At 36.3% G+C, this 57,671-nt stretch carries 49 protein-coding genes, 2 CRISPR repeat arrays and 1 riboswitch (2 of these 52 running past the window's edge); of the genes, 11 read left to right on the top strand and 38 right to left on the bottom strand.

The annotated features are described in order from the left end of the window. The 19 genes from A9G10_RS09445 to coaA all read right to left on the bottom strand — a co-directional run. A protein-coding gene (locus tag A9G10_RS09445; protein ID WP_065559287.1) for a hypothetical protein crosses the window boundary here: on the bottom strand, nucleotides 1-631 show its 5' portion. It extends 770 nt beyond the left edge of the window; only the first 631 of its 1,401 coding nucleotides appear in the window; its start codon is at nucleotides 629-631; the stop codon falls past the left edge of the window. Beyond that, nucleotides 631-891 (bottom strand): PAAR domain-containing protein, encoded by a 261-nt coding sequence (locus A9G10_RS09440; protein WP_065559286.1) that lies wholly within the window; start codon nucleotides 889-891, stop codon nucleotides 631-633. The genes A9G10_RS09445 and A9G10_RS09440 overlap by 1 nt, the downstream gene beginning before the upstream one ends. A gap of 28 nt (nucleotides 892-919) precedes the next feature. Continuing rightward, entirely contained in the window at nucleotides 920-1,855 is a 936-nt protein-coding gene (locus A9G10_RS09435; RefSeq protein WP_065559285.1) for a T6SS immunity protein Tli3 family protein, read from the bottom strand. Further along, nucleotides 1,845-2,651, bottom strand: coding sequence for a T6SS immunity protein Tli3 family protein (locus tag A9G10_RS09430; protein WP_065559284.1), 807 nt, complete (start codon nucleotides 2,649-2,651; stop codon nucleotides 1,845-1,847). Before A9G10_RS09430 ends, A9G10_RS09435 begins: the two co-directional genes overlap by 11 nt. Nucleotide 2,652: 1 nt before the next feature. Continuing rightward, on the bottom strand, nucleotides 2,653-3,606 hold the full coding sequence (locus A9G10_RS09425; protein WP_065559283.1) for a T6SS immunity protein Tli3 family protein: 954 nt from the start codon (nucleotides 3,604-3,606) through the stop codon (nucleotides 2,653-2,655). Then, nucleotides 3,596-4,408: a T6SS immunity protein Tli3 family protein gene (locus tag A9G10_RS09420; RefSeq protein WP_065559282.1), complete on the bottom strand. Its 813-nt coding sequence runs from the start codon at nucleotides 4,406-4,408 to the stop codon at nucleotides 3,596-3,598. The genes A9G10_RS09425 and A9G10_RS09420 overlap by 11 nt, the downstream gene beginning before the upstream one ends. After that, nucleotides 4,409-7,024, bottom strand: coding sequence for a T6SS effector phospholipase Tle3 domain-containing protein (locus A9G10_RS09415; protein ID WP_065559281.1), 2,616 nt, complete (start codon nucleotides 7,022-7,024; stop codon nucleotides 4,409-4,411). A gap of 3 nt (nucleotides 7,025-7,027) precedes the next feature. Then, on the bottom strand, nucleotides 7,028-9,565 hold the full coding sequence (locus A9G10_RS09410) for a type VI secretion system Vgr family protein (protein ID WP_081299174.1): 2,538 nt from the start codon (nucleotides 9,563-9,565) through the stop codon (nucleotides 7,028-7,030). Nucleotides 9,566-10,188: 623 nt separating this feature from the next. Continuing rightward, complete coding sequence (locus A9G10_RS13020) at nucleotides 10,189-10,491, bottom strand: helix-turn-helix domain-containing protein (RefSeq protein WP_065559280.1); 303 nt, start codon at nucleotides 10,489-10,491, stop codon at nucleotides 10,189-10,191. A 136-nt stretch (nucleotides 10,492-10,627) separates the two neighbouring features. Next, nucleotides 10,628-11,696: direct repeats of the CRISPR family, unit length 29 nt; unit sequence CGGTTTATCCCTATGTGTATAGGGAACAC. 449 nt (nucleotides 11,697-12,145) lie between these two features. Next, nucleotides 12,146-12,850, bottom strand: coding sequence for an OB-fold protein (locus tag A9G10_RS09400; protein ID WP_065559279.1), 705 nt, complete (start codon nucleotides 12,848-12,850; stop codon nucleotides 12,146-12,148). A gap of 262 nt (nucleotides 12,851-13,112) precedes the next feature. Continuing rightward, a CRISPR array of direct repeats spans nucleotides 13,113-14,303; the repeat unit is 29 nt; unit sequence CGGTTTATCCCTGTGTATACAGGGAACAC. Between the two features lie 721 nt (nucleotides 14,304-15,024). Continuing rightward, nucleotides 15,025-15,669, bottom strand: coding sequence for a hypothetical protein (locus A9G10_RS09395; protein ID WP_065559278.1), 645 nt, complete (start codon nucleotides 15,667-15,669; stop codon nucleotides 15,025-15,027). A gap of 40 nt (nucleotides 15,670-15,709) precedes the next feature. After that, the gene (ndk, locus tag A9G10_RS09390; RefSeq protein ID WP_065559277.1) at nucleotides 15,710-16,162 is read right to left on the bottom strand and encodes a nucleoside-diphosphate kinase; all 453 of its coding nucleotides are present in this window, start codon (nucleotides 16,160-16,162) and stop codon (nucleotides 15,710-15,712) included. Nucleotides 16,163-16,177: 15 nt separating this feature from the next. Continuing rightward, nucleotides 16,178-18,409: a penicillin-binding protein 1C gene (pbpC, locus tag A9G10_RS09385; RefSeq protein WP_218837380.1), complete on the bottom strand. Its 2,232-nt coding sequence runs from the start codon at nucleotides 18,407-18,409 to the stop codon at nucleotides 16,178-16,180. 175 nt (nucleotides 18,410-18,584) lie between these two features. Then, entirely contained in the window at nucleotides 18,585-23,684 is a 5,100-nt protein-coding gene (locus A9G10_RS09380) for an alpha-2-macroglobulin family protein (protein ID WP_065559276.1), read from the bottom strand. A gap of 268 nt (nucleotides 23,685-23,952) precedes the next feature. Next, the gene (locus A9G10_RS09375; RefSeq protein ID WP_065559275.1) at nucleotides 23,953-24,636 is read right to left on the bottom strand and encodes a 7-cyano-7-deazaguanine/7-aminomethyl-7-deazaguanine transporter; all 684 of its coding nucleotides are present in this window, start codon (nucleotides 24,634-24,636) and stop codon (nucleotides 23,953-23,955) included. Nucleotides 24,637-24,833: 197 nt separating this feature from the next. Then, on the bottom strand, nucleotides 24,834-25,493 hold the full coding sequence (gene queC / locus A9G10_RS09370; RefSeq protein ID WP_065559274.1) for a 7-cyano-7-deazaguanine synthase QueC: 660 nt from the start codon (nucleotides 25,491-25,493) through the stop codon (nucleotides 24,834-24,836). A gap of 27 nt (nucleotides 25,494-25,520) precedes the next feature. Then, nucleotides 25,521-25,994, bottom strand: coding sequence for a preQ(1) synthase (gene queF, locus A9G10_RS09365; RefSeq protein WP_065559273.1), 474 nt, complete (start codon nucleotides 25,992-25,994; stop codon nucleotides 25,521-25,523). Between the two features lie 2 nt (nucleotides 25,995-25,996). After that, nucleotides 25,997-26,041: riboswitch (PreQ1 riboswitch) on the bottom strand. A gap of 239 nt (nucleotides 26,042-26,280) precedes the next feature. After that, nucleotides 26,281-26,718: a DUF1090 domain-containing protein gene (locus A9G10_RS09360; RefSeq protein WP_065559272.1), complete on the bottom strand. Its 438-nt coding sequence runs from the start codon at nucleotides 26,716-26,718 to the stop codon at nucleotides 26,281-26,283. 17 nt (nucleotides 26,719-26,735) lie between these two features. Continuing rightward, on the bottom strand, nucleotides 26,736-27,674 hold the full coding sequence (coaA, locus tag A9G10_RS09355) for a type I pantothenate kinase (RefSeq protein ID WP_143425995.1): 939 nt from the start codon (nucleotides 27,672-27,674) through the stop codon (nucleotides 26,736-26,738). Between the two features lie 167 nt (nucleotides 27,675-27,841). On the opposite strand from coaA, the gene yihI reads away from it, so the two are divergent. Then, complete coding sequence (gene yihI, locus A9G10_RS09350; protein ID WP_065559270.1) at nucleotides 27,842-28,330, top strand: Der GTPase-activating protein YihI; 489 nt, start codon at nucleotides 27,842-27,844, stop codon at nucleotides 28,328-28,330. A 280-nt stretch (nucleotides 28,331-28,610) separates the two neighbouring features. After that, on the top strand, nucleotides 28,611-30,014 hold the full coding sequence (hemN, locus tag A9G10_RS09345) for an oxygen-independent coproporphyrinogen III oxidase (RefSeq protein WP_065559269.1): 1,404 nt from the start codon (nucleotides 28,611-28,613) through the stop codon (nucleotides 30,012-30,014). Between the two features lie 89 nt (nucleotides 30,015-30,103). Here hemN and rsmC read toward each other — a convergent pair whose 3' ends face one another. Beyond that, entirely contained in the window at nucleotides 30,104-31,144 is a 1,041-nt protein-coding gene (gene rsmC, locus A9G10_RS09340; RefSeq protein WP_065559268.1) for a 16S rRNA (guanine(1207)-N(2))-methyltransferase RsmC, read from the bottom strand. Nucleotides 31,145-31,231: 87 nt separating this feature from the next. On the opposite strand from rsmC, the gene A9G10_RS09335 reads away from it, so the two are divergent. From A9G10_RS09335 to cyaY, 6 genes are all read left to right on the top strand, one after another. Next, nucleotides 31,232-31,639, top strand: coding sequence for a DNA polymerase III subunit psi (locus A9G10_RS09335; RefSeq protein ID WP_065559267.1), 408 nt, complete (start codon nucleotides 31,232-31,234; stop codon nucleotides 31,637-31,639). Then, nucleotides 31,608-32,072 (top strand): ribosomal protein S18-alanine N-acetyltransferase, encoded by a 465-nt coding sequence (gene rimI / locus A9G10_RS09330; protein ID WP_065559266.1) that lies wholly within the window; start codon nucleotides 31,608-31,610, stop codon nucleotides 32,070-32,072. Before A9G10_RS09335 ends, rimI begins: the two co-directional genes overlap by 32 nt. A 25-nt stretch (nucleotides 32,073-32,097) precedes the next feature. Next, nucleotides 32,098-32,733 carry a thiamine diphosphokinase gene (locus A9G10_RS09325; RefSeq protein ID WP_065559265.1) on the top strand — a complete coding sequence of 212 codons (636 nt, stop codon included), beginning with the start codon at nucleotides 32,098-32,100 and terminating at the stop codon, nucleotides 32,731-32,733. 71 nt (nucleotides 32,734-32,804) lie between these two features. Further along, the gene (locus A9G10_RS09320; protein ID WP_065559264.1) at nucleotides 32,805-33,575 is read left to right on the top strand and encodes a hypothetical protein; all 771 of its coding nucleotides are present in this window, start codon (nucleotides 32,805-32,807) and stop codon (nucleotides 33,573-33,575) included. A 19-nt stretch (nucleotides 33,576-33,594) separates the two neighbouring features. Beyond that, entirely contained in the window at nucleotides 33,595-34,110 is a 516-nt protein-coding gene (locus tag A9G10_RS09315; protein WP_065559263.1) for a surface-adhesin E family protein, read from the top strand. Between the two features lie 97 nt (nucleotides 34,111-34,207). Beyond that, entirely contained in the window at nucleotides 34,208-34,516 is a 309-nt protein-coding gene (gene cyaY / locus A9G10_RS09310; protein ID WP_065559262.1) for an iron donor protein CyaY, read from the top strand. Nucleotides 34,517-34,607: 91 nt separating this feature from the next. Here the strand turns inward: cyaY and uvrD are convergent, their stop codons facing one another. The 7 genes from uvrD to lptM form a co-directional block, all read right to left on the bottom strand. After that, nucleotides 34,608-36,836 carry a DNA helicase II gene (uvrD, locus tag A9G10_RS09305; protein WP_065559261.1) on the bottom strand — a complete coding sequence of 743 codons (2,229 nt, stop codon included), beginning with the start codon at nucleotides 36,834-36,836 and terminating at the stop codon, nucleotides 34,608-34,610. A gap of 190 nt (nucleotides 36,837-37,026) precedes the next feature. Continuing rightward, entirely contained in the window at nucleotides 37,027-37,740 is a 714-nt protein-coding gene (yigB, locus tag A9G10_RS09300; protein ID WP_065559260.1) for a 5-amino-6-(5-phospho-D-ribitylamino)uracil phosphatase YigB, read from the bottom strand. Beyond that, nucleotides 37,740-38,663, bottom strand: a complete 924-nt coding sequence (xerC, locus tag A9G10_RS09295; protein ID WP_065559259.1) for a tyrosine recombinase XerC — start codon at nucleotides 38,661-38,663, stop codon at nucleotides 37,740-37,742. The genes yigB and xerC overlap by 1 nt, the downstream gene beginning before the upstream one ends. Nucleotides 38,664-38,672: 9 nt before the next feature. Continuing rightward, nucleotides 38,673-39,401 (bottom strand): DUF484 family protein, encoded by a 729-nt coding sequence (locus A9G10_RS09290; protein ID WP_143425993.1) that lies wholly within the window; start codon nucleotides 39,399-39,401, stop codon nucleotides 38,673-38,675. Between the two features lie 118 nt (nucleotides 39,402-39,519). Then, a complete protein-coding gene (dapF, locus tag A9G10_RS09285; RefSeq protein ID WP_065559258.1) occupies nucleotides 39,520-40,344 on the bottom strand; it encodes a diaminopimelate epimerase in 825 nt (274 codons plus the stop codon). 141 nt (nucleotides 40,345-40,485) lie between these two features. Continuing rightward, on the bottom strand, nucleotides 40,486-41,739 hold the full coding sequence (lysA, locus tag A9G10_RS09280) for a diaminopimelate decarboxylase (RefSeq protein ID WP_065559257.1): 1,254 nt from the start codon (nucleotides 41,737-41,739) through the stop codon (nucleotides 40,486-40,488). A gap of 15 nt (nucleotides 41,740-41,754) precedes the next feature. Then, entirely contained in the window at nucleotides 41,755-41,922 is a 168-nt protein-coding gene (gene lptM / locus A9G10_RS12625; protein ID WP_143425992.1) for an LPS translocon maturation chaperone LptM, read from the bottom strand. A 170-nt stretch (nucleotides 41,923-42,092) separates the two neighbouring features. Between lptM and A9G10_RS09275 the strand changes: the two genes are divergently transcribed. Next, nucleotides 42,093-42,428: a zinc ribbon domain-containing protein YjdM gene (locus tag A9G10_RS09275; RefSeq protein ID WP_065559256.1), complete on the top strand. Its 336-nt coding sequence runs from the start codon at nucleotides 42,093-42,095 to the stop codon at nucleotides 42,426-42,428. Nucleotides 42,429-42,495: 67 nt separating this feature from the next. Here the strand turns inward: A9G10_RS09275 and A9G10_RS09270 are convergent, their stop codons facing one another. The 5 genes from A9G10_RS09270 to A9G10_RS09250 all read right to left on the bottom strand — a co-directional run bounded on the left by A9G10_RS09270 (nucleotide 42,496) and on the right by A9G10_RS09250 (nucleotide 47,087). Further along, on the bottom strand, nucleotides 42,496-43,377 hold the full coding sequence (locus tag A9G10_RS09270) for an L-ribulose-5-phosphate 3-epimerase (RefSeq protein WP_442903221.1): 882 nt from the start codon (nucleotides 43,375-43,377) through the stop codon (nucleotides 42,496-42,498). Between the two features lie 82 nt (nucleotides 43,378-43,459). Further along, nucleotides 43,460-44,104, bottom strand: coding sequence for a 3-keto-L-gulonate-6-phosphate decarboxylase UlaD (locus A9G10_RS09265; protein WP_065559254.1), 645 nt, complete (start codon nucleotides 44,102-44,104; stop codon nucleotides 43,460-43,462). Between the two features lie 18 nt (nucleotides 44,105-44,122). Further along, nucleotides 44,123-44,815, bottom strand: a complete 693-nt coding sequence (locus A9G10_RS09260) for an L-ribulose-5-phosphate 4-epimerase (protein WP_065559253.1) — start codon at nucleotides 44,813-44,815, stop codon at nucleotides 44,123-44,125. 3 nt (nucleotides 44,816-44,818) lie between these two features. Then, a complete protein-coding gene (locus tag A9G10_RS09255) occupies nucleotides 44,819-45,292 on the bottom strand; it encodes a PTS sugar transporter subunit IIA (RefSeq protein ID WP_065559252.1) in 474 nt (157 codons plus the stop codon). A gap of 25 nt (nucleotides 45,293-45,317) precedes the next feature. After that, the gene (locus A9G10_RS09250; protein WP_065559251.1) at nucleotides 45,318-47,087 is read right to left on the bottom strand and encodes a PTS ascorbate-specific subunit IIBC; all 1,770 of its coding nucleotides are present in this window, start codon (nucleotides 47,085-47,087) and stop codon (nucleotides 45,318-45,320) included. Nucleotides 47,088-47,513: 426 nt separating this feature from the next. Between A9G10_RS09250 and ulaR the strand changes: the two genes are divergently transcribed. Then, nucleotides 47,514-48,275 (top strand): HTH-type transcriptional regulator UlaR, encoded by a 762-nt coding sequence (ulaR, locus tag A9G10_RS09245; protein ID WP_065559250.1) that lies wholly within the window; start codon nucleotides 47,514-47,516, stop codon nucleotides 48,273-48,275. A gap of 26 nt (nucleotides 48,276-48,301) precedes the next feature. Then, nucleotides 48,302-49,369 carry an L-ascorbate 6-phosphate lactonase gene (ulaG, locus tag A9G10_RS09240; RefSeq protein WP_065559249.1) on the top strand — a complete coding sequence of 356 codons (1,068 nt, stop codon included), beginning with the start codon at nucleotides 48,302-48,304 and terminating at the stop codon, nucleotides 49,367-49,369. Nucleotides 49,370-49,520: 151 nt separating this feature from the next. Here ulaG and recG read toward each other — a convergent pair whose 3' ends face one another. The 6 genes from recG to pmbA form a co-directional block, all read right to left on the bottom strand. Continuing rightward, nucleotides 49,521-51,614 carry an ATP-dependent DNA helicase RecG gene (gene recG, locus A9G10_RS09235; protein ID WP_065559248.1) on the bottom strand — a complete coding sequence of 698 codons (2,094 nt, stop codon included), beginning with the start codon at nucleotides 51,612-51,614 and terminating at the stop codon, nucleotides 49,521-49,523. Next, a complete protein-coding gene (gene spoT / locus A9G10_RS09230) occupies nucleotides 51,614-53,728 on the bottom strand; it encodes a bifunctional GTP diphosphokinase/guanosine-3',5'-bis pyrophosphate 3'-pyrophosphohydrolase (protein WP_065559247.1) in 2,115 nt (704 codons plus the stop codon). Before spoT ends, recG begins: the two co-directional genes overlap by 1 nt. 18 nt (nucleotides 53,729-53,746) lie before the next feature. After that, nucleotides 53,747-54,037, bottom strand: coding sequence for a DNA-directed RNA polymerase subunit omega (rpoZ, locus tag A9G10_RS09225; protein ID WP_065559246.1), 291 nt, complete (start codon nucleotides 54,035-54,037; stop codon nucleotides 53,747-53,749). Nucleotides 54,038-54,191: 154 nt separating this feature from the next. Continuing rightward, entirely contained in the window at nucleotides 54,192-55,415 is a 1,224-nt protein-coding gene (locus tag A9G10_RS09220) for a CinA family nicotinamide mononucleotide deamidase-related protein (RefSeq protein WP_081299172.1), read from the bottom strand. Nucleotides 55,416-55,464: 49 nt separating this feature from the next. Continuing rightward, complete coding sequence (locus tag A9G10_RS09215) at nucleotides 55,465-57,201, bottom strand: SulP family inorganic anion transporter (RefSeq protein ID WP_218837379.1); 1,737 nt, start codon at nucleotides 57,199-57,201, stop codon at nucleotides 55,465-55,467. A gap of 8 nt (nucleotides 57,202-57,209) precedes the next feature. After that, on the bottom strand, nucleotides 57,210-57,671 hold the 3' portion of the coding sequence (gene pmbA / locus A9G10_RS09210) for a metalloprotease PmbA (protein WP_065559245.1). It continues 891 nt past the right edge of the window; the window shows 462 of its 1,353 coding nt (coding positions 892-1,353); its start codon lies off the right edge, out of view; the stop codon is at nucleotides 57,210-57,212.

Here is a 57,671-nt window from a genome sequence, read left to right as displayed (position 1 = left end):
GGATTTGATCTGACGCACTGATATTGGAATCACGAATACTGATATTATTTATATGACAAAAATTAATCAGATTAGTCATAGCTAAATCTGAATTTTTTAATGTATTTAATTGCACTTTTATATTTGAAAATTGATTAATTTTCTTCTTCATTGGAAGCAGTATTTTTTCAAATATATAAAAAAATGCTGAACTATTCAAATTGTGCAAAGTCGAAATGGGAACTTGTTTTTCTGGGTTCATAGGTGGACTACCTTCTAACCCCATAATTTTCAAGCCTAGATTTTCAATATCGGTAAGATATTGTGAATCAACTAACCAAATAGATTGACGAGTCCAATTTTGCCACTGTTCGTGTTTACTTTCGATTTTTTTATTAAAAAAAAGAACGTAAAGTAATTTATGATGATAAATATTATACATTATTCCAGTAATCGACAAACCAAAACATAGTGGTGCAATAACAAAATATAAGCAACTTAACCCGAGATTTGGTAATATGTTTTCAGCATTGATAAGTACTACAGCAAAAGCAAAAATAGCAATACTTACCACAAAAACTAATAGATATAAAAAGACAGAAAAGTTTTTAGGCAATGCTTTTTTGGGTATATTAGGAAATTTCCACTGCATTATTCGCTCCCTGCTACGGGTAAAGTTGAGATTAAAGAACAACCACAAGCTGATTTACAACCATTCACAGCTACATTACGATCAAACATTTTCCAAGTAGGATGACCTTCAACAATATTATTCACCCCATGACCTTTTTTGGGACACGAAACTTGATCACCAACTAAAGCAACCGGTTTTCCATCAAATTTAGCGCCTGACGCACTAATGACATTTCCACCATGTGAATGGGGATCACCCAAGCGAATCACACCTTTCATAATATTAATAACTCCTTTTTATATATTTTTACTTTTCCGCCCCGACAACACAGCGAATCTTATCCCAGCCTTGATAGGGTTCGGGGTGGATGCTTCGTGCAGCTTGCACCCGTTCTAAATAATTAGGTTTGTGATATATTTCCCAGTATGCTCCAAATGGTTGCATACCTAAAAAATTAGGATTTTTTTGCTGGATAAGGCTTGGATCAATATCATTTAATGAATGAAATGACTGCTGATTTTTTGTTCCAAACTTGTCATTATCATAAAATACGGTTTCCCCAAACAGTACATTACCATTTTTTAATATAAAATAACCGGTATTGCCCGGAATGGTGATAGTATTCATAAATCCACTTGAATCACTCTTTCTTATATCTTCAAATGTTACATTAAGTGGACTATCATCCACACCAATAAAACGCTCAACCCTTTCTGCCGGCACTGCGGCATAGCTTGTGACTTCACCAATGTGAAACGTTCGCCCTTGATCTAACGAAAACAGAACAAATGACATATCATTTGCCGGAATAGCAATATAATTTTTGCCCGGATTGTAATAGTGAAACGTTGGTAATTGTGTTTTGGTGAAAAACGGAATATTGATTCGGGTATGAATATTGTTAGCATCATCGTGATACCACATTAACCCTTCACAGTTTTCACCTTGTAACTCTAAATAACGGTGTTCGTCGTAACGATAAACCACCTGACGCTTTTGGCTTAAATAATAATATGTTGCTTTTTCGTAATGAGTTATGGTACTTATTGTGAGTTCATTCGGAGAATCATACATATATGGGTAGACGATTTCATATCCTTCTCGTGGCTCAGCCATTGGAATATCTAACCCCACTTTTTTAACCTGATCGGGTCGAGCATTCCCAACCAGATAAAATGACAACCAGATTATTGCCGGCACCACAACCAGCAGCAAAAATAGCCCTTTTAATTTATGATTCATGCGTTACCTCGTCATGACTTAATCCTATTACCGCTCGCAACTTGTTTTGCCATTGATGAAACGGTTTAAAGCGACTTTGAATTATCACCTCTTGCTTTAGACTTGGGTCACACTGCCAACGGTCCCAGCCCGTATACTGGTCTGGCATTGTTGGCAGGCTTGCAGGCGGGTTGTCCCAGCGGGGGCCCATATAGCGATCATAACCTTCTAAAATGGCTTGGTTGATTGGCGATAATAAATCATAGCCAATTCTTGTACCATAAGGCTGTGGCGAGCGATATATACCTCTGTTTTTATCCAACACAAATATTTGATTATTCAGCACCACTATTTGTTCAACCGTATCAACCATTGGGCGGTAATACCCCTTTACCTTATCCGAAGTATGAAAATGGGTGGTTCGAAAGGTACGCCCGCCGTCACGTGAGTAGTCAATCCCTGAATAATCTCTTAAAGGGACAAAAATATAATCTTCGGGCATATGGCTAAACGGTTCGGTTAGTGCTCGGGCTGAATGTAGCGCTAATTCCGAATAGATCTGTTTTTGTTCGTCAATATAATATAACCGCCCTTGACATCCTAAACCGGTCAGCTGCAACGAACGGTAGTTGTCAAATTTAAACACTATTTGGGTTGGCGCTCCTAAAACCGTGCGGTCTTGACCCGGTATTGGCATTAATGCCCAAAAACAGATTAGAAAAGCGCAATAGCTAATCGCCATTAACCCTCGCTTTTTTTGGACATAACTGTAAATGACTAACCCTGTTGTCACTAAAAGATAACAAAATGCTAACATATTACTTTTCCGCCCCAACAACACAGCGAATCTTATCCCAGCCTTGGTAGGGTTCGGGGTGGATGCTTCGTGCAGCTTGCACCCGTTCTATATAGTTAGGTTTGTGATATATTTCCCAGTATTTTCCAAAAAATTGCATACCTTTAAAATTAGGATCTTTTTGCTGGATAAGGCTTAGATCAATACCTTTAAGAGAGTGAAAAGCTTGTTTATGCTGATTACCTGGTTGGACATTAAAAGACGGTGGTTCTTGATCATAAAATACCGTTGCTCCAAAAAGTACATCGCCATTGTTTAATATAAAATAACCAGTATTACCTGATATGGTTTTGGTTCGAGTATAAGCTCTCGAATTTTCGCGACGAATATCCGTAAATTGTACATCTAGTGGGCTATCGTCGATACCAATAAAACGCTCGACCTTTTCTGCCGGCACTGCGGCATAGCTTGTGACTTCACCAATGCGAAATGTTCGCCCTTGATCTAACGAAAACAGAACAAATGACATATCATTCGCCGGAATAGCAATATATTTTTTGCCCGGATTGTAATAGTGAAACGTTGGTAATTGTGTTTTGGTGAAAAACGGAATATTGATTCGGGTATGAATATTGTTAGCGTCATCGTGATACCACATTAACCCTTCACAGTTTTCACCTTGTAACTCTAAATAGCGGTGTTCGTCGTAACGATAAACCACCTGACGCTTTTGGCTTAAATAATAATATGTTGCCTTTTCGTAATTAGTTATGGTTCTTGTTGTGATTTTATTAGGTAAGTCATACATATATGGGTAGACGATTTCATACCCTTCTCGTGGCTCAGCCATTGGAATATCTAACCCCACTTTTTGAACCTGATCGGGTCGAGCATTCCCAACCCAATAAACTGACAACCAGATTATTGCCGGCACCACAACCAGCAGCAAAAATAGCCCTTTTAATTTATGATTCATGCGTTACCTCGTCATGACTTAATCCTAAAACCGCTCGCAACTTGTTTTGCCATTGATGAAACGGTTTAAAGCGACTTTGGATTATCACCTCTTGCTTTAGACTTGGGTCACACCGCCAACGGTCCCAGCCTGTGTACTGGTCTGGCATTGTTGGCAGGCTTGCAGGCGGATTGTCCCAGCGGGGGCCCATATAACGGGTATGCCGTTCTAAAATAGCTTGGTTGGTTGGCGATAATAAATCATAGCCAATTCTTGTACCATAAGGCTGTGGCGAACGAAATATGCCTCTGTTTTTATCCAACACAAATATTTGATTATTCAGCACCACAATTTGTTCAACCGTATCAACCCTTGGACGGTAATAATATCCTTCTAGCTTATCCGAAGTATCATCAAAATGCGTGGTTTGAAAAGTACGTCCACCGTCACGGGAGTAGTCAATCCCTGAATAATCTCTTAAAGGGACAAAAATATAATCTTCGGGCATATGGCTAAACGGTTCGGTTAGTGCTCGGGCTGAATGTAGCGCTAATTCCGAGTAAATCTGTTTTTGTTCGTCAATATAATATAACCGCCCTTGACACCCTAAGCCGGTCAGCTGCAACGAGCGGTAGTTGTCAAATTTAAACACTATTTGGGTGGGCGCCCCTAAAACCGTGCGATCTTGACCCGGTATCGGCATTAATGCCAAAAAACAAATTAGAAAAGCGCAATAGCTAATCGCCATTAACCCTCGCTTTTTTTGGACGTAACTGTAAATGACTAACCCTGTTGTCACAAAAAGATAACAAAATGCTAACATTTAAGGCTCCTTAATATCGGGATCGGGTAATGGCCATTGTGGCTTTTCGCTTAATTTGCGATATTTTTCTTTCATCAATTCTTTTGCTACAATTGTTTTGCTAGAAGGATCATGATAAAAACTATTATCTACTAAATCATCGCCAATTGGCATGTGTTTGGTTGGATAATTCATCGCTTTTTTTAAATCATCTGGCAAAATGCCATAACGACTATATAAGACTGTTTCCGTATCGTTATTTTCGGGGTGGCGCCAATCGGCTATAGCACGCCATTCAAAAAGAAGCCGCTGGTCTTGCAGGGTAATGCCGTTCACCACGCCAAGGGCTAGATCGTAAGCCATAATTTTTGCTGGTGCATCTTTGCTGTTGGTGATGCCTGAATGGTGACTACTTTCATCCTTTTTACTGTCCACCAGTTCACGAATGGCATCCTTTAATTGTTGATTTGATAGATAATAATAAATTCGAATTTGGTCTTTATCTTTACCCATATCGTTATTACCGATATACCTAAAATATTTAATCCCCCGATCCGACAGTTGCAAATCATCGTTAAGTTTTTTTAATAAAACCGGATCGGTAATGACTGGTTTCCCGAATAGATCAATCGGGTTAGACGGCGGTATATAACTTGGTCGGGGTACGGTTACATTGATTGTCCCTTGTTTTAGTTTTTCTATTTTTTGAGGATTTTTATTATAGATATCCCCATAATGTATGGCTCGGCTCAGTTTAGTTTTATCACCGGGCTGATCAACTTGATAAATCATGGTTTCGGGCACTTCTTCACCATTAATAATCCGCTCTGTAAGGATAAAAGGCGCAGTTTGAATGTCACCGGTGGAATAGTTATCACATTGTGCCGTTGCAAATTTCAACATTTGTATCGATGCATCGAATGAATTATTGGGTCTGATTTTTAAACTTGGATTATCGCGCAATAGCACGTCCGGACTTGAGCACATTGCACCCTGTTCTTTCATTTCACTAGACGATACCTTATTATAGGTTTGTTCTGGGTGGTCTTTTGCCATTTCGGCAAAAGTCGGGCGATATGTCACAATCACAGAGCGACCGCCAGCAAAATAATGACCATGTTCAATTGTCCCTTCAAATTTGCTGAATAACGGTTCTTGCTTGAGTCTTTGCAGCTGTTCAGAAAGTAATACGACTGTGTTGGCTACTTTACCACCTCGAACACCAATATCAACATAGGTAACCCGCTGTTTGTAATCCTCTAAACTGATATAGTCCGGATAGTCTTGTTCGTTAATGGTCATGCTCACTAAAGGAATAATAAAATTTGGATTGATCGGATTGTTACCGGCAATAACTTTATGAGAAAACACTCGCTGCCTTAAATTTTCATGGCACGCTTTAATGATATGATCAGGAATCCCTTTCCACCCCATCCCTTGCACATTCCATAACGAAACCACGTGATCATTGGGACTAAAATAGTGATACACTTTGCCAAAGTTATCGCGATAAAACATCTCCTCGTCTTTGCCCAAGCGATCATACTGTTTTTCGCTACCGTCCGCTTGAATATATTTTTCATCAGGGTTAACGGTGGTATTAATAATGTAGTTTTCTTTTAGTGTTTCTGGCGTGAATTTTTTATTTCTCAAATCCTGTGAGTCTTTAATTTTTTTAACAAAGTTGATAAACGTCTTTTCGCGACTTTGTTCAGTTTGAATACCCATATAGAGATCTTTCGATAACACTTCAGCATACGACGGGTCAAAGGCATAGGGTGAGTGTGCCAAAATTACGCAATCAGCAGGCAAAACATTGTCTTTTGCTAATAAAAAAGTTGCCAGCATAGTAATAATAGTGCCTTGACTGTGCGCCACAATGTTAATCGGAATATCTTGCCTGTCGGTATCCTTCCTAATTTTTTTAATCAATTTTGCTAACCGGTAAGCTGCAAATGCAAAATAGATACGATGCGGGTTATCATAACTTTTTGAACCTTCAGGGGTAACTATTTTTCCGCCAAAGGCAAGTAAACCTGACATGCCTGGTCCATACATATCGGGGATCGAGGTGGTCGCATTGGCAAACGGCCCCCCATTACGGTGATAACCATAATCGATCCAATTAAAAAAATTATCACTATTGAGTTTATCGACAGCAAGGGTACCGGTATCTAATTTAAATTCCCGATCTAGCCAATAACTGCTGTAGGGTAATTCAGGATCAATCACCGACGGATCTTTGAGTCTTTTTTCATAAGCGCGTTGATCTTCATCATACATTTGTTTATCGACCGGACGATACCCCCAAAAAAAGGGAATAACTGGGGAGTAGTGACTTTTGGTTATTGCTATTCTTGGTGCAAAGTTGTCACTTTCCTCTTGAATCGTCGCCCATTCATTGGGAATTAAATCACAACGACCTAACCGCTTATTTAATCCTTTACAGATACCTTGATCCTGATTTTCAAATGCTTCACCAATATCATTTACCCCATGGATTAAAATAACTATACAAGGTAATGGTGCCGGTACATCAACGTTACACGTCAACATTGCATCGGTCGAATTTGATGGAACGCCACTCACCTTTTCAACTGAATGAAGTACTTTATCTGAGTCTGTTTTATTCGACATTCATCATTCCTTTGTTAATATTTCAATTTTTAAATCATCTAATTCAGTCATCGGTAATTGTTCGGTGTTACCACTTTCATCCGTCATGCCGTCTTGCGTACTACCGTCACTAAAATGAATTCGGTAAGGATGATTTTTAAGTACTTGAGTGGGTGATCCATTTACACGTAACTTAAATTTACGCCCAAAATCGCCTTTTTGGAAAGAAGGTGTAACTTCTTTTATACTTTCCGCCCCAGAATAGGACAATAGTGCGGTTTTTTGTAAAATACTGGTTGGTGCAATTAACTCAATGGTCCCATCTTTAATGCGTATGCCTGCCCCACCACTGAGTAGTAATAATTCTTTATTGGCATTGATCGTGACTTTGCCATCGGTACTAGTTATAAACATATTTTTTTGGGATATTACTTCCATTTCGTCAGATTGCGCTTGAATTTGAATGCGACCCGATGCCGCAATCAGTTTGATCCCTAATTTTTGTGCGAATATCGACACCATTTCGCCAGCAGCCATGGATAATTTTTTTAAAATATTGACGCTGGCATTTTTACCTGCTGTGACAATAATATTTTCACTGGCTGCACTTTGAATACTTTTTGGTGATGTTTGGGCAATCCCTTTTTCACCGTGAATGACGACCGTTGATTCTTGTAATTGATTTGTTGCGCTAAGCAGTGTTTGTTGTTCGTTAATGTCAGCCGGTTCAGCACCACTTAATTTGCCACATTCAATCAAGGTGTAAGAAATTTCTAAAGATTTTTCTACCTGTTGGATTGATTGTTTCATATCAAGTTGTTGACCTTCAGCCTTTTCTTGCGATATGGTGCTGATATAGACCCCTTTAGCAGCACGCATTGCCCCCCATTCATCAGTGCGTAACTCAAAGCCTTCACCACGTTTATGTTTTTCGCTATCTACTAAATGACCAATGTTGAGTTGCGTTTTACCGTACTCAGTGGCAAGCTTGATATGTTCTTGCCCACGTTTGTCATCCATGCGCAGCTTGTTGTTCGCTGGTGTACGAATTACATTGCGGTGTTTGTTGATTGTGGTGACATGATCGGGGTGCGTGCTGTCATGCATAGCATGGGCAATATAAGGTCTGTCCGGGTTACCATTAGTAAATGCAACCGCCACTTCTGTACCGTCTATTAACGGAAAATGAAAGCCGTACGTATTACCCGAATAAGGTTTTGCCAGTCTTACCCATAAACTTTCTTCGCCTTTTTTCCAATTTTTTAAATCAAAATTGAATTTGATGCGATAGCGCCCTTTTGTATCGATATAACCATAAGTATCATCATCCGGACTGGTTACCCGTGCCGGTAAAGTACCGCTAACTTGTGGCCAAGGAAGTGGCAAAGGACGATAAGGTTTTAATACATCATATGGAATGGCAGTAAAATGGGTTTCGTAAGAGTCTGTTCGATCTCCATGACTTTTGGTAGAAAGAATGATAATACCTTCTTTTATGTCATAAATCGGACATTCTTCAATAATAAGACGTTGACCCGGCACCAGTTGATAATCATTACATTTACCATAGATAATGAATTGTTCTGATATATAGTGTTGGTGACGTATGTGCGCATACCATTGCCCACTTTCAACGGTTTGTTTATCACCCAATACTTTATAATGCTCTTCATAACGGTAGTCATCGCCATGGGTTGTGATATCTTTAGGCTGGCTATTGGTTGAGCCATGTAGTTGACTGTTTGCCATGCGATAATTGTAGTCGTTAACACTAACTTGCTTAGGTTTGGTTTTAGTACTAAATTGTAAGTCCCATATGCTATGACGTTGATTATCTGTTAATCCACTCGGCTGTTTGATTATAATACTGCCGGCATCTTCCAGTCCTTGTTCATAATCACTCATCACGATAACATCACAATGGTGCTTAGGATGTGTTTCGAAATAGAACCAAATCCCGACATCGGCAAGTAATCTTTGTATAAACGCTAAATCTGATTCTTGCCATTGGGTGATAAATTCACGAGCCGGATAAGTTTCGTTTAATTCAAAACGAAAATCAATTCCTGTAAAACCATGATTACGTAATACTTCTTCAACCACATCAACTACGCTTGTGTTTTGATAAATTGCACTTTGGTGATGGTTGGCTAATAAGGCTATCCTTGGCACTAATGTAACGCAATAATGTGCTTCGTCTTTACTCATTGAAACAAGGCTAAACTCTGTGATAACACCGTAAATTTTTCTTGATTTATCAAGCTTATCAAGGGAACTGATTTGAGTTAACTTTAAAGGTAATTGACGAGGATGAAAAGTAAGCGATGCGGTTTGATTAAGTATCGAATCAATGGATATATGCTTATTTGGACTGGTAAAATGAATTGTATATTGCCATGGTTGGTTTAATTCTTCTTTACCTTCAAGTGATAATATTGATATTGTTGTCAGTAAATCTACACCATCAATTGAAAGGGAATAATTATTTTGCGCTGAATGTCCAGTTAATAAGTTTCCTGCTAAAGAAGACAAACTGTCTATCAACTGCTCCTTTGTTTTCATAATCTTGTTCCCTTATATTCTATTTCTTAACTTTAATAACAAAACTCTGCATTTATTTTCATCATATTATCATAAAATTTACATAATAATACTCATAAAATACATTTTTTAGAGATATATCACAAAGATATTTAAATACGAGTGTAATCAAGAAAACATCCATTTAAATAGTATGGGTAATCAAGGGGGGAATAATAATTTTATTTTTTATCACAATGACACGATACACGTTTCAAATTTTTAACAATCTTTTATTTTAAGCTGATAAACTTTGCCTGTATTTGGGGTTGGTCACTTTACACAACGCAATTAAGTTTTGGTTTATCCCTGTGTATACAGGGAACATTTTTTTCAAGTCATCGTATATATTACTATTACAAATCCCTGGTTTATCCCTATGTATATAGGGAACACTCCGCTTTTGCTATGTCCTGCTCCAGCGAATCCGGTTTATTATAGGGAACACATCAACAGCGCTTTTTAAATTTATAACAAACACTTTCATCAATTAACAATTCTCAATCACAATTTGCAATATCAATAATTGTTAACTATATGATTAATTCAATTAATTGACAATAACCTGTAACTAATAATTTTGTATAACTTATTATAAACGATCGTTATTTGTTGCCAGATATTACAAAATCGACGTCCGCGTTACACGCGTCCAGATATTTAAAAATTGTTTTTATATTGGCATGATCTGGGTTGTTTTCAATTCTACTGATATTTGACGGCGACACGTCTAACTGTGCAGCCAAATCGGTTTGTGTAAACCCCGCGCGTTCACGCGCGTTAATCAGAAATGCCCTCAATTTCCACGTTTTTTGGGATTCGCGATACGCGGCTAGGGCTGTGGGGTTTGCTAAAACCCTATTTTTGAGTTCCTCGAATGTTGTGCTATGTTTTTTTCTAGTGGTCATTTTCAATCATCTCCTGTAGTCGGGTTCTAGCTATTTTTAGAGCATTAGCAGGCGTTTTATTCGTTTTTTTGACAAACGCGGATCCCTATGTTTATAGGGAACAGCTATATAGCAAAGCCGATACGCCGACCAAAAACGGTTTATCCCTATGTATATAGGGAACACATTCTTAATTCTCTTGGTTCTACTAACGGTATCGGTTTATCCCTATGTGTATAGGGAACACTACCACTGTAAAAACATTTGTTCGCATGCGAACGGTTTATCCCTATGTGTATAGGGAACACGTCTTTCGGTGTCTTGCAGCGGAATGGTTTTCCGGTTTATCCCTATGTGTATAGGGAACACGCTTGGCTGCCATATTGAGGTTGGCATTTTGAGCGGTTTATCCCTATGTGTATAGGGAACACTTTTAATCGGTCCAGCCATTTATCGGCGAACGCGGTTTATCCCTATGTGTATAGGGAACACTCCGTCATGCGAATACCGAATGCCGAAAGCGAACGGTTTATCCCTATGTGTATAGGGAACACAATTTGTAGTTTTCTCCCGCCTCTCTCATTGACGGTTTATCCCTATGTGTATAGGGAACACAATCGTACCCAAAAAATTCGTGTTTAGCAACCCGGTTTATCCCTATGTGTATAGGGAACACTACGGCGACGGCTAAATTTGATTTATATATACCGGTTTATCCCTATGTGTATAGGGAACACCCGCACCCTGATCAATATGTTTGAGATTTCGGCGGTTTATCCCTATGTGTATAGGGAACACTTACCCTGCAATTGAGCCTCTGACAAAAATGCCGGTTTATCCCTATGTGTATAGGGAACACGTGTTTGCTGGCAGACATACCCCCCGGAGCCACCGGTTTATCCCTATGTGTATAGGGAACACCCCATACGAATAACTATCGTATTCTGAGCATTCGGTTTATCCCTATGTGTATAGGGAACACTTCTGTGATCGGCACTGAACGATTACGCCGCCCGGTTTATCCCTATGTGTATAGGGAACACTCTTCTTGTTGTTCTTCCCATGCACCCGCCTCCGGTTTATCCCTATGTGTATAGGGAACACGGATTACTTTAAAGAGGCTCATGGTAAATTATCGGTTTATCCCTATGTGTATAGGGAACACAGCTGATGACGCAGGACAAAGCTTTAAAAACTCGGTTTATCCCTATGTGTATAGGGAACACCCTTATTATAACTTATTGTTTATTAATTAAAATAGGGAGGTATAAAATTCTACCAATTTTTTTGATTATTTTTTGAGCAATTGAGAATTGAGCAAAAACAGCTTAAATTTATAATTTAATCAAACTGTTAAATATGATTTATAAGGGGCTTTTTACGATACACATTCTTGTAATTTTTTTGTCTACCAAACAATTTGGTATCATCATGTGTCTGTAATCGATTGGTTAAAGGTTAATGACAAATTACCGTGCACTATACATCTTTGTATTCTTTCACCTTATCCGTCTTTCCGTACATATTTGATATCAATTCTTTTGTTGATATCATTTAAGTGAAAAATATCGTTTAATTTTGTTTAATATTCTACATAATATTTGGTGTATATTTTGTTGGTGAGTTGACGTGAAAACATGTCACTAGCATAGAAAAAAGCCCTAAAAGGGCTTTTTTATGGTTTTGGTAATGTAAATTTTTTGACCCCATCTTTCGCTTTAGTCTGTGCAATTGTCATAATTTCGATGAAATCTGCTTGATTTTTTTCAAAATCCTCAGCTGTTTTAAATTTCTCTAATGTATTTGGTTTTTGCTTATCAAATTCCCACATTGCTAAATAAACAGCCTCAAGTTTGTTAGATGGTTTATCATTTATATCTAATTTATCTAGATCGCTCATTACTGAATTGAGGAACTTATCGAAATAACTATCAGCGGTTACGCAACTTTTCAACGAAGGAAATATGACATTATTTTTAGAGCCAAGACAAATCATATCAAGCTTAGTTCCTTTATTGATATTCATGGCATCATCTTTATTTTTTAATTCAAGCGAAACATATTCAAATTGATTTTTTCCATTCGCTACTACATAGGGATCGCCTGTCAAACTGGTTTTTACTCCTGATGCAACTGTTTTAATATTAACCAAATTTTTATCATATTTTTTTTCGTAAACATATTGGTTATCACCATATTCTTTGATTAGCTGTGCTGCACTAACCGTTGGCATTGCATCCATAAAGCCTGATTTTCCATTCTCTCTGAACACCTCTATATCATCTTCTATTAAAAATTCAATGATCCTTTTTGCATTTTCATTTGCTGAGACATTAAAACCAATACAAGCCAGAATGGCGCTAAAAACTACTTTTTTCATGTGATATTTCCTGTAAATTAAAATTTATAAAACCATAAATTAACAAATTAAATATAACTTTTCAAATTTTTCAATAATATAATTTATATTTACTCTGTCAGTTAATGCCACACAAGTCGCCGTAATGGTCTGTTGACCCAATTGTTTGGTCACCGTTTTATTGGTTTGGTTTGCTTGCTTGACCTATAGTGTAAAGTAAAAAGCCTATAGTCGGCAGATTTAGTTCACCCTAGGTTATGTTGGATAGATAACTATTATTAGGTGGTTTATCCCTGTTTATACAGGGAACACTACGATATTTTGTAACTGTCTCAAATCCCGCTCGGTTTATCCCTGTGTATACAGGGAACACGTTTGCATACGCTGAATTGATTCAAACTCGCCCGGTTTATCCCTGTGTATACAGGGAACACTAAAAAAAGTTTAGTTTTTAATAAACATTTCACGGTTTATCCCTGTGTATACAGGGAACACTTGATCCAGTTCATCCCGTGAAAATGTCCGTCCGGTTTATCCCTGTGTATACAGGGAACACGTTCAATCCCTCCATCATTGAAATGAAAGCCTCGGTTTATCCCTGTGTATACAGGGAACACCAATTCAAGCCGTGTTTCATAGTTGATCCCCACGGTTTATCCCTGTGTATACAGGGAACACAATTTTATATTTTTTACATCCTGATAACATCTCGGTTTATCCCTGTGTATACAGGGAACACTGTTGTTAGTGGGCTCGTTGAAAACAAAATCGTCGGTTTATCCCTGTGTATACAGGGAACACATTATCAGGAAGAGCTGAAGGAAGAGCTGATTCCGGTTTATCCCTGTGTATACAGGGAACACACGCAGGTGCCGGCTATTCGGTTGCCCCCCAACGGTTTATCCCTGTGTATACAGGGAACACTGGCTCTAAACTGAGCGGATCGACTGCGTTCGCGGTTTATCCCTGTGTATACAGGGAACACAATGATACTCCGACACCGTCATCGATTGTCGACAGGTTTATCCCTGTGTATACAGGGAACACATTAAAATATTAAATAAATGTATTTTATATAACGGTTTATCCCTGTGTATACAGGGAACACTTATTCGTTAATCACCTGAATGCAATTGATATCGGTTTATCCCTGTGTATACAGGGAACACAGGTGAACCAAGCAAGGTTGACAGACCGTCATCGGTTTATCCCTGTGTATACAGGGAACACATGGGTTAGTTGATGGTTTAAAAAGCATTTATCGGTTTATCCCTGTGTATACAGGGAACACTTCTGGGCTATCCATATGTTTATAAAATTCATCGGTTTATCCCTGTGTATACAGGGAACACAAATAATCCGATCTCATGGATAAACCATCCGCCGGTTTATCCCTGTGTATACAGGGAACACCCGCCATCAAACGGTAATTTTTTTATACGCTCCGGTTTATCCCTGTGTATACAGGGAACACCCTTATTATAACTTATTGTTTATTAATTAAAATAGGGAGGTGAAAAATTCCACCAAATTTTTTGTTGTTTTTTTAATCAAACGATATCTGAGCATTATCGACTTAAATTTATAATATTATCATCATATTAAGCGTAATATGTAAGGGATTTTGTACGAGATTCGTTTCTGTAATTTTTGTTCGCACCAAGCAATAGTGAGTTGATCAGCATATTCGTTAGTCATTCTTTCTGTAGCACGGCTTAACTGTGTCAATTTTTGGCTTATTATGTCTTTACTCGTTAGTAATCGAGCCTTTTTATATTATTATTTTTTAAAAGTTGATCTAGCTTTTGTGATGCAAAAACTTTTTTTATAATTGGCATGACATTAGCCTTAATTTTCTTGAGATATAAAAATCAAAATTTCAAAAATGACTTTCAAAAGACGGAAAAAATCCTTTATTATTGAGATGGAACCTAGTCATTTTCCACTCTAGAAAATATGTTTTTTCAACTATGTTATTATCATCAATATTTAATTTAGATAAGGATATTCCTTGCGGTAACATTGCATTACTGTAACGAGTTTTTTTGATTACTATTCTCTATGACCCTTTTGTTTTGTATATTTAGTCACATGCCCTAAACCTTAAGGTCAATCTATAATATTTTCTAACTTTTAATAAAAGTTTTTATGCTTTAAGAAGTAAAAAGATCGCTTTTACTGATTTCATTGGGGTTTTAATTAAGTTTCTCAATAATTAATTTTTTATATTGATAATCAGTACTAAAAAAACCTTTTTTGTTCCATATAGTATCAGTGACTTTTATGTATAGAATATTGTCATTCCAAACCAAATCCCAAATAATCCATTTTTCAGTTTCGAAACTAAAATTATGCTTTATATGATTATTTTTAATCTCATATAAGTCTATGATGGTTTTTGATTCTTCATAATCCAAATAAAAGGTAGTAAAATACGTTTTTGCCTTATTTATATAGGGTATTCCTTGTAAAGTAATGGTATTATTTTTGTTATCCTGAATTTTTACCTCGCTATCTTCATAATATGAAACTGTAATAATATCCTTATTCAAAGGCTTCCAATAACCATAATAGTCATAAATTTTCTTGGATTCGTTATCGTTCAAATTATTTATATAGGTTTTATTGTTCACTTTTAGGTATAATTTTGTTTTTATGAATCTTTTATCATTTTTTTCAATCATTGGGTCATAAATTTTTTTCATATGACCGAATTCTTCTGCGCTGCTTTTTTCTTCTATAAAATTTATTGAAAACTTTTTTAGATTATTAGCTTCACTATTTGTTGTATAACTACCTACCAGAAATAAAAAAATAGATAAGAAAAGGTGTTTTATCATTTTTGTTTTAACTCTATGTCATTTGGGGTATATCGGTGATTTATCCCTGTGTATGCGGGGAAACACGTTCGCTGCCAACGATTTCACTGTCCACAAAAAAATAGGCAATTTCTTTTTCAGCTGATGATAATGAGTCAGAACCATGAACTGCATTTTCAGTTACGTTGTCAGCATAATCTGCACGTAATGTGCCTGTAGGGGCTTTTGATAGATCGGTTGGTCCCATAAGATCACGATAACGTTTGATAGCATTTTCACCCTCTAATACTTGCACAATAATCGGACCAGAGATCATAAATTTAATTAAGTTATTGAAAAATGGTTTTCCTTGATGCTCGGCATAGAAACCTTCTGCTTGTGTTTGAGTCAATTTAAGCATTTTGATTGCAATGATATTAAGATTTGCTTGAGTTATTCGAGTTTCTATTTCACCCATTAAATGTTTTTTTATGGCATTGGGTTTAATAATTGATAAAGTACGTTCAATAGCCATTGTGCGTTATCCTTGTTAATCTGAAGTAAATTGGATTCGTGTTATTTGTCCACTTTCATCGAGTAATAATAATCGATGTTGTCCTTTTTTAACGATTGTGAGTGCGATTTTATCATTATCATTTGATTGGGCAACAAGTTCGCCATCTAGAAACCACCATTTTTCACCCACTCCACCTTCGGCAAATAGTTCGATATTTATTTGATTTTGTCCCGGTAGCGATTTGACAAATTGCTTGTTTTTCAATCCGATAATCGTTAATGTAGAAAAAATATTTTTTTCCATTATAGGACAATCTTTATCAACTGGTGGAATAAGTGAATTTCTTCGTTCTTTCGGTAATAACCAGTTTTCCAGTGATATAGGCCAAAGTGCTATTGTTTTTTTCTGAGCACCTGCACAATCAGGTGCAACACGTTTTCCTTGATCATTAACCCATACATTTATCCAACCAGTACGATAAATAGTTTTCAGTTCATTTAATGAGTTTTGCGTTGGTGGAATCATGTTATTTAATACCCAAGCCGTTTTTTGACGGTGACAATTATCATCTGTTACAGGTAATATTTGTCCAGTAGGCCAACATATTTTTTCTGATGTGACCGAGTCCGGTTTAACCGAAATTGGCAACGGTCGATTAATTCGATTTTCTTTATTTAATAATATCGAGTTTACTTGTTGCAAAATTGGGGTAGCAGAAATTGAACCATATTGACCTACAACCGGCGTTCCGTCAGGACGACCAACCCATACGCCAATTAAGTAACGAGGATTGATGCCGATAGCCCATGCGTCTCGATATCCATAGCTGGTTCCAGTTTTATAATAAACGCGGTTATTATTAATAAGCATTTGTTTTGTGATCCATGCACTACCGTCTGAAATAAACGGTTGATTAATGATAGGTTCATTTTGCGTAAATCTTAATGGACTAACTTCACCTTGACGAGCAAAGGCACTGTAAGCACTTACTAAGTTATCCATTCTTAACGAAGCCCCACCTAAAATATATGCGATATTAGGATTGTTGCCTTGTGAAACCAATGGCAAACCGACGCTAAAAAGTTTAGCTGCAAATCGTTTTGGACCATAGAGTTCAATAAGTTGTACTGCCGGAAGATTAAGGGATTTTCGCAATGCATTTGAGGCGCTGACGGGTCCGTTAAAATCTTCGTCAAAATTAGTGGGTCGATAATCAGTACTTATACGCGGCACATCTTGCAGTAAAGATTCAGAATGAATCATTCCATCATCAATCGCAAAAGCATAGATAAAGGGCTTTAATGTTGAGCCTGGTGATCGTAGTGCTTTAATCATATCAATCTGTCCAAAGCGATCTTTATCATTAAAATCCGCTGATCCTAAATATGCTTTCACCGTCATATCAGTATGATCGACAACTAATATTGCAAGCGATGTTTTAGGGGGTAACTGTTTTTTGCGGTTTAATACCATATCTTCAAGATGATATTGAAGTGAAGGATCAATGGTTGAATGAATAATTTCATCATTAGGATATTGTTGCTTTAAACGATAAGATAGCAATGGTGCAAGTTGTGGGGATTTGCGAGGATGTACCCACACTTCATCTTGCTTAACTTGCTCAATAATTTCAGGTGTCCAGACATGATATGTTGCTAGGCGATCTAAAACTTTGTCGCGTGCTTGTTTGGCTCGTTCTGGGTATTTATCTGGTCTTAATCGGCTTGGCGCTTGGGGTAAAACCGCTAATAAAGCAGCTTCGCTACGAGTTAACGCACTGGGTTTTTTACCAAAATATGACCAGCTCGCAGCCCCAATACCTTCTATTGTTCCCCCATAAGGAGCATGGTTAATATATAGCGTGAGTATTTCGTTTTTACTGTAATGCAGTTCAAGTTGTAAAGTTCGAAATATTTGCTTTAACTTTCCTGAAAGCGTTCGTTCATGAGGATAGAGTAATCTGGCAACTTGCATTGATATTGTACTACCGCCAGATATAATTCTATCATTATTAATATTTTGCCAAGCAGCACGAAGCAAAGAAAAAGGGTTTATTCCAACATGTTCATAAAAATAGCGATCTTCGTAATTTAATAAAACATCCAGATAATAATCAGGGACTTCATCAAGTTTTACGGAATAACGCCAAATACCATTTTCATCAGCAAATCGCCACAAAGGCGTTCCGTCCTGTGCAACTATTGTTTGAGTAGGTTTATTTTTTGAAATTGATATGGGATAAAGGTAATCAGCGATGAGAAACATTATTAACCCAAAAAATCCGAAAATGAATAGCCAAATAAGAAGTTTAAAAAGGCGTTTTATTATCTTCATTGTCATTATCTAATTTCAGGGGTTAGCAGAGATTTTTACACAAAAAACACCGCCAATTTTACTTGGCGGATGTTTTGATGATGATTAATTTAATGCGTTTATACTACTAATCATTTTTAATTTTAGGTTGAAATATTGTTATCATATCTAGAGTTTGACCAATCGCAAATCTTTCCGGACGATACATTGATTCAACAAATGGAGAAGGCACCATATAGCTACCTGGCGTCACTGCTCTAACTAAATAAGCCATACGTTCACCGTACAAATTTCTGCCGATATAATTTTGGATATCAACAGCCGCTACGTACCTATCATCACGATATTGCTGATAACGGATATGACTACTATCTTGATTATTGAGTAAATTCGCTAACCCAGGAATAGAATCTAAACTGACATTACTGCCTATAAGATTTTGATTTTCCAATTCTAATCCAGCAGGTAAGAAATCAACAATTAACGCATCTTGAATTCTTTCTCGCGATTTTACATCTAGGATGACAAGCATCATTGTACCCACTTTTACATCTGTAGGAATAATAGGGTTGCCTTTCATATCATAATAACTTCGACTGATCCTTAAGATGTTCCCATTTGATGTTGGTGCAGGTGCTGTTTTAGCATAACCTGATACGGTTAATTTAATATATAGCGGTTTATCATTTTGTGGGTTACTGATAGTTAATCCATGATTTATATCGTTAAAATTAAAATTACGTTTAAACGAACCACTAGCCGAAGTGACTTCATTATTCACTGCCACTTTAAACTTCTGTGTGCTTTTGCGTTGTTCTAACGACCAACCCGCAATAAACAGTGAATTTAATTCTTGCGTTGATAGATAACGTTTGTCACTTAATAAATCAGATAATTTAAATAGATATTCAGTTTGCAAATTCGTACCAATTTTATTTTCAACAAGAATCGCTAATACTAAAGCGTCATCACGAAGTTCACTACCGTAATCACCATAATTATTAATGTCGTTTACGTAATTTGTATTTTTCACTTCTTCCATTAAAGCGCGATATAATTCTTCATAACCGGTAAGTTTTGCTGTTAATGCTAACTGCATTATAGGTAGTGGAGATAACGCTATGTTGCTGTCTATAATTTTTCGAGAAAGATTTTTAATTTCATTACGCATTATCGAAGTAATTTTATCTTGTTTTGCCATTAACATTAACGCATAAGCTTTTATCGAAAGCTCTGCATGATAATATCTATCAGAATTCTGATAATAATATCTCATGTTATCAAGAACTGAAGAGGAATAGATATACTCTCCAATTCGTGTCATCGCTGAATCGAGTGCTTTATCATTCACTTGATAACCTCGTTCTTTAGCTTGAAGTAGAAAATCAGTGGCATAGACAGTCAGCCAATATTCCTCATTACTTTCACTACTCCAAAGACCAAAACTACCATTGCTTCTTTGCATTGATAAAATACGAGAAATCCCTAATTGAACATTTTGACGACGTTCTTCATCCGAATCGGTTTTGATGCCTAATGCAGCTAGCTGTTCACTATTAGCATATAAAGATGGAAATAAGCCACTTGTTGTCTGTTCCAGACATCCATAAGGATACGCAAACAATTCTTTGATATATTGGGCAATATTTAACGGTGGCTGATTAGATACAATTAATTGAGCGCTAACAGTATTATCAATTAAATCATCTAAATTAGATGGGGATAGCACCCAACTTTCGCCTGCATCAATTGCTTCAACATAACTTTTGTAGGTTGCTGAATAGGCGGGTCTTACACCTAAATTCCATGAACGGTTGATTTGATAATCCGATCCATCATTCAATTTAATTCCTGTTACGGTGACTGTTATGGTTCCTTGACCATAGCCATAATCAGCAATAATAGGGATTTGAATAATATTTTTCTGCTTTGTATCAAGCTTAAGATTGATAGATTTCGATTCCGTTTGATAAACCAATCCTGAGGTAGCGACATCAATTTTCATAGTTTGAGTTGTATCAGTCAAATTATGGATATCTAATGCTAATTCAGCACGATCTCCACCTGATAAGAATCGAGGAATAGACAATTCAGCAATCACAGGAGAAGCAACAATCATCGCTTGCTCAGCTTTACCAAAGCGATTGTCATCCCATGCTTGCGCCATTAAACGTAATTCTCCATTAAAATTTGGTAATGCTAACTCAACAATTCCTTCACCATCTTCATTTAATTGGATCGTTTTGAGTTGTTGAGCAACGATGTTTACTTCCGTTAATGGTCTTTTACCGCCTGCAGCTACCGCATCACCACCAAAACTCATTTTAATGTTTCGTCCTTTTGCCTCAATTAACTTGCCGTATACGTCATACTGATCAACATTATATCGTTTACGTCCTAAAAATGAGGTATAAGGATCGGGCGTTGCAAAATTAGTTATATTTAACACGCCTGCATCTACAGCAGAAACTAAAACTGTTACGGTCTGATCTTTATTAATTGCTTGTTTATCCATTCTTATTTTAATTGGAATGGTTTTTTCTGGTTCGGTTTTTTTCGGTGCGTCAATCGTGATATTTAATTGACGATTTGACGTGTCTAACGGTAAATAAAGTAGACCAACCGCCCGTTTAACCGTTTGTACTTCAGCATTCGTCGATGGTCGGATAATCATTGCATTTATATAAATATCGTGACGTTTCCAATCATTAATTGGGATTTCAACTTCAAGACCTTCATCGTCAACGGTAATTTCTTTTTTCCATAATGTTCCATCGTTGGTTTCAAGTGATATGTAACCAGAACCGGCAGCCGGCGCTTGTACGTGTACTTTAGCTGTATCACCAACTGAATAAAATGCTTTGTCTATACTCAATTTTACCTGATCTGGACGCAAATTATTTGTACCTTGAGTATTATCTTCCCAGTCATAGCCAGCCCAAAAACGAATGTTACTTACTACATTAGTATTTGGATCCACAATTTCTATCCGATATGCCCCATAATCATCAGGTTGATAGCTGACTTTAGCTGTAGCGTTTTCATCAATGGATATCTTATTTTCTGAAACAACAAACTCTTTTAAAGTTGAATGTTGCTCCCAACCACTTCCATCAGACCAAGACCAATAATAATTTCGACGCTCACGCACGACCCGGGCTATTAAATTATTAGTAGCAAGTTTTTCGCCTTGCTTATTCACGTAAGCAACTTCAAACTCAGCTAAAGCGCCAATGTCAACGGTTGGACGCTGACTATAAGTATCCATCTCCCAATTGTAATAAGGTTCGTCGCTAAATAAAGCACGTAAAGCGGGAAGTTGATTTGCTGGCCAAATATCTTGAGTTGCATAACGAGTAACTGGTCTTCCCCCCGAATCCAATAAACTTATATTTGTCACGATTCTAATAGGTTTTTTTACACGAGCCCACTGATCTGCACTAAGCTTGATTTCTGTTTTACCATTATTATCCAAAGTTTCATCAATTTCAGACAACTCAGTATAATCTGTCTCACCTTGAACATCTCCGATTTTAAAATCATTTAATCCCTGAACAGTTCTTAAATTTTTATAATAGTTCCTACCATTCAATTTATTGCCAGAAGCTGGGGCACCATAGAGATACCAACCTTTTATACTAAATTCCACGTCTTGATCAAATGATATAGGTTCATTAGAAGGCGCTTTGATTTCCATTGCCATTCTTTCTGGTAGGAACTCTTCTACTTTAAAATAAGAAAAACGATAGTTGTCATCACCGACATTAATACGAAGTGACCATTTACCTGTTGGCGCATCACTTGGTATCGTGAACTCAACTTGATATAAACCATGGGTGTCTGGTTCTTTTTTTACGTAACCACTTGCTATGACATTATCGTCAGAAGAGAGCACCTCAACCATGATTGGTTGATCAGGTAATTGTTGTCCGTCAGCATCACGTAATAATGCGTTAAAATAAACCGTTTCACCGGGACGATATAAATCGCGAGGTCCAAAAATAAATAATTGTTTTGAATAAAAAGTTGAACCAGATAGATTAAAGTCCGTTAAATTTAGGGCATTACGATTAATGGTGACAAATGAAGTCTGGCTTCCATCATCGGCTGTTAATAAAGAATAATTAGATCCTTCTGGTAATGTGATCTCAGCAAAACCTTCATTATTCGTTTGGAATGAAAGGGTATTACAATTATTATTGTTGTCATTTGAGGAGTTAACACAAAGTAGCGATAAATTTATGTTTGGTAATGGTTTGCCATTATCTAATCCATGAGTCATCACCAATAATTTACCATTGTGGTAAGCATGAATAGCTATCCCAATATTACTGATTGAAAATAATGTGGCAGGCAATTCATCATTATAAGATCCAGCTTTATCCATTACTGCAAGATAAATGCCTTCTTTATTTATTTCTGAAAACTTAGACAAATCCAGTAATAGTGTTTCTTGAGTATTGGGTGTAGGATTCAGATCAAACCGGGAAGAATAAGATAAATCCATATATTCTTCAAAATTTTGTGAACGCCAAGTATAATAACGGTTTATAAAACCGTAATTCGTAATAAATTTAGCTAACTTTTCTGGTTTGATTCGATAAAAATTAATATCGACTTTATCAATATTCAGTGTCGTAACCGGTAAGCCATTCATGGATTTGCTGGGTAATAGTACACCACTACTTGAAAAAGCGATAAAAGGCTCACGATTTTGGCTATTAATTTCAATTTGATACACTGAAGGTAAACTCTTATCATTGATAGCAGATAGCATTTTATCAATGGTCAAGGTTAACTTACGATTCGGTTCAAGGAATCGATGCCTTAATTCCAAACCGTTATTTGAAAGCTCCCATGCGCCATCAACCGTTCCCTTTTCCTTATCGACAAGTCTTAATAGATTAGAAAAATTGAGTTTAGGGTTAACCGGAACAGAAAACGTAACAACTAAAGTACTCGAACCATCTACTATCATTTCTGAGGTATCAAGGACAGTAAAAGGGTTATTTTTATATTTTTCTTTTAACTCAGGAGTAACAGTAAATATACTTTGAGTTTGATTATTTTGATTCGAATTAATCTTTGAAGTATTGTCATTGACAGATTGAGTTGTTGTCTGACTATCTTTGTTTTCATTAGCTATCGATGAAGATTTACTATTATTATCACAACCGATTAAAACCAAAATTAAGCTCAATACGCTTAACCCTTTAATAAAGCTCATTATTTTTCACCTATTTTCTATTCCAAATATTACATTATCAACATTTTTCGATTATCTATATTATGCACTGCCTAAAAACGTTTGGCAAAAGTTGTTTTTAAAGATAATGGCACTCCTTCGAGTATGTCTGATAAAAAATTATCTTTTATTAAAACATATTGTTAAAAGAAATCATTGCCATTAGATGAAGAGACAAAACTCATTTATTCATGAAAATAAATGAGTTTTGTAAATAGTGGAAGGTGCTTCGTTACAAAAGCGAACAAAATTATGAATTGGTGCTGGCTAACGTCATTAATCTTTTCATTAAAAAATTTAAAATAACACCATAAAGGGGTAAGAAGAATAATCCACAAATTAAAATTTTAAAGCTATAGTCAATTGAGGCTATTTCGATCCAATGATTCGCCATAAATTCGTCGTTACTTTGATAAAAGGCAATGGCAAAAAAGACAATAGTATCAATACCATTACCTAACACCGCTGACGCCGAAGGCGCAACCCACCACGCTTTATTTTTTCGTAAATAATTAAACACGGTAATATCCATCAGTTGCCCAACCAAATAAGCAGCAAAACTGGCTAATGCAATTCGAAAAACAAAACTGTTAAAATCACACAACGCTGACAATCCCATCCAATGCCCTTCGAAAAATACAACCGAAATGGAATAAGAGAACAGTAATGCCGGTATCATAACAACAAAGATAATTTTTCTGGCAAGGCTGGCACCAAATACCCGAATGGTTAAATCGGTGGTTAAAAAGATAAATGGAAAGGTAAATGCTCCCCAAGTGGTATGAAAACCGAAGATATCAAACGGGATTTGTACCAGATAATTGCTTGATGCAATAACTAAGATATGAAAAAAAGAGAGCCAACAAAGTGCTTTATGCTGCTGAGCTGGCGTAAATTTTTCTTGTAGTGAGTCTGAGTGAATATTTAAATACATATTCATTTCCTTTTTTGAATGGGGTGAGAGAACCCATAATGTTTAACGTAAAAATGATGTAATTAAGGTTAAAATGTCGAATAGTCCGAATTTAATTACATCGATATCTCATATTTTTAACTTGTTGTAAAAAAGATGCTTTTTATACAAATTAATCGTTGATGATTTGCCTGTGTTCATTTAACCTTCAGACACAACTATTTTGTAATATTGGTTAAATACTGATTTAACCCTTTTTCTCGCAGCTCACAACTTGGGCACTGACCACATCCGCCGTCAACCCCATAATAACAAGTGTGAGTGTGTTGCCGGATATAATCAAGATAACCGAGTTTATCAGCCATTTCCCATGTCTGCGCTTTGGTTAGATACATTAACGGCGTGATGATATTAAAAGTATAATCCAAGGCTAAATTCATCGATACATTCATGGATTTAATAAAGATGTCTCGACAATCCGGATAACCACTAAAATCAGTTTCACATACGCCAATAATAATATCTTCAATAGCGTGTTGTTTGGCATAACATCCCGCTAACAATAAAAATAGCATATTACGACCATCAACAAAGGTATTCGGATAATTGCCTTCTTGAGCGGCTTTGATTTCTTGTGAGTCATCAATCAAAGCATTATTGGTCGTTTGTTTGATCACTGAAGTGTCAATAACGGTTTGTTTCACACCGAGATCTTCAGCAATCCATTTAGCTTTTTCAAGCTCAATGGCATGTCGTTGACCGTATTGAAAGCTGATTGTTTCAACGTTTTCACGTCCATAATCAGCAATGGCTTGCAGCAGGCAAGTGGTCGAGTCTTGCCCACCCGAAAATATCACAATTGCTTTTCGATGTTGCATGAAAAAATTCCTGTTAGGATGATGAGATTAGCGATTATCGACTTTTTCAGGATAAAGATCGTGATTAGCTAAACGATTAAGCGCAATTTGTTCCCAGTTAGTACCGGGTTTACCGTAATTAGCATAAGGATCAATAGAAATACCACCACGTGGCGTAAATTTACCCCAGACTTCGATGTATTTGGGATCCATTAATTTAATTAGATCTTTCATGATGATATTAATGCAATCTTCATGATAATCACCATGATTACGGAAGCTGAACATATAGAGCTTAAGTGATTTACTTTCGACCATTTTAATATTCGGAACATACGAAATATAGATCGTTGCAAAATCAGGTTGACCAGTGATAGGACAAAGGCTGGTAAATTCAGGACAATTGAATTTGACAAAATAGTCATTAACAGGATGTTTATTGTCAAAGGTTTCCAGAATTTCTGGACAATAAGTTGTAGGATAGCGAACAGACTGATCGCCTAGTAGTGTAACGTTACTCATAATTTTCCTTAGTTTTTTTGCGTGGGAGGTTTACGAACCACGTGATAAGGCGCACACCTTACCTTTTTTTGGTAAAAAAGTCCAGCTTATTGCTTAATCATTAACCATAACGAAGTGAAACGCAAAGTTAACTTAATTTGCTTGAAAATTGTGTCATTTTGGTTAAAAAATAGCAATGAGTGTAGGATAAGAAAGTTGTCATCATCAACGGGAAAACTCACAACGTTATCACTATTTTGATGATGACTATTTTAAAGGATATGTTATTAAGGCTAAAAATTAAGATTTATTTCGATTTCACTGCTTTGTAGAAGTTGTCCAATTTATCTTTAGCTTCCGCAAGTTCTTTTTCAGCATCATTTAATTTTGCGGTTTTTTCGGCAATTTTTTGGTTGTCACCTTTGAGTTTTGCCTCTGCTAAATCTTTTTGTCTTTCTGCCACTTTTTCAGTTTTTTCGTTGATATTTTTTTTGTATTCGGCTTCTAGATTATCATCTTTACAATGCATTTTGACATTTAACAATGCTTTTTCTAATCCTTGAACACGTTCAACATTATCGGTTTTTTGAGCTTCTGTAATTTGCGCTTCAATCGCCTCTTTTTTGCCGGCACATGTTCGCCCTTCATGATCATCAACGTTTGCGGCACAAACACCTAATGTAAGCGTTGTTAAAAAAGAAAGCAGTGTTAATTTACATACAGACGACTTAATTGTTGATTTCATAATAATTCCTCTTAAGTTTATTTTCTTAATTGAACACAATCGACTTTATGGTTTTTGCCTTTCGTTAATATTAAACTTGCTCGCTCTCTTGTCGGTAAAATGTTTTCGATCAAATTTAATTCATTGATTTCTCGCCAAAGACGATTAGCGATATTTATCGCTTCTTGCTCTGGAAGCTGTGAATAGTGATTAAAATATGAGTTAGGATCACTAAAGGCGCCAGCTCGAAATTTTAAAAAACGATTCACATACCAATCATGTAGAAGCGACAAATCCGCATCGACATAGATCGAAAAATCAACATAATCCGAAACAAAGACTCGGTTGGTATTTTGTGTAAAATTTAAGGTTCCTTGTAATACGTTTAATCCTTCTAATATGAGAATATCAGGACTATCTATAATGATTTCTTCATTATCAACAATATCATAAACCAGATGTGAATAGACGGGTGCTTTAACTTGAGATTGACCTGATTTTACATCAGCAACAAAATTGATCAACCTTTTAATATCATAAGATTGTGGAAAGCCTTTTTTGTTCATTATGCCACGCTCTTCAAGATATTTATTAGGATATAAAAAACCATCCGTTGTGACTAATGCAACTTTTCGATGTTCAGGCCAACGACTTAATAGTGCTTGTAAAACACGTGCAGTCGTACTTTTACCCACTGCTACACTCCCAGCTATACCGATAACGTAAGGGATTTTTTGGGTTTTACCTAAAAATTTGGCAAGAACAGCCTGACGGCTAAAACTATTATTAATATAATAGTTGAGCAATCGGGATAAGGGTAAGTAAATTTCGCTGACTTCATCTATGGACAAATCTTCATTAATCCCTTGCAATGAGGTAAGTTCTTCAGGGGTTAATGTCATGGGTTCAGCATTACGCAAACTAGCCCATTCTTGACGGCTAAACTGCATATAGGGACTAAGATGATTTTTCATCATGTCGTGTTCTCAAATTCCATCTATTTAAATTCATTGGGTTAAGATTATACATAAATCTTAACTTTTACAATCATAAATTAGCATTGATGCATGATCATAGCTATATTGAAGACTAACTGATAAAATAGCCTAAATAAATATTTGTCCCAATATTAAACAGAGATTATATGTTAAAAACCAAATCGAAACAAAAACAGAAAAAAACCCGTCAAGAGATTAATGAAGAATCTTGGGCACTCAAGCGAAAACGCAAACATAAAGGCTTACCAAGTGGTTCTCGTTTCAATAATGAAACCAAAAAAAATAAACCAACGGCTAAAACCGTTAAAGATCCGCGTATTGGTAGTAAAAAACCGATTTCATTAATTGTAGATGAATCAGTGAAATCGACCAATAAAATTAAACAACCGAAAACGCAAAAATTAGTTCTATCACCCGAGCAAGAATTGGAACAACTGGAAAACGATCCTAAATTAGAACAGTTACTTGATTTAGTCGAAAGTGGAAGCCAATTAACGAAAGCGCAACAAACATATCTCGATACTAAATTAAATCGTATCGATGAGTTGATGCAACAACTCGGTTATAGTGTTGATGATTTTGAAGATGAAGAAGAAAAACAAGAAGATATTGTGAGTTTATTGAAACGTAATTAACTTCATACCTGAACGAATTTAAATTAATTTATTGTGATATATAATGCGATCAATTTGTGATAGTTTGGCTGTTAATATAACAACATCAATCTGTTCCGTCGAATGAATGTACAATCAAATATTTACTAATGAGAGCCAATAATTATGCCTATGTTAATCATGCTTAGTTTATATATTGGACTATTTATTTGTACTTTACTCTATCTTCGAAAAACGAATCGGATCAAATTTCGGGTTAAAGCAAAACAGAAAACGATTTTAAAAGGTCATGGAAAAAGTCATGTTAAAGACAAAATTAGACGCAAATAATAGCTTAGCAGAAGCACAATTGTGGGATCAAAGTTTAATTGAAAAATACAATTATTCAGGCCCACGCTATACTTCTTATCCTACTGCATTAGAGTTTAATGAAAATTTTAGCCAACAAGACTTTATCTTGTCCGCCAACCGCTTTGCGGATAGACCTTTATCGCTTTATGTTCATATCCCGTTTTGCCATAAACTTTGTTATTTTTGTGGGTGTAATAAACTGGTCACTCGGCAAACCCAAAAAGTCACCCAATACTTAGATATACTGGAACGTGAAATAGCTTCACGTTCTCAGTTATTTAAAGATCGCACCGTCACTCAAATGCATTGGGGAGGCGGTACACCGACTTTTTTAACGCATGACGAGATTACTCGACTTATTACCTCGTTAAAAAAGCACTTCCATTTTGATACCCACGCAGAACTTTCAATCGAAATCGATCCAAGGGAAATTACGCCACAAACTATCGATCATCTAGCCAAATTGGGCTTTAATCGATTAAGTATGGGGATTCAGGATTTTAATCATGAAATTCAGTATTTAATTAATCGTGAACAAGATGAACAACTCATTCGATCCTTGATCCTTCAAGCAAGAAAAAACCATTTTCATTCTATTAGTTTAGATCTTATTTATGGATTACCTAAACAAACGGTTGAAAGTTTTACCGAAACACTGAATAAAGTGATTGATATCTCACCTGATCGCTTAAGTGTCTTTAATTATGCCCATTTACCTAGCCGATTTGCAGCACAACGCAAAATTAAAGACCACGATCTACCTAATGCTCATGCAAAATTACAGATTTTACAGACCAGTATTCATAAGTTAACCCAAGCAGGGTATCGCTTTATTGGTATGGATCATTTTGCAAAACCGACTGACGAACTGGCAATTGCCCAGCAGCAAAATAAATTACATCGAAATTTCCAAGGTTATACAACTCAAGGGGGAGCGGATTTATTAGGGCTTGGCGTGTCAGCAATTAGTATGCTGGGTGATAGTTATGCACAAAATCAAAAAGATCTTAAACTTTATCAACAACAAGTTGAATTAAGTGGTAATGGTTTATGGAAAGGATTTTCCTTAAATGAAGATGATAAAATTCGTCGTGATGTGATAAAACAGCTTATTTGTCATTTCTATTTAGATAAACAAGCGATTGAACAGCAGTATCAAATCCGATTCGATCACTACTTTAATGAAGATTTAACCTTGCTTGACCCATTAGTAAAAGATGGGTTAGTCACAATAACAGACGATGCCATTATCGTTAATCCTAAAGGTCATCTGCTTATCCGTAATATTTGCATGTGTTTTGATAGCTATATGAGACAACAAGCCCGGCAACAGCAGTTTTCAAGGGTGATTTAGTCACGAGTCAAACCGTCCTCTTTCGATGATGTATTAAAGACAAAGTTACGGTAAAAACCGTAACTTTTTTTCTTGCGTGGTATTATCAATTAATGACAAGCTAAATAAACTCTAAATTTGGTTGTTTGAGCAATGACTTCAACGCTTTTGAAGGTTTCGTCTAAAATAGCTTGATAAGGTAAAAATGAGTTTGCCACAATACAAAGATAACCATTTAATTTTAAATGTTTTTTCGCTTCTTTAATCAGTGTGTTTACTGCCGTATAACTGGTTTCTTTACCGTCATGAAATGGGGGATTAGACACAATAAGATGATATTTATCATTGATATTTGAAAATACATCGCTGGCAACAACCGTTGCATCAACATGATTGGCAATTAACGTTGCTTTACTTGATTCAAGGGCAGCAACGCTAACATCAGACAACGTAAGATTGATTTCAGGATACAATTTTCCCAATACGGTGGATAACACCCCTGCTCCGCATCCTACATCTAATACATTGCCTTTAATAATATCAGCATGATCGATTAATGCATTTAATAGTAGTTCACTTCCGGCATCTAACCCTTTTTGACTAAATACGCCTGGTAAACTTTTAATTTCAATTTCTTGATCTTCAATGGATAAATGATAATTTAACCACCATTCACTAAGATCAAATGCCAAACGGCTATCAGCCTGAAAATGATATAAACCACAACGTCTTGCGCTGTCAATTTTTTGGATGACACCAAAATCTGCCAGAAGTGACTCAACACTTTTCACCCCTGTTCGATTTTCTCCAACAATAAAGATATCACTATCTTTTGGCATATTATTTAATAAATAAGAGAGCTGAAATTGGGCTTCGCTTTTTGTTTTTGGCCAATAATAGATTAACGTATTCATGCCGTTATAAAAATCTTCATCAGGAAGAAGAGAAAAATCAATTTCAGTACCTTTACGACTATTTTTTAGACGCAAATAGGTATGAAATTGTGAACAATGAATTTTTACTTGATTGGCCACAATAACAATAGGATAACAATCTTGAATATCACCAGCAATAATGACCTTTTTATCGTTAAAAAATGTTTGATGACGTTCAAGAACTTGACTTGCAGGAGTAAAAGCGGATGTTGCCATAATGCCTCAATGAAAAACCTTTATAAATTGATGTGATGATTATACAATTAACCATCTTTAATCTCTAATAAAAACCGAATGTCGATAATGTCACAACGTGATTGGTACTTACAACAATACAATATTACGCAATATGTGTTGCGTAAAGCAAATGTTTTTAAAGGTGAAGTGGTAAACCATATTGACGATGAAATTCGTTTAATTGTTGTCGCTGAGCAAAAACCCACGCAAAAAATTTATTTTGATATTTTAAATGCGATTCGCCTTAATCAAGAGCAGGTACTTTTTTTAACGCCTTCACAATTAATCATCCCCTCCGATGATATTGATAAGGTAATATGGTTTATTGACATAAATCCTGATGAATCTTGGAAACGTGCATTAACGATTCAAACAACGGATTTAATTTCTTTAGCTAAAGCTCCACAACAAAAACGCCAACTTTGGCAACAATTATGCGAATATGAAAACTATTTCCACCCTGACCGACAATGATTTACCCGACGCTTTTGAGTTAGAACAACAATGCCACTTGATTCCTTGGTCAAAGCAGACGTTCTATTCAAATCAAGGCGATCATTATTACAATCTTAAATTGACTATCGATAACCGTATAGTTGGTTTTTGTATTTGTCAAATGGTTGCTGACGAAGCTAATTTATTCAATATCGCTATTCATCCAAAATACCGACAACATGGGCTTGCTAAAGCGTTACTGAATCATTTAATTGATCATTTGATTAGCATCGATCACCCGATTGCGATTTCCACATTGTGGTTAGAAGTGAGAAGATCAAATACACCCGCAATCGAACTTTATCATTCTCTTGGTTTTAACCAAATTACCGTTAGGAAAAACTATTATCCAACTACTAATGGCAAATACGAAGATGCTATTATTATGGCTTACACATTAACCTTATCATAACGATAAAATACAGAAGGAATAATCAATGATAGCAAATCGGGCTCTAGTTTTTGTCAATGGTGAACCACCTCATCATTTTCCAAGTGATTTAACCCGTTATCATTATATTGCTTGTACTGACGGCGCTTATCATAATTACTTATCCTCAACCGCTATCATACCTGATTTTATTATTGGCGATTTAGACAGTTACCATCACACTATTGCTGTGCCAGACAGAATCCAAATAATACAAACTCCCGATCAAAATAAAACTGATTTTGAGAAAGCTATCATTTTTTTAGCGGATAAAGGGATTCAACACTTTGATATTTATGGGGCAACCGGACATGCAAGCGACCATTTTTTAGGTAATTTATCGGTAGCCTTGCAGTATCATCCTCAATATCAAATTACTTTTTATGATAATTACTGCCACTTCTTTTTTGCCAAAAATTATCAAGAAATCGTTAATATTAACGATCGTATAGTTTCTTTTATGCCATTTTGTGAAGTGACGGACTTGACCATTACAGGCGTGCAGTATCCTTTAGTCAATCAAACGCTCACTTTTGGGAAATTTATTAGCGTACGCAATAAAGCCATATCAGATTCAGTTAAAATTACTTTTCAACAAGGTAATTTAATCATTTTCATTGAAGATTTTAATAGTAAACATTGACGGCGTGATTTACAATAATTTACAATATCATTATACTTTTTTAATAAAAAGATTACCAAAAGGACATCACCATGCTTTTAAAAAAACTTTCTGTGCTTGTGAGTACATTATTGATATCTTGCATGGCTTTTTCTGCTCAAAATCAACAAGATATCAATAAAACTGACAAAATAATGAAAGCTTTTTTAGCATGTGATAATCAATTTTTTAAGCAACTCGCTTTATACAAAGATGGTTTTAATCAATATGTTGACTTAACCACTGCTGATAATGTGACCTATATTCCTGTCGAATCTATCGAAAGTCATGATAAAAACAAAGTGATGTTTAAAAAGCCGTTTCAATATCGTGGATTAACCATATCGGGGTATCAAAATGTCTACCTTACCACCACCGCATCAGGTCAATTTTATTACTGGGGATTTATTGTTGATAATGCCATTGATGATGTAAAAAATGCCTTAGATACTATCCATTGGTCTAAGTTTAATACACAAATTTATACTGCAAATACTAAAATATATGATACCCAATCTCATTCTCCTAATTGGCAGGATAATCCTTATTCTATAGACGGTGTGCTTCCTAAAATTGGCAATATTGAAAAATCACTTTATTTAGAGCCGATTTCTGATAAACAAAGCTTGGTGTCATGCTCGATTCAAGGTGATGTAGACAAACAGATTCTTTATGTTACCAGACCCGATATAAAACCAATTTTAAAAAAAATAGAGCTTGAACGTAAACAGAAGTTAAAACTAGATAATAAACAGAAAGAAATAGAACAAAAAAGACAATTTCAACCTCAAGTTAAGCCTAACCATAGCTTAAAAAATAATTAAAAAACGGAGATGAAATTTAATGAAAAAATTAGGAATACTGTTATTTCTTTTTTCTTTTTCTGTATTAAGCCTTCAGGGAGTAACAAAAAATAAAACGGAGGTGAATAAAGTTGACTTTAATAAAGAGTATCAAAAATTAAAAGACGCCAGTATCGGAGAGCAATTTATTTCAATCAATAAAAGTTATGAGAGAGATTCGGTCGGTTACACTTTTATAGATAAAAATTCGGTCAAATTGCATCCGTATAATAAAAACATTCGTCAATTTAATAAAGTGACTAATTATATTCCGTCTCTTAACTATGAACAGATTAATGGGAATAAAGTACCTTATCATTCAATGGTCATCCAAGAATTTGCTAATTGCGATAAAATGGAAATTGCCGAAGGCAAGATACAAATTTATGCAAACTATTTTGGTGACGGTAAATTGATTTCTGAAAATCAGCTAATAAACCGTTGGGTTGCAACCAATCCGGGAACCGATATGCGGGTGTTACTGGTTATAGCCTGCTCGTTACCCCTTGTGAATTAGTCACAGACTCTGTGCTTTGCATTTAGGTGTATGGTAGCGAAGAATAGGCGTTTATGCTAATATTCTCACATTAATTTAACGAATTGATGACAATGAAATGAATATTACGCAATTTCACATTCTTACAGAACAATTATTTAATAGTGTTGAAGTTTTTTTAGATAGTTACGCTCAAGAACATGATGTCGATATTGATTATGAAACTAATGGTAATGTGATTACAATCAGCTTTCCAAATGGCAGTAAAATTATTGTCAATACTCAAGAGCCGCTTTATCAAGTTTGGTTAGCAACCTCAAAACAGGGTTATCATTTTGATTATCATGATCAGCAGTGGATATGTAACCGAAATGATCAAACCTTTGAAACCATTTTTTCTGAAGCGGTAACAGAACAAGCAAACTAATCAAATAAGCAGTTAAAAAAGGGATCATACAATACTTTATTAAGATCCCTTTTTCAGGTTAAAAAAATATTTATTTTTTTTGCATATATAATCAAAGTAGGGTTAAATTGGCTAATTTGATCACTAACCATTTGATTCCTTCGTTAACAAACGCAATCTGAACGCGTCGATGATCACCTTCACCATCAATATTGATTATTGTGCCTTCACCAAACCGATGATGTTTCACTTTTCTGCCTAATGTATAACCATCACTTTCACGACTTTTATCCAGATAAGATTGTCTGCGATTTTGCTGAAATTGCTTTTCTTGACTTATATTATCTAATTTGCCTTCAGGGGGCGCAAAAAATCCCCGATAGCTAATTTCGTTTAACCTGTCGACTGGCAATTCAGCTAAAAAGCGAGAAGGTAAATTACGCTCTTCACGACCATAAAGGCGTCTTAACTCACATAGCGATAAGGTTAAATGCTTGCGTGCTCGTGTAATACCAACATAAGCAAGGCGTCTTTCTTCTTCCATTCTGTCGATTTCTAGTGCTGAACGTTGCGCCGGAAACAGTCCTTCTTCAAGACCGACAATGAAAACATTATCAAATTCAAGTCCTTTTGCGGCATGTAATGTCATCAATTGGACTGAATCTTGTTCTTTTAGCACGTCTCGGCTTTCTAACGATGTATAAGCTAAAAATGATTCAAGCACGGTTAAGGTCTGACCGGTTTCACTATCTTCAATCACGGTATTTTCGTTATTACGATAAAACTGTTCAGCCGCCGACACTAACTCTTCAAGATTTTCAAGTCGGGATTGTCCTTTAATGCCTGGCTCTTGCTCATACATTTGTTGAATTCCGGACGATTTTATCAGGATATCGAGTTGTTGATAAAACGGCATTTGCGCAACTTCATCATAAATTGACCCAATAAGTTCAAGAAAACGACTTACCCCAGATCGCTGCCGTTCAGTTAATCCATTCATTTGAATTAACATTAAACACGCATTCCATAATGAAATATTATTTTGTTTGGCTGTTAATCTGATTTTATCAAGAGTGACATTACCAATACCCCGCGTTGGCGTATTCACCGTTGCTTCAAAGGCCATATCGTTATCGTGATCATGTAGTAGCCGTAAATACGCAAGTGCTAATTTGACTTCTTGCCGCTCATAAAACCGGATCGAACCATAGATCTGGTAAGGTAACCCAGCTTGTAATAAGGTGTCTTCAAACAGTCGGGACTGCATATTATTGCGATATAAAATGGCACAACTGGAATATTTTTCACCAGCATCATGGTGTTTTTTTATCTGCCCAATAACAAATCTGGCTTCATCAATATCATTGAAACCAACATAGAGAGAAATCTTTTCGCCTTCACTGCGATCTGTCCACAAATTCTTACCTAATCGATTCTGATTTTTAGCAATAAGTTGATTAGCAGCATCTAAAATCGTACTGGTTGAACGATAATTCTGTTCTAATCGTATGATTTCAGTATCAGGAAAATCATTAATAAATAACTGCAAATTATCAGCATTGGCACCACGCCAACTATAAATTGATTGGTCATCATCACCAACAATCATGACATTAGCCGTCGTGCCCGCTAATTTTTTGACTAAACTATATTGAATATGGTTCGTATCTTGGAATTCATCAATTAAGATATTTGAAAAACGATGTTGGCAGTAACTTAATACCTCTTTGTCATTACATAATAGTTCATAAGCTCGTAAAATAAGCTCCGAAAAATCAACATAGCCAACTCTGTCACAAATCGCTTGATAGTCATTGTAGATAGTCTGCCACATGATCTGCTTAGGATCTTCCGGTATCAGATCTTTAGCGCGTAAGCCTTTCTCTTTTTGATTAGAGATAAAACTTGCACACTCTTTTGCTGACCACTGTTTTTCGTCAATTTTTAATTCACGAAAAATCCGTTTGATCAGACGGATCTGATCTTCCGTATCAATCAGTTGAAAGTTAGATGGGAGTTTAGCTTGCTGAGAGAACATGCGTAATAAACGATGCGTTAACCCATGGAATGTTCCCACCCACATACCATTAAAATAACCTTCACCAATCAGATGCTGTATACGCTCTTGCATTTCAGCAGCAGCTTTATTGGTGAAAGTGACGGCAAATATGGAATGAGGTGAATAGTGTTTTTCCATACAGAGCCATGCAATACGGTGAACTAATACCCGTGTTTTACCACTGCCAGCCCCTGCAAGAACAATAGTGTATTGATTATCAGTGGTCACCGCATCTTTCTGCTCGGTATTAAGGTCGTTTAATAATGATTGTCTGTTTTCCATTATGTTAAAACCTGTTGTCATCATAGCAATTCTTGATAGGTTTTGAGTTTAAACCTAGTATCAATCAATTCTTTTCAGTTAATCTGTCGTGTTTAGGTTGTCATCAAAAAGGATGTAAAGATAGGCGTTTTTTAAAGCAATTGATGATGATCTTGTAGCTTACTGTCTATTTATACATGTTTAAAATAAATTATAGCAGATTATCCAGTTCTGATAAATGATTGATTTCAATATGTGGCAAACATTTGGCATCTGCAAGATGATAAATATCTTGACCATAAATATTTATCCAACACGCTAATAAACCATTATTTACTGCACCGTTAACATCTGTTAGTAGATTATCACCGATATGTAAAACGTGCTTTGCTGGTACGGCTAACTTGTTAACTGCCAAATCGAATATCTCAGGAAAAGGTTTAGAACGACCATCCGCCCCACCCCGCAGTGAAAATTGAAAGTAATCTCCTAACCCTATTTTATGAATATCGACATTGCCATTGGTGATTACCGCTAAGGGTATTTTAGAGGCGAGTGTTGCCAATAATTGATGTGTCGATTCAGGGATTTGCATTTTATGACGCCAAAAGTTAAAGCACGCCATAGATTGCTGAACAATATCATCTATTTTCAATGTGGATATACCCATTTTAAGGAGTAAAGATTTAATCGTTTCAATTCGCCAAATAACCACATCGTGATAGATTTCGGGATTCAGGGCTAATACTTGCTGTTTTTCAGCATGAAGATCTGACAAGGTGATATTTTTTAGCTGTTCATATTGTCTTAATGTTTTGATGATTTCATCTTCAGCTTTTTCAACAATCATGCTGTTGTCATATAACGTATCATCAAGATCAAATGTCATTGCTTGAATTCGGTTAATTGATCGGTAAAAACGCATTACTTTCTTCCTCTTTTTGCTCTTGGATGCGTCGAATCATAAACATCTGATAAATGTGAAAAATCAAGGTGGGTATAAACTTGAGTCGTAGACAAATCAGCATGCCCGAGTAACTCTTGGACTGCACGCAGATCTCGGCTGGATTCTAACATATGCGTTGCAAAAGAATGACGCAATTTATGCGGATGAACATGCGAACTTAATCCCTGTTTGATCCCCCATTCAGCAAATCTTTTTTCAACATTTCGTGGTGAGATTCGACGACCTAATTTTGATATAAATAAGGCATCATCTTGAGGTTCTAATAAGTTACGCATGGATAACCAGTGTTGGATCCATTTAATCGATTCTCTACCTAACGGTAATTTCCGTTCCTTATTCCCTTTACCCATTACCCGAATTTCCCCCTCTTTTAGGTTTAATTCACGGCAATTTAGATTCACTAATTCGGACAAACGTAATCCAGATCCATACATAACTTCAAGCATTGCCCGATCACGCACAGATAAAGGATCATTATATTCAATATCCAGTAATTGATTTATCTCGTCAATATCAATATTTTTAGGCAGATGTTGACCGATCTTAGGATTTAAAACGCCACGGGCAGGATTCGCGCTGATCAATTGATTCTTAACCATCCAATCACAAAAGCTCCGCAATGCCGATAACCTTAATGATAAGCTTCTTGCCTGTAAACCTGCTTGTTTACTTCTACCGATTAATAAGCGCACCGCCGATGAATCGAGATCTTGCCAGTTAGCTATTTCGACTGTTTTTGCTAATTCAATAATGGCATAGAGTTGTCGACGATAATTGATTTGCGTGTTTAAACTGAGTTGTCTTTCGGATTTTAAGTAATTTAAAAATTGTTCAACGGGTTGGGTTAATAATGATAGTTGTTCTTGATTAGACTGAATCATCATTGCTCCTTATTTTATTCGCATAATCCACTTTTCAATCAAGATCGGTAACAGCTCACTTATTTTTTCTAACAAGAGTGTCCCTTGACCTGCATGATAATGATGTGGATTTGCACTGGTAAAAATCAAAAGACCTAAATCACCAAATTTTCCTAATAGCGATAAAGCAACTGATCCAACATAGTTATGTTCCGGTAATAAAAAATCTAATTCCGTCGAATTTAATGAACCTAAATACTGATAGCTATACTGCAAATGCCGAACACGAATAAAATCAAATTGTGAAGAATTCAGCGCCAAATAGTGATAATTTGATGGCGCACTAAGTAACCATTTATCGTCAAAAAGGTAAAGGTACGCGCCGTTTAGTCCCAATGATTTTGCCCATAAATTAAGTGACTGAATTAACTCATTGAGATCTGATGTTTGGATCAATTTTAATTGAAGATCCATCAATTGGCTAAACAGCTGCTCATTCGCTGTCGCATGTTCCATTAATAACGTTATCTCAGACTCAAGTTGTTTTATTTTATTTCGTTGCCTTGCCATGTGCCATTCGGGTAATGAGATAACACCCCGCACAGGATGAGGAATTTGGAGATTTTCAATCTGGTTAGCATTGCGAATAAAAAAATCAGGATTATTGATAATATACTGACTGACCACTTCATCATTTAATTTGAGTGGTTTAGTTTGAATGTTTTTAGATTTCAAATTCCGCGTATTTTTTACAACCATAGTTAAATTCTTTTTTATTTGTTAACATTCTTAAAAATAGACTCATTAAACATTCAAATATGCGAACACGGATTTTTATTGACCCACGCTATAAATTAATCGCCAAATAAACACTATTTTAAAATGAGATAAAACCATCATAAACATGTGTTGCCGGCCCCGTCATATAAAGTGGTTGATTCTCACCTTTCCACTCAATCAGCAATTTGCCACCCGGTAAATTGACATTCACAGTCGAATTTAACAAGCCTTGATTAACTCCTACGGCGACCGCTGCGCATGCACCAGTCCCACATGCTTGAGTTTCACCGACTCCACGTTCGAATACGCGCAAATTGATGTTGTTACGATCAATGATATGCATAAATCCAATATTTGCCCGTTCCGGAAAACGTTCGTGTTGCTCTAATAGTGGCCCTAGCGTGCTCACTTGAGCAGTTAGAATATTATCGACTTGTATTACACAATGTGGATTTCCCATTGAGGCAACTCCGCATAGTATGGTTTGTTCTTGTGCTCTGATGATATAGGTCTTTTCTTCTTTAATCGCTTTAAAAGGTACTTTATTTGGCTCAAAAATAGGTACCCCCATATTCACTCGAACGGTTTCATCATCGTTAACGGTTAAAACAATGTTCCCTTTCATAGTACTGACTTTTAACACACGCTTTTTGGTCAAGCCTTTCAAACGTACAAAACGAGCAAAACAACGTGCGCCATTACCACATTGCTGAACTTCTGTCCCATCCGAATTAAAAATACGATAGTGAAAATCGCTATCAGGTGAATAAGGCGGTTCAACAATAAGTAACTGATCAAACCCAATACCGGTATATCTATTAGCCAGACGCTTAATTAAATCCGGAGACAGATGAACATTTTGCGTTACCGCATCAATAACCATAAAGTCATTTCCCAGTCCATGCATTTTTGAAAAGTTCATCATCATCTACCTTTTATCATCAAAGATTACTATATCTTGAATAACTGTTTTTTGATTCGTTTGATCTAAAAAACGTCATAAACAACTTATTAAGATTCATCATTTTTATTTAACCAGTTAAAACTATACATTAATGGATAGCTAAAACACGTGTTCTCCACGCCATAAGTCTTCAAACGTTTCGCGTTGACGAATTAACTTATGCTGTTGTGGGTCAATCAGCATCACTTCTGCCGGGCGAGGATGGCTGTTGTAATTTGAAGCCATGCTAAATCCATAAGCACCTGCGCTACATATCACTACTAAATCATCTTGTTTGATAGATAGCTCACGTTGATAAGCAAGCACATCACTTGATTCACAAATCGGTCCAACAACGTTGTATACAAAGGTTTTATCATCTGCTTGTTGCTGTTTTTCGGGTAATATACGCATCCAAGCTTCATAAAGCGCTGGACGAATTAAATCATTCATCCCCGCATCGACTATTGCAAAATGGTTATCATCTTGATGTTTAGTGTATTCCACTTTCGTAATGAGTAAACCCGCATTAGCCACAATTGAACGCCCCGGTTCAAATATCACTTCGAGATCTGGATAATCAGCTAATTTTTTCAATAATTCAGTCACCAGTAGCGATGCCGTCGGTGGTTGCTCATCATCATAACAAACGCCTAACCCGCCACCAAGATCAATATGTTGTATCTGAATATTTTCGGATTTCAATTTATCGACTAATAAAAGTATACGTTCTGCGGCATCCAAAAACGGCGATAACTCAGTCAGTTGCGAGCCAATATGGCAATCTATGCCAACAATGTTAATATTGGATAATGCTTTTGCTTGACGGTACACCTCAATCGCTAATTGATAGCTAATACCAAATTTGTTTTCTCGTAAACCGGTTGAAATATATGGATGCGTTTTTGCATCGACATCGGGATTAATTCTTAGAGATATAGCAGCAACTTTGCCAAGACGTTTTGCAACATCATTGATTCGATACAATTCTGCTTCTGATTCAACATTGAAGCACTTTATACCGACTTGTAAAGCTCGTTCAATTTCGACAATGGATTTCGCTACTCCTGAAAAGACAACTTTTTTAGGGTCTGCGCCCGCTTTAAGTACACGTTCTAACTCGCCTTGTGAAACAATATCAAATCCTGAACCTAACTTAACTAACAATTGTAATACCGCTAAGTTACTATTTGCTTTGACCGCATAACAAATTAAATGTTTACGCTGAGTAAGTGCCTGTTTGTAAGCTAAAAACTGCTGAGTGATATAGTCAGCAGAATAAACATATAAAGGGGTACCATATTGTTTGGCTAAATCATTAATAGCAATCTGCTCAGCCAATAAATGACCATTTTGATAATGCAAAAAATTCATTGTTTCATTCCTAATTTAAGCAACTTTATTTATTATTTGTTCTTGACTCAAACTCTTCATAGTTGATTGATCAGTTTGATTATTGGATGCTTCAGTAGGATGGTATAACGGCCCTTTAAGTCCACAACCCACAATAGATAGTATGAGTAAAAACATCGAAAGTAATTTTATTAATGATTTCATATAATATTCACAATATTCTAGATTTTTATGATAACGACTATATTACACGATAGCCCTAATCGTGCAAAGCGCTAATAATAGATTTGCCAAAGAACAAGGCAAAATCTAAAGTCAGGGAATTTGATAATAATTATGCTATAATTAAACTTTTTAATACGACAGGAAACAAGATGGAATCAACAAATCACTGCCCTACCTGTGGATCAGAATATACTTATCCCGACGGTAATTTAATTGTCTGCTCAATGTGTGCTCATGAGTGGGATCCTAATCAAGCAACGGCTGAATCATCTCAACGTGAAGTGAAAGACAGCAACGGTAATTTATTAGCGGATGGCGATGATGTGTTATTGATTAAAGACCTTAAATTAAAAGGTTCATCGACTGTGCTAAAAAAAGGGGCAAAAGCGAAAGGGATTCGTTTAGTCGATGGTGATCATGAAATTGATTGTAAAATCGATGGCATGAAAATTATGCTTAAAGCTTGTTTTGTCAAAAAAGCTTAATGCATTGAATGCTTCATCTTTTTTCAATAAGATGAAGCGTTGATTTACAATCAGATCATGTTTGATTTTATATTGGATTAAATATAGGAAACCCTGCCTGTTCGCCGATTGCCTTTAATCTTTTTTGAGCGGTGATAATATTTTCTTTCCATTTATCATCTTTTGCCCACATTTCAATGACTAACGGTGCGGAATAGTTCATCATTTTAAGTGTGTTAAATATGGCAAGAAAATCAACCTCACCTTCACCAATGACAAGATCTCTAAATTGTCCAGAATAATTATTTTTCACTTTTAAGGTATCTTTTAGATGAATTTGAACGATATGGTCACGACTTAACAATAGCTCAGTACATGTATCGTAGTTCCAACCCGTAATATTTCCAACATCAGGATAAGCCATGAAATAAGGGGAATTCACTTCCCGTTTTAGAATTTCAAATTTACTAAGTGAATTCAGGTAATTAGTATCCATAATTTCAACTGCTAACATTATCCCGACTTTTTCCGCCTGTTTAGCTGACCATTGCATACCTTCAATAAAACGTTGGTGAGTCTTGTTATTTGCTGGTTCATAATAGACATCATACCCTGCTAACTGAATCACTCTTATTCCAAGCTTATAAGCCAAAATGAGCGCTTTATTCATAATGTCTTTAGCTTGGTTGCGGATTGTTTCATCTGCTGAGCCAAACGGATATTTACGATGAGCACTTAAACACATTGAATGTAGTGGTATCTGATTTTGCTCACATAATCGTTTTAGTGCATAGATTTCGTCATCAGACCAATCGAGCCTTGCCCGACGCTCGTCTGATTCATCTATTGATATCTCAATAAAATTAAACCCTAATGACTTTGCTTCCTGCAATTTTTGTTGCCATGAAAGTTCATTCGGCAACGCTTTTTCATAAATGCCAATATGATTGGTCTGGAAATTTGGATCGATTGCAAATGTTGACATAGTTAAAACCTGCTCATATCTTTATTATTTTAAAAATGCAGTCGCCGTAACGACTGCAATCTATCACTTACCAATATTTTGCTATTTGCTCTCTTAATGCTTGAGCCGTTTTTTTACCATTTTCATTGGCAAGAGCTCGACCAGCAATAAAGGCTTTGGTTTTAATGCCGGCAAACAAGTGGATATCTTCCGGTACAATTCCCCCTGTGATTGAAAGCTCTAGTCCTAAATCTGAAAGCTGACGCATTTTAACCAGATCCTCTTGTCCCCAACCTACTCCGGCTAACTCAGCATCTCGAGAACGATGATAAATTGCCTGTTTTATCCCCAGTTTTCGCCAAGCTTTCGCATCTTCTAATGTCCAATGCCCATACAATTCGATTTGGATTTCGCCTTTAAACTCATCGGCAACTTTCTTACATGCTTCAACCGTGGCTATGTGCGCAGCTGCCGATACGGTTAACCAATTAGCGCCAGCCGAAAAAGCCATTTTTGCCAAAATTGCTCCGCCATCGGTGGTTTTTAAGTCACAAACTAAAATATGATCAGGATAAAGTTGTCTTAATGTTTTTACACTTTCCATGCCTGCCCCAAACGCAAGAATAGTGCCGACTTCAATAATGTCGACAAATCCTGATACATTTTTAGCAACATCTAATGCCGGTTTTAATTCAGTTTGATCTAAGGCGATTTGTAATTTAGGTGCTGTCATTTTCATTTCCTTGTTCATTTATTTTTGACCGTAATAAGCGTTTGCGCCATGTTTGCGAAAATAGTGCTTATCAGATAAAGTTTGTTGTATTTTAATTGTTTGATTGAGCTGACGAGTTGCAATTGCCATCATAGCGACTTCTTCCAGTACCACAGCATTATGTACGGCGTCGATAGCATTTTTCCCCCAACAAAATGGAGCATGTCCAGAAATCACAGCGCCAGGCATGGCTTTTGGATCAACGCCTCGACGTTTGAACTCCTCAATGATGACAAGTCCTGTATTTTTTTCATAATCGGTCGCAATTTCACTATCAGTTAACCGACGAGTACAAGGTACATCACCATAAAAGTAATCGGCATGCGTTGTGCCTAAGGCTGGGATGTCTAACTCTGCTTGAGCCCAAATGGTGGCATAGCGCGAATGGGTATGGACAATGCCGCCAATATTTTCAAATGCTTTATAGAGTTCAAGATGTGTGGCTGTATCACTGGAAGGATTGAGTTTACCTTCTACAATTTCCCCTGTTAATGCAACCACAACAATATCATCAACGGTCATCGCACCGTACTCCACGCCTGAAGGCTTTATAGCTATAACGCCTTTTGTGCGATCAATTTCTGATACGTTGCCCCAAGTAAAAGTGACCAGATTATATTTAGGTAACAGTAAATTAGCGTGTAAAACTCTTTCTTTTAAAGCTTGATACATAAACTAGCCTCCATTTAAAGCCCGATCAATGACTGCGTAGACATCTTCTTTACTGTTACAACGTCTTAATTTATCGAGGTCAACACCCGTTTCACTATTTTCATCATCCAAAATCTGAGTAACTTCCATCAACCCCTCCATATGTTGATCAGACGTACTTCCAGCTAAAGTGACAAGCACATCAACCGGTTCATCTTCTCCGTCAAAATAGACAGGTTTTTTTAAGGTGACCAAGGCAAAAGCGGTACGATTGACACCATCTTCAGGTCTGGCATGAGGCATAGCCAGATTTGGCGCAATGATAATGTAAGGTCCCATCGATTTTACACAACGGATAATGGCATCGTGATAAGATGGTTCAATTGCTTTCGATGCCACTAACATATCGGTACCCAGCTTGACTGCATCTTCCCAATTCGCCGCTTCTGCGCTGAGTAAAATTGAGTTATTTTCAATTAAAGATTCTTTGAAAGCCATATTGCGCTCCTTTTTACTATTCTATCTATTTATTCGTATTAACTTGATTTATTAGTTCGATAAGCTCATCGCCAAACGTATGTGGATTAAGCATATTTTGTACACCGAGTGCGTGTTGACCTTCATTCACTTCAATTTCATGTATCAAATGTTTCGATGCCACGATGATATCAACATTCGGTAAACGGGATTTGTAGTCGGTAACTGCACAAGAGTCCATGATATTGGGGATCCCTTTCTTATCCAGAAAATTAGCAATTTTCATTTTCATCATCATTGATGATCCTTGACCGCTACCACATACCGCCAAAATACGAATTGGTTGGCCTTCACTTATTGCAACTTCATCCATTTTTTCAACTACTGCTTCATTAACATCCTGATGTATATCGTTTTCGATAGGTTGATTTTTTTGTTGTGCTTCTTCTGCTCGTAGTGTTTTAGCGGCAAAGAACATATACACCAACGCTAACGCAATGATTAGATAGATAAACAAATGAGAGAATGATAACCCTTGTAAGATTGGTGGGAATAGAATTGACCAATCCGCCATCCCCATCCAAGAGTCAATAGGTGTGCCGTTTTGCGCAAAAATATTGATCACCCAAGCAGACCCAAGAACTTCAATGATTCCCATAGCAAAACAGATTTTCATAACTGCTTTCCAACCACCAAAATGGTTGGCAAATACGCCGATTGTCGCATTTGAGAAGAACATAGGAATAAAGCCTGGAATAATCATTATTGGCGATTTAAAGATGAGTAATAATGCGATCGCTAAGAATTGCCCTAACGCCCCCCAAATAAATCCAAACACCATGGCATTAGGCGAAAATGCATAAATGGCAGCACAATCAATAGCAAGCACAGCATTAGGGATTAACTTTTCAGAAATGCCTTTAAATGCTTCGGATAATTCAGCAACAAACATTCGAACGCCACCAACAATAACCTGTATTGCAACGGCAAATTTAAGCCCAGTTTCGAAAATATAGATTGTCCAATGGGTTGAACCTGCCATTGTTTGAAGATTATCTAAACCAAATGAAAGAAGGATGATGCCAAAGAAGAATGTCATGACAATGGTTGTGGCAGCGATACTATCATGGAAAATATGTAACCATTTAGGTAATTTAAGATTATCAACCGAATCATTTTTATCACCCAGTTTAGGCGCTAATTTTACCGCTATCCATGAACCGAGTTGCTGTTGATGACCTATCGAAAAACCAGCACCACCTGTAACGGCTTGAGTTGGTTTAAACATCATATTTGAGAATATTCCCCAATAGAGTGCAGTAATAATGGCGGAATAAATAATGGTTTCCCACATACCATAACCAAATAAAAAGTAAAATAGAGCAATGAGACCGACTTGCTGAAACATAATATGACCTGTCAGCATGATCGTTCTGATACCGGTTAAACGGCGAAAGAGCACAAGTACAATATTGATAGCAAGCGCCAATAGTACTGCATAGCCAACCCACGAATATTGATCGCCCATACCCTTTTCGACTGCCACCATCGAGGCGTACGTATCAATAATCGATCCTTTAATACCATGATATTCTGATAGTTTTGCAATGACGGGTTTAAAGGTTGAAACTAATACCCCTGAACCGACTTGTAATAACATAAAACCAACAATGGTTTTAATGGTGCCTTTTAAAACGGTTGTTATGTCTTTACGTAAAAGGCAATAACCTAACATTGTCACCAAGCCAAGCAACAAAGGCGCTTTTGTCATAACTTGGCTATAAAAAATATAAAATATGTTGTAGATTACTTCCATATGTTCCTCTCATTGGTTTACCGACATCTTTAAATATCTAACGCTTTACTGTGGAGAACTAACTTCGTTTTTAAATTTTTCTATAATGTTTATTGTTATATGAATAGATAAAATTTCTGATTACACTTCGTTATTCATGCTCAAATAACACTTGTTATATTCTACAATCACAATTAACCATTCAATGATTATTTATGATTATTTTGATAAAGATCACTTTTCTAAACCTATCACACCCACATCTGTGATTATCATCACATTTTTAGGAAAAAATAGCGGTAAAACTTAAAAATATAATTATTATTATCAATATATTGAATCAACAATGAGTTAAATATTGATTATAAATATTTGACAATATTATGAATGAAAATTATTATCATTTTTAATCAAAATTAATCATATTAATTCAATAAAGAGGTAATAATGAACGAAATATCGCGACATAACGAAATAGTGGCAATGGTTAACGACAAAGGAATGATAAAAGTGACTGAGTTAGTTTCATATTTTTCTATCTCTCCCGCTACAGCTCGTCGTGATATCACTAAGCTCGATCAGGAAGGAAGAGTAAAAAAAGTTCGTAACGGTATTATGCGAATTGAAGAGAAAAAACCTATATGGGCACCAATCGGTAACAATAATACCGATCATTATCATGAAAAGGCTCGTATTGCTATTCGTGCAGCAACGTTGTGTGGAGCTGATGAAAATGTAGTTATTAACTGCGGTTCAACAGCATTTTTATTGGGTCGAGAACTCTGTGGTAAAAACGTTTCAATCATTACTAACTATTTTCCGTTAGCGTGTTACTTGATTGAACATGATCATGAAAATGTCATCATTATGGGAGGGTTATATAACAAAACACAAAATATTATTCTTAACCCCATTGCGAACATTACCGATTCATATGCTGGTAAGTGGATGTTTACCAGTGGCAAGACGTTAACACCCAATGGACTTTATAAGAATGAAATATTAGGTGCAGTGGCTGAACAACAGATACTTGAAAAAATTGAAAAATTAGTTGTTGTTGTCGATAGTTCAAAAATTGAAACCAAAGCCAATTCTGGCATGCTTTTTTGTCCTGTGAATAAAATCGATATTTTAATTACCGGTAAACAAGCAAACAAGGAAGTCATTGAAAGCATTAAGGAGCAAGGTGTAGATGTTATTTTAGTTTAATTATTAAAATGTAAAAGGAACAAAGTATGAGTAAAGTGAACGAAATTACCCGAGAATCGTGGATATTAAATACCTTTCCTGAATGGGGTACTTGGCTAAATGAAGAGATTGAAGCAACAGAGGTTAAACCCAATACGTTTACCATGTGGTGGCTTGCTTGTACTGGCATTTGGTTAAAATCTGCCGGTAATACCAATATCTCCGTCGATTTTTGGTGTGGGACTGGTAAAAAAACACACGCTAATCCCTTGATGAATAAACAACATCAAATGATGCGTATGGGGGGAGTACGTGAATTACAACCTAATTTAAGAACCAGTCCTTTTGTATTAGATCCTTTTGCTATTAAAGAGATTGATGCGGTAATGGCAACCCATGATCATGCGGATCATATTGATGTCAATGTGGCTGCTGCGGTCATTCAAAACTGTTCACCAAAAGTGAAATTTATTGGTCCTAAAGCTTGTGTCGAATTATGGAAAAGTTGGGGTGTACCTGAAGATCGTTGTATTGTTGCCAAAGTTGGTGAAACCATTAAAGTCGGCGATATTACCATTCGAGTTTTAGATTCTTTTGATAGAACTTCTTTAGTGACACTACCAAAAGGCGTTTCCTCAACTGATAAAGCGATTCTCGATGGCATGGATGACAGAGCCGTTAATTACCTGTTTGAAACTTCGGGCGGTTCACTTTATCACTCGGGTGATTCTCATTACTCTAACTATTATGCCAAACATGGTAATGACTATAAAATCGATGTGGCGTTGCTTTCTTATGGTGAAAATCCGCGGGGGGTCACCGATAAAATGACCTCTTCAGATATTTTGCGTGCAGCGGAATCATTGAAAACCCAAGTTGTGATTCCTTTTCATCATGATATTTGGGCGAATTTCCAAAGTGATCCTCGTGAAATTGAAGTACTTTGGCAAATGAAGAAAGATCGTTTGGAATATCAATTTACACCATTCTTCTGGCAAGTTGGCGGTAAATACACTTATCCAACAGATAAAAAGAAAATGCATTATCAGCATTATCGTGGATTTAGAGACATCTTTACCGATGAGCCTGAATTACCTTATCGTTCTTTCTTATAATTTGTTTCGAAATTAAGATCAATATTTTTTGTGGGCTGCGAATACGATTCAATGTCCACTTTTTATGTCCTCTGCCATGAATAAATGTGGAATCAATTCGCTGAAATTATTCATCAGTTTTAACGAATAAACTGATAAAAAAATGAAAATACTAGGCATTGATATATTTTTGTCTATCCGGAAGCCAACAATTTATCAACTCTTTAACACTTTCGGGATGCTGTTGCTGTAAAAAATAAGAGGCTTTTTGAACTTGGCTTATCAAATGTTGATCACGGATTAAATCCACAACTTTAAAGTTAGCGATCCCCATTTGACGCGTGCCTAAAATTTCCCCACTACCACGTATTTCTAGATCTTTTTGCGCAATCACAAAACCATCATTACTGTCACGCATGACTTTCATTCTTTCTTGAGCAACTTTGCTCAAAGGGGCTTGATACATTAATACACAATGAGATACCGCCGTTCCTCGCCCTACACGACCACGTAATTGATGCAATTGCGCCAACCCTAATCTTTCCGCATTTTCAATAATCATCAAGCTTGCATTTGGCACATCGACACCAACTTCTATGACCGTTGTAGCAACTAGCAATTGTATGATACCTTGTTTAAAATTCTGCATTACCGACTGTTTTTCGTCTGACTTCATTTTGCCATGAACCAGCCCAATCGTTAAATGAGGCATTTTTTCCCTTAGCTCTTCAACCAGTATTTCAGCAGCTTGGGCATCTAATGTTTCCGACTCTTCAACTAATGTACAAACCCAATAGACTTGACGATTTTCCAAGCAAGCTTGATTAACGCGTTCAATAATTTCATCACGCCGAGAATTTGGAATAACGACAGTCGTAACAGGTGTACGACCCGGTGGTAACTCATCAATGATAGACACATCTAAATCAGCATACACTGTCATGGCTAATGTACGGGGAATTGGTGTGGCTGTCATAATTAATTGATGAGGATAGTCATTATCTTTGATCCCCTTTTCCCATAAACTCAGTCTTTGATTCACACCAAAGCGATGCTGTTCATCGATAATCACCAGTCCTAAAGAAGCAAATTCAACTTTATCAACAAAAACGGCATGTGTTCCAATTAATAACCTAATGTCACCACTTTTTACTTGTTCGTAACGCAGTTTTTTATTTTTAGCGGTCAAACGCCCTGATAGCCAATCAACAGTAATACCTAAAGAATCAAACCATTGTTTAAAGTTATTATAGTGTTGCTCAGCTAATATCTCGGTCGGTGCCATTAAGACAACCTGCGCACCATTTTCGATCGCATTTAATGCCGCTAAAGCCGCCACTAAGGTTTTGCCGGATCCGACATCCCCTTGAATTAATCGCATCATCGGAACAGGTTTTGCCATATCGAGATAGATATCGTGTACCACACGTTGTTGTGCGTTAGTGGGTTTAAAGGGTAGTGATGCTAAAAAAGGCTCAATAAATTGTTGCGTTGGGCGAAAAATACGCGCTTGCTGTTTTTGGTTATCGACTTTTAGCATTAGCATACTCAGATGATAAGCAAGTAACTCCTCAAAAATAAAACGTTTGATAGCAGGATGTTCCCCTGCAGATAATTGAGTAATATTTGTACCAATAGGAGGGTTATGAATAATATTTAACGATTCCAATGTCGGTAAAAAATGATTGGCTAATGACTCAGGCAGAATTTCTTTGGGTGGATTACGTTTTAACAGTAATAAAGCAGAAGCCATTAATTTACGAATGACATTTTGAGTTAATCCATAGGTGGTCGGATAGACTGGGGTATATTTTTCTTGGTCATCCAATAATTTTTTCGATTTGTCTTCTGGATTAGCAATAATTTTATATTGTGGATGAATAATTTCAGCGCCTAATTTTCCTTTTTTTATCTCACCATAAGCACTAACCCAATTGCCAAGTGCTAAACTTGCTTTTATGCCTGCATTGAAATGCATGAATCTTAATATTGCTATGCCCGAATCATCTTGAATATGACAAATTAACATTTGTCGACGTCTAAGCACCACTTCACACTTGATGATTCGACCTTCTATGGTAGTGTGCTCACCAATAGCAACCTCACCAATAGGACAAGAAGAAGAGCGATCTTCGTAACGTAACGGAAAGTGTAATAAAAGATCTTGAACAGTATAGATACCTAGCGTATTGAACTTTTTTTCGAGGTTAGTACCAATTCCGCTCAATTTTATTATCGGAACCTGACTTAAAAATCGACTTGTCATCATCGCTTATTAATGTTACGAGTAACACTAACAACATCTTGTTGTAGTGAAATTTTACGCATTAACTCATTGAGCTGCTGACGATTTTTAACTTCAACTTGCAAAATGACTGTATAAATTTGTCGATCTTTCTGTTCGGTATTAAGCCATTGCAAATGCGCTTTTTCATCATTAATAATAGAAAGAATATGCCCAAGTGCGCCTTGGTTGTTGGAGATATCTACCCATATTTCAGCAACAAATTGTTGAGTGATATCCGTCGCCCATTTTAATAAGATATATTTTTCAGGATTGTTTTGGTATCCCGTGACATTTCGACATGATTCATGATGTACAATTAATCCTTTTTCAGGACTCACTTGACCGACAATTGGATCATCAGGGATTGGGTGACAACATTTCGAAAATGTAACTAAAACCCCTTCACTACCGGTAATGACTAATGTTTTATTTGTGTCGTTGTTGTTTTGAAACAATTCTTTGTGTTCTAACCCTTTGACAATAAAATGGCTCATTATATTACCAAGACCAATCTCGGCTAAGACATCATCAAAAGATGGTAACTGCGTTATCTCAACAATTTTCGCAATTTGTTTAGCTTTAAGTGAATTGATGCCACCTGTTTTTAATAAGGACAGATTCAATAATCTTCTGCCTAATTCAATTGCATCATCACGTTTTAACATTTTTAACGCTTGTCTGATACGTGATCTGGCTTTAGCACTCACAACAAAATTGAGCCAGTTTGCATTCGGACGACCTTCAGGCGAAGTGATAATTTCAACAGTTTGACCATTACTTAATGGCTGTGACAGTGGATAAGGTTTTCGGTCAACAATTGCGCCGATACATTGATACCCAATATCAGAATGGACAGCGTAAGCAAGATCTACGGCGGTTGAACCTTCGGGTAACTGTACTATCCTGCCTTTAGGGGTAAAAACATAAATTTCTTTTGGAAACAGGTCAGATTTTACATTTTCGATAAATTCAAAAGAGTTACCCACACTTTGTTGCAACTCTAATAGACTTTGCATCCAACGTTGTGCTTTGATTTGCGCCGTTGTATTATTCAGCTCATCATTGGCATTATAAACCCAATGTGCAGCTACGCCCATTTCGGCCATTTGATCCATATCTTCAGTACGTATTTGCACTTCAACTGGCGTGCCATGTGGGCCGATTAATGAAGAATGCAAAGACTGATAACCGTTAGCTTTAGGGATTGCAATATAGTCCTTGAAGCGATTAAGACGAGGTTTATACAAATTGTGAACAAGACCAAGTGCACGATAACAGGCATCAACATCTTTCACAACGATCCGAAAAATATAAATATCCATAATAGAATGAAAATGCTGTTCACGCATTTGCATTTTTTGATAGATCACGTAGATATTTTTTTCTAATCCTTCAACTTCCGCCTCGATATGTGCTTCAGCTAAACGACCACGTATTTCCGATAAAATCTGTTGAATTAATTCTTTACGTGTACCTCGAGCTGCTTTTATCACATTTTCAATTACTTTGGCTCGATTAGGATGCATTGCCGTGAATCCTAAAATTTCGAGTTCAGTTTTAATATGGTGAATACCTAAACGGTGAGCTAATGGAGCATAAATTTCAAGCGTTTCTTTTGCAATACGACGGCGTTTATCTGGTCTTAATGCCGCAAGTGTTCGCATATTATGCGTACGATCAGCCAGTTTAATTAAAATCACTCGCACATCTTCGGTCATGGCGAGCACCATTTTCCGAAAATTTTCAGCTTGAGCCTCTTGTCGATTACGAAATTTTAATTTATCAAGTTTGGATACACCTTCAACTAAAACAGCAACATGTTTACCAAAATGATTTGTGATATCTTGGAAAGTAACCGGTGTATCTTCAATCGTATCATGTAATAGTGCAGCAATGATGGTTTCATAATCAAGCCGCATATCGGCTAAAATCGACGCAACAGCAACAGGATGCGTGACATAAGGTTCACCACTAGATCGAAATTGCCCTTCATGTGCTTTCTGAGCAAAAAGATAAGCATCTTTAATAAGTTCAACTTGTTTGGGTGGAAGATAAGATGCTACAACCTCTTTTAAGCTATCAAAATATTGCATAGGCAATTCCTATAGCGCTTATTCGTATGATGGCGTATTTTCAAGAAGGATCGATTCATGCAGTGTAGTACGCACTTCTGCTTCTTCTTCCTGACGAGCTTGAAAATCAGCTGTATCAAGAATTTGTTTATTAACAAGACCATCTTCAATTTCACGCAAAGCAACAACGGTTTCTTTATCGTTTTCTTCTGGAATTAATGGTGATTTGTTTTCAACTTGCAATTGACGTGCGCGTCTTGCTGCAACTAAAACTAGATCAAAGCGATTACCAATTTTTTCTACAGCATCTTGAACAGTTACTCGAGCCATTTTTACCTCTAATGTATTTACTAGTTTATGTAATTTGGAAGATCCGTTATTTTACTTAATTTTGTGGGGAATTGTCTATATTAATATCATACTATTGTTAAGATAGTTAAAATTAACCATTCTTAGTCAAAAAAACATCGCATTATCGTTTAACTTAATCCAAAATATCGAGCCAAACATTAGAAGCGATTATGGGTTTATTTAACAAATAACGACGTAAAGCATCTAACGCTATTGCTGAAAAAGTTTGTAACTCTTCATGTCGTGAAAGTTTTCGACCAATATATTTTAAGTTAACTTGGATAGTTTGCTTTGCTGTTGTAATGATTAACGTAAATTGACTGTTCTTTTCTTTGAAATTAACCATACCTAATACAATATCAGCTCTATATTGGGTCATAATATGCCAAAGATAATCTTTGGGATCTTCAAATAATAATGGAACCACTTCTGATTTTACGATTGGTGCATCGGTTTCAAATAATTGATAACTAATTATCCCTGCTGATTGTTGTTCGACCACTGCGATAGTTAAATCTTTTTCATGTAACAGCCCTGAAACAACTTTAGCTAAACCGAGTTCACTGTTTTTGCTAATCATGCCTTCGTAAAGCAAATTGTCATCAACGATAGTTTTAGTTTTTCGCCATAAACTATCCAACGTCTCTTTTTTGTGTTGAGGACCACTCAATTTTAATTCGATAATAGGCATAGCAGCACGATAACCAAGAACGATATCTTTTGGAATATCTAATTTAGATGTTAGCTCGGTGGCTAAATCACTTTCAGTGCGCCCAAGAATAGTTAATCGATAGCAGAGAGTTTTTTCTAATTTTGGAAAGGATAATTTAATTTCAGGTAAGATAAGAGTTTTGATCATCTCTTTAAATTCAGCAGGTACACCGGGCGTAAAAAACACAATACAACCGCTGATGTGCATTTTAAATCCGCAGGCTGTTCCAATTGGATTATTGATTAATACAGCACTTTGCGGCAATAAAGCTTGTTTAAGGTTGCTTGACGGCATCACGTTACCGCAACTGGCAAAATAACGTTCAATTTGTGTCAACCATTGCTGATTGAGTATCAGAGCTTCATGATTGGCTAAAGCTGCCGCTTGTGCTGTTAAATCATCACTGGTCGGCCCAAGCCCACCATTAACAATAATGATATCATTGATCAGACTACGTTCTTGTAATGTTTTGGTAAGCTGCTTAAGATTATCGCCAACCGTATGGCGAGTAGTGATTAAAATACCTTCTTGAAAAAATAGTTCAGAAAGCCAAGCTGCATTCGTATCGGTTATTTGACCATATAAAATTTCATCGCCGGTACTTATCATTTCGATCTTAACGTGATTATTGTTCCTATTCATCATGGTTCTGCACCTTTTGACATCATTAATTGAACAAAAAAGGGGGCGTTAATTAATCCGTATCTTCGTCTTCATTTTTATTGTCCATATGTTCCCTACTTTGAACTAATTTAACAGCAAAATAGAGATCATAAGTAAATTCAATGTAATTATGATCAGGTGAAATATTCATTTGTTTAAACCAATTTTTAAGGGTTTTGCGTCTACCTGATAAGATTAAAACCACATTACGTACTTTTAATGCATTAACTAATTCGTTAATACCCGATAATACACTGACATCTTTATAAGTAAAGCAGGGAATCGCATCGACGATAACATAATTAACAGGTTGCTCTGATTCGTCAATATAACTAATGATTCTTCGTTTAAAATAAGCAATATTGAAATACGTTAAAGGTGAATTGAACCGATAAATTATCGTATTACTAACAGGTTTAACATCTTTGCCTAATGAATGAATTCGCCCGTCATCATCAACTCCTAATAACTGATCTTTAGGTCGAAAAACGCGACGTAGAAACAAAAATATGCCTAATAATACCGCTAAAGCCATTCCCGGAATAATGCCGATAAGTAATACCGCAATAAATGTTGATAAGCTTAAATAAAATGCGTCACGGTCATATTTAAAAAAACGCAAAATTGTTTGAACATTAATTAGCGAGATCGATGAGTATATTAAAATCACGCCAAGGACACTTGTTGGAATATATTGTAACGGTGACAACAAAAAGAGTACCACAAATCCTATTAATGCCGCAGCGATGATCGATACAAGCTGAGTTTTTCCACCATTCGCATCGTTCACTGCCGTTCGTGACGAAGTCCCGCTTACAACAAATCCTTGTGATAGACCTGCTGCAATATTTGCCATGCCTAATGCCTTAAATTCAACATCGGCATTTGTTTCATAATTATTTTTTGTCGCAAAACTGCGTACGGTAATCATCATACTCACAAAACAGATAACAGCAATGTTCAATGAGGGAACAACTAAATCACGCATTAATCCTTTGTCAAAATCAACCCAAGCTTCCAATGGTATATAATCACCAGTGATATTACCAATAATGTGGATATCAAAATGTTCAAAATTAAACAACCATGAAAATAATGTCATTATCACAACTGCAAAAAGGGGTGCCGGGTAACGTGGTTTATATTTCTTAAAAGCAATTAGAATCAATAACGTTATGAAAGAAATAAATGTTGTACCTAAATGTGATTGATAAAGCTTAACCGGTAGATAAACCACTCGTTCGATAAGGTAAGAATAGTCATAATGAAAACCAAATGTTTTCGCTAATTGATCGACAATAATTGTAACGGAAATACCATTTAACAACCCAATTAATATAGGTTGACTGAGTAAATCCGCTAAGGCGCCAAGATGAAATTTGCCGGCAATAATACACCAAATACCGATCATAATTGTCAGCAGCACCACCAATTGCCAACGTAACATGGGATCATCGGCAGCTAATGGAAAAACCACCGCAGCAACCACCGCACACGTTGCGGTATCGGGCCCTACAATCAGTTGTTTAGACGATCCAAAAAGGGCATAGACAATAAGCGGTAAAATGGTTGAGTATAGCCCCGCAATTGCACCAACACCTGTTAACTCAGCATAAGCAATCGATACCGGTAAGGATACCGCCGCGACAGATAATCCTGCTTTTATATCTGCGTTTAAATATTCACGTTTATAATGTAAGAAACTGATTAGTCCTGGCATCCATAATGTGATTTTTTGGAAAAACGTACTACTGACTAACTTTCCCATTTTTAATCCTATTTCCCTGCTATACTCATTTTATCTATCAATATTGAACCACATTGAATATTGCTACGTGTTTCAAGATCATTCCCTATTGCTACAATATTTTTATACATATCTTTTAGGTTATTAGCAACGGTTATTTCATTAATTGGATATTGAATTTCACCATTTTCAACCCAAAAACCTGTCGCACCACGTGAATAGTCGCCCGTAACATTATTTACACCTTGCCCCATAAGCGAAGTAATCACAACTCCTTTATCCAACTTTTTCAACATGGTTTTAAAATCAGCATCCTGCTCACTTGGCGATACCAGCCAGTTATGAATTCCTCCCGCATGACCTGTGGAAGTTAAACCAAGTTTTCTGGCTGAATAATGACTGAGCAAGTATGTTTGCAATACACCGTTTTCAATGATGTTTCGTTTAATTGTTTTGGTTCCTTCACTATCAAAAGGTGATGACCCAATACC

It is taken from the genome of Gilliamella sp. wkB308 (genome assembly GCF_001690185.1).
Lineage (GTDB): Bacteria > Pseudomonadota > Gammaproteobacteria > Enterobacterales > Orbaceae > Gilliamella > Gilliamella apicola_I.
Note: the sequence above shows the minus strand (reverse complement) of the source record. Positions and strands in the feature narration are given on the sequence as shown.

Bases quoted from the DNA above. Each gene is read 5' to 3' on its own strand.
- A9G10_RS09440 (WP_065559286.1), bottom strand. From the start codon at position 891: ATGAAAGGTGTGATTCGCTTGGGTGATCCCCATTCACATGGTGGAAAT.
- A9G10_RS09435 (WP_065559285.1), bottom strand. From the start codon at position 1,855: ATGAATCATAAATTAAAAGGGCTATTTTTGCTGCTGGTTGTGGTGCCG.
- A9G10_RS09430 (WP_065559284.1), bottom strand. From the start codon at position 2,651: ATGTTAGCATTTTGTTATCTTTTAGTGACAACAGGGTTAGTCATTTAC.
- A9G10_RS09425 (WP_065559283.1), bottom strand. From the start codon at position 3,606: ATGAATCATAAATTAAAAGGGCTATTTTTGCTGCTGGTTGTGGTGCCG.
- A9G10_RS09420 (WP_065559282.1), bottom strand. From the start codon at position 4,408: ATGTTAGCATTTTGTTATCTTTTTGTGACAACAGGGTTAGTCATTTAC.
- A9G10_RS09415 (WP_065559281.1), bottom strand. From the start codon at position 7,024: ATGTCGAATAAAACAGACTCAGATAAAGTACTTCATTCAGTTGAAAAG.
- A9G10_RS09410 (WP_081299174.1), bottom strand. From the start codon at position 9,565: ATGAAAACAAAGGAGCAGTTGATAGACAGTTTGTCTTCTTTAGCAGGA.
- A9G10_RS13020 (WP_065559280.1), bottom strand. From the start codon at position 10,491: ATGACCACTAGAAAAAAACATAGCACAACATTCGAGGAACTCAAAAAT.
- A9G10_RS09400 (WP_065559279.1), bottom strand. From the start codon at position 12,850: ATGAAAAAAGTAGTTTTTAGCGCCATTCTGGCTTGTATTGGTTTTAAT.
- A9G10_RS09395 (WP_065559278.1), bottom strand. From the start codon at position 15,669: ATGATAAAACACCTTTTCTTATCTATTTTTTTATTTCTGGTAGGTAGT.
- ndk (WP_065559277.1), bottom strand. From the start codon at position 16,162: ATGGCTATTGAACGTACTTTATCAATTATTAAACCCAATGCCATAAAA.
- pbpC (WP_218837380.1), bottom strand. From the start codon at position 18,409: ATGTTTCTCATCGCTGATTACCTTTATCCCATATCAATTTCAAAAAAT.
- A9G10_RS09380 (WP_065559276.1), bottom strand. From the start codon at position 23,684: ATGAGCTTTATTAAAGGGTTAAGCGTATTGAGCTTAATTTTGGTTTTA.
- A9G10_RS09375 (WP_065559275.1), bottom strand. From the start codon at position 24,636: ATGTATTTAAATATTCACTCAGACTCACTACAAGAAAAATTTACGCCA.
- queC (WP_065559274.1), bottom strand. From the start codon at position 25,493: ATGCAACATCGAAAAGCAATTGTGATATTTTCGGGTGGGCAAGACTCG.
- queF (WP_065559273.1), bottom strand. From the start codon at position 25,994: ATGAGTAACGTTACACTACTAGGCGATCAGTCTGTTCGCTATCCTACA.
- A9G10_RS09360 (WP_065559272.1), bottom strand. From the start codon at position 26,718: ATGAAATCAACAATTAAGTCGTCTGTATGTAAATTAACACTGCTTTCT.
- coaA (WP_143425995.1), bottom strand. From the start codon at position 27,674: ATGATGAAAAATCATCTTAGTCCCTATATGCAGTTTAGCCGTCAAGAA.
- yihI (WP_065559270.1), top strand. From the start codon at position 27,842: ATGTTAAAAACCAAATCGAAACAAAAACAGAAAAAAACCCGTCAAGAG.
- hemN (WP_065559269.1), top strand. From the start codon at position 28,611: ATGTTAAAGACAAAATTAGACGCAAATAATAGCTTAGCAGAAGCACAA.
- rsmC (WP_065559268.1), bottom strand. From the start codon at position 31,144: ATGGCAACATCCGCTTTTACTCCTGCAAGTCAAGTTCTTGAACGTCAT.
- A9G10_RS09335 (WP_065559267.1), top strand. From the start codon at position 31,232: ATGTCACAACGTGATTGGTACTTACAACAATACAATATTACGCAATAT.
- rimI (WP_065559266.1), top strand. From the start codon at position 31,608: ATGAAAACTATTTCCACCCTGACCGACAATGATTTACCCGACGCTTTT.
- A9G10_RS09325 (WP_065559265.1), top strand. From the start codon at position 32,098: ATGATAGCAAATCGGGCTCTAGTTTTTGTCAATGGTGAACCACCTCAT.
- A9G10_RS09320 (WP_065559264.1), top strand. From the start codon at position 32,805: ATGCTTTTAAAAAAACTTTCTGTGCTTGTGAGTACATTATTGATATCT.
- A9G10_RS09315 (WP_065559263.1), top strand. From the start codon at position 33,595: ATGAAAAAATTAGGAATACTGTTATTTCTTTTTTCTTTTTCTGTATTA.
- cyaY (WP_065559262.1), top strand. From the start codon at position 34,208: ATGAATATTACGCAATTTCACATTCTTACAGAACAATTATTTAATAGT.
- uvrD (WP_065559261.1), bottom strand. From the start codon at position 36,836: ATGGAAAACAGACAATCATTATTAAACGACCTTAATACCGAGCAGAAA.
- yigB (WP_065559260.1), bottom strand. From the start codon at position 37,740: ATGCGTTTTTACCGATCAATTAACCGAATTCAAGCAATGACATTTGAT.
- xerC (WP_065559259.1), bottom strand. From the start codon at position 38,663: ATGATTCAGTCTAATCAAGAACAACTATCATTATTAACCCAACCCGTT.
- A9G10_RS09290 (WP_143425993.1), bottom strand. From the start codon at position 39,401: ATGGTTGTAAAAAATACGCGGAATTTGAAATCTAAAAACATTCAAACT.
- dapF (WP_065559258.1), bottom strand. From the start codon at position 40,344: ATGAACTTTTCAAAAATGCATGGACTGGGAAATGACTTTATGGTTATT.
- lysA (WP_065559257.1), bottom strand. From the start codon at position 41,739: ATGAATTTTTTGCATTATCAAAATGGTCATTTATTGGCTGAGCAGATT.
- lptM (WP_143425992.1), bottom strand. From the start codon at position 41,922: ATGAAATCATTAATAAAATTACTTTCGATGTTTTTACTCATACTATCT.
- A9G10_RS09275 (WP_065559256.1), top strand. From the start codon at position 42,093: ATGGAATCAACAAATCACTGCCCTACCTGTGGATCAGAATATACTTAT.
- A9G10_RS09265 (WP_065559254.1), bottom strand. From the start codon at position 44,104: ATGACAGCACCTAAATTACAAATCGCCTTAGATCAAACTGAATTAAAA.
- A9G10_RS09260 (WP_065559253.1), bottom strand. From the start codon at position 44,815: ATGTATCAAGCTTTAAAAGAAAGAGTTTTACACGCTAATTTACTGTTA.
- A9G10_RS09255 (WP_065559252.1), bottom strand. From the start codon at position 45,292: ATGGCTTTCAAAGAATCTTTAATTGAAAATAACTCAATTTTACTCAGC.
- A9G10_RS09250 (WP_065559251.1), bottom strand. From the start codon at position 47,087: ATGGAAGTAATCTACAACATATTTTATATTTTTTATAGCCAAGTTATG.
- ulaR (WP_065559250.1), top strand. From the start codon at position 47,514: ATGAACGAAATATCGCGACATAACGAAATAGTGGCAATGGTTAACGAC.
- ulaG (WP_065559249.1), top strand. From the start codon at position 48,302: ATGAGTAAAGTGAACGAAATTACCCGAGAATCGTGGATATTAAATACC.
- recG (WP_065559248.1), bottom strand. From the start codon at position 51,614: ATGACAAGTCGATTTTTAAGTCAGGTTCCGATAATAAAATTGAGCGGA.
- spoT (WP_065559247.1), bottom strand. From the start codon at position 53,728: ATGCAATATTTTGATAGCTTAAAAGAGGTTGTAGCATCTTATCTTCCA.
- rpoZ (WP_065559246.1), bottom strand. From the start codon at position 54,037: ATGGCTCGAGTAACTGTTCAAGATGCTGTAGAAAAAATTGGTAATCGC.
- A9G10_RS09220 (WP_081299172.1), bottom strand. From the start codon at position 55,415: ATGATGAATAGGAACAATAATCACGTTAAGATCGAAATGATAAGTACC.
- A9G10_RS09215 (WP_218837379.1), bottom strand. From the start codon at position 57,201: ATGGGAAAGTTAGTCAGTAGTACGTTTTTCCAAAAAATCACATTATGG.